Annotated in this window: 55 protein-coding genes and 1 pseudogene (1 of these 56 cut by a window edge); 35 read left to right on the forward strand and 21 right to left on the reverse strand. The window is 68.2% G+C overall.

What is annotated here, in order from left to right:
• A partial coding sequence (locus ACTHNC_RS02045; protein WP_440292927.1) for a DUF222 domain-containing protein occupies positions 1–835 on the forward strand: 835 nt, incomplete at its 5' end.
• Positions 836–893: 58 nt separating this feature from the next.
• Here ACTHNC_RS02045 and ACTHNC_RS02050 read toward each other — a convergent pair.
• Positions 894–2,114 (reverse strand): ROK family protein, encoded by a 1,221-nt coding sequence (locus tag ACTHNC_RS02050; protein WP_440292928.1) that lies wholly within the window; start codon positions 2,112–2,114, stop codon positions 894–896.
• Between the two features lie 117 nt (positions 2,115–2,231).
• On the opposite strand from ACTHNC_RS02050, the gene ACTHNC_RS02055 reads away from it, so the two are divergent.
• The 5 genes from ACTHNC_RS02055 (at position 2,232) to ACTHNC_RS02075 (ending at position 8,486) form a co-directional block, all read left to right on the forward strand.
• The gene (locus tag ACTHNC_RS02055) at positions 2,232–3,572 is read left to right on the forward strand and encodes an ABC transporter substrate-binding protein (RefSeq protein ID WP_440292929.1); all 1,341 of its coding nucleotides are present in this window, start codon (positions 2,232–2,234) and stop codon (positions 3,570–3,572) included.
• Between the two features lie 29 nt (positions 3,573–3,601).
• Complete coding sequence (locus ACTHNC_RS02060; protein ID WP_440292930.1) at positions 3,602–4,504, forward strand: carbohydrate ABC transporter permease; 903 nt, start codon at positions 3,602–3,604, stop codon at positions 4,502–4,504.
• On the forward strand, positions 4,504–5,406 hold the full coding sequence (locus tag ACTHNC_RS02065; protein WP_440292931.1) for a carbohydrate ABC transporter permease: 903 nt from the start codon (positions 4,504–4,506) through the stop codon (positions 5,404–5,406). Before ACTHNC_RS02060 ends, ACTHNC_RS02065 begins: the two co-directional genes overlap by 1 nt.
• Positions 5,407–5,444: 38 nt before the next feature.
• The gene (locus ACTHNC_RS02070) at positions 5,445–7,127 is read left to right on the forward strand and encodes a glycoside hydrolase family 13 protein (protein WP_440292932.1); all 1,683 of its coding nucleotides are present in this window, start codon (positions 5,445–5,447) and stop codon (positions 7,125–7,127) included.
• A gap of 81 nt (positions 7,128–7,208) precedes the next feature.
• Entirely contained in the window at positions 7,209–8,486 is a 1,278-nt protein-coding gene (locus ACTHNC_RS02075) for an aminotransferase class I/II-fold pyridoxal phosphate-dependent enzyme (RefSeq protein ID WP_440292933.1), read from the forward strand.
• A 2-nt stretch (positions 8,487–8,488) separates the two neighbouring features.
• Here the strand turns inward: ACTHNC_RS02075 and ACTHNC_RS02080 are convergent, their stop codons facing one another.
• A complete protein-coding gene (locus ACTHNC_RS02080) occupies positions 8,489–10,012 on the reverse strand; it encodes an MDR family MFS transporter (RefSeq protein WP_440292934.1) in 1,524 nt (507 codons plus the stop codon).
• 69 nt (positions 10,013–10,081) lie between these two features.
• Here ACTHNC_RS02080 and ACTHNC_RS02085 point away from each other — a divergent pair, with 69 nt between their 5' ends.
• The 3 genes from ACTHNC_RS02085 to ACTHNC_RS02095 are packed head-to-tail and all read left to right on the forward strand — an operon-like array spanning position 10,082 to position 12,965.
• Positions 10,082–10,696, forward strand: coding sequence for a TetR/AcrR family transcriptional regulator (locus ACTHNC_RS02085; RefSeq protein WP_440292935.1), 615 nt, complete (start codon positions 10,082–10,084; stop codon positions 10,694–10,696).
• A 41-nt stretch (positions 10,697–10,737) separates the two neighbouring features.
• Complete coding sequence (locus ACTHNC_RS02090) at positions 10,738–12,135, forward strand: MFS transporter (RefSeq protein ID WP_440292936.1); 1,398 nt, start codon at positions 10,738–10,740, stop codon at positions 12,133–12,135.
• Between the two features lie 29 nt (positions 12,136–12,164).
• Positions 12,165–12,965 (forward strand): ABC transporter ATP-binding protein, encoded by an 801-nt coding sequence (locus ACTHNC_RS02095; protein WP_440292937.1) that lies wholly within the window; start codon positions 12,165–12,167, stop codon positions 12,963–12,965.
• A gap of 3 nt (positions 12,966–12,968) precedes the next feature.
• On the opposite strand, the gene crcB is transcribed toward ACTHNC_RS02095, so the two are convergent.
• From crcB to ACTHNC_RS02115, 4 genes are read right to left on the reverse strand one after another with little or no spacing between them, the layout of a single operon-like run.
• Positions 12,969–13,364: a fluoride efflux transporter CrcB gene (crcB, locus tag ACTHNC_RS02100; protein WP_440292938.1), complete on the reverse strand. Its 396-nt coding sequence runs from the start codon at positions 13,362–13,364 to the stop codon at positions 12,969–12,971.
• The gene (locus ACTHNC_RS02105; protein ID WP_440292939.1) at positions 13,361–13,873 is read right to left on the reverse strand and encodes a fluoride efflux transporter FluC; all 513 of its coding nucleotides are present in this window, start codon (positions 13,871–13,873) and stop codon (positions 13,361–13,363) included. Before ACTHNC_RS02105 ends, crcB begins: the two co-directional genes overlap by 4 nt.
• On the reverse strand, positions 13,870–14,415 hold the full coding sequence (locus ACTHNC_RS02110; RefSeq protein ID WP_440292940.1) for a universal stress protein: 546 nt from the start codon (positions 14,413–14,415) through the stop codon (positions 13,870–13,872). The genes ACTHNC_RS02105 and ACTHNC_RS02110 overlap by 4 nt, the downstream gene beginning before the upstream one ends.
• Before the next feature lie 7 nt (positions 14,416–14,422).
• Positions 14,423–15,409 (reverse strand): helix-turn-helix transcriptional regulator, encoded by a 987-nt coding sequence (locus ACTHNC_RS02115; RefSeq protein WP_440292941.1) that lies wholly within the window; start codon positions 15,407–15,409, stop codon positions 14,423–14,425.
• A 100-nt stretch (positions 15,410–15,509) separates the two neighbouring features.
• Here ACTHNC_RS02115 and ACTHNC_RS02120 point away from each other — a divergent pair, with 100 nt between their 5' ends.
• Positions 15,510–15,881, forward strand: coding sequence for a VOC family protein (locus tag ACTHNC_RS02120; protein WP_440292942.1), 372 nt, complete (start codon positions 15,510–15,512; stop codon positions 15,879–15,881).
• Positions 15,882–15,899: 18 nt separating this feature from the next.
• Here ACTHNC_RS02120 and ACTHNC_RS02125 read toward each other — a convergent pair whose 3' ends face one another.
• Entirely contained in the window at positions 15,900–16,397 is a 498-nt protein-coding gene (locus ACTHNC_RS02125) for a hypothetical protein (RefSeq protein ID WP_440292943.1), read from the reverse strand.
• Between the two features lie 98 nt (positions 16,398–16,495).
• Between ACTHNC_RS02125 and ACTHNC_RS02130 the strand changes: the two genes are divergently transcribed.
• From ACTHNC_RS02130 to ACTHNC_RS02140, 3 genes are read left to right on the forward strand one after another with little or no spacing between them, the layout of a single operon-like run.
• Entirely contained in the window at positions 16,496–17,599 is a 1,104-nt protein-coding gene (locus tag ACTHNC_RS02130) for a type III polyketide synthase (protein WP_440292944.1), read from the forward strand.
• Positions 17,596–18,129, forward strand: a complete 534-nt coding sequence (locus ACTHNC_RS02135) for an isoprenylcysteine carboxyl methyltransferase family protein (RefSeq protein WP_440292945.1) — start codon at positions 17,596–17,598, stop codon at positions 18,127–18,129. The genes ACTHNC_RS02130 and ACTHNC_RS02135 overlap by 4 nt, the downstream gene beginning before the upstream one ends.
• A gap of 42 nt (positions 18,130–18,171) precedes the next feature.
• Positions 18,172–19,236 carry an NAD(P)/FAD-dependent oxidoreductase gene (locus ACTHNC_RS02140; protein ID WP_440292946.1) on the forward strand — a complete coding sequence of 355 codons (1,065 nt, stop codon included), beginning with the start codon at positions 18,172–18,174 and terminating at the stop codon, positions 19,234–19,236.
• A gap of 1 nt (position 19,237) precedes the next feature.
• Here the strand turns inward: ACTHNC_RS02140 and ACTHNC_RS02145 are convergent, their stop codons facing one another.
• On the reverse strand, positions 19,238–19,933 hold the full coding sequence (locus ACTHNC_RS02145; protein WP_440292947.1) for an HAD hydrolase-like protein: 696 nt from the start codon (positions 19,931–19,933) through the stop codon (positions 19,238–19,240).
• Positions 19,934–20,161: 228 nt separating this feature from the next.
• Between ACTHNC_RS02145 and ACTHNC_RS02150 the strand changes: the two genes are divergently transcribed.
• The gene (locus tag ACTHNC_RS02150; RefSeq protein WP_440292948.1) at positions 20,162–20,506 is read left to right on the forward strand and encodes a histone-like nucleoid-structuring protein Lsr2; all 345 of its coding nucleotides are present in this window, start codon (positions 20,162–20,164) and stop codon (positions 20,504–20,506) included.
• A gap of 42 nt (positions 20,507–20,548) precedes the next feature.
• On the opposite strand, the gene nucS is transcribed toward ACTHNC_RS02150, so the two are convergent.
• Both nucS and ACTHNC_RS02160 read right to left on the reverse strand, forming a co-directional pair.
• Positions 20,549–21,244 (reverse strand): endonuclease NucS, encoded by a 696-nt coding sequence (nucS, locus tag ACTHNC_RS02155; protein ID WP_440292949.1) that lies wholly within the window; start codon positions 21,242–21,244, stop codon positions 20,549–20,551.
• A 9-nt stretch (positions 21,245–21,253) separates the two neighbouring features.
• The gene (locus tag ACTHNC_RS02160; protein WP_440292950.1) at positions 21,254–22,540 is read right to left on the reverse strand and encodes an MFS transporter; all 1,287 of its coding nucleotides are present in this window, start codon (positions 22,538–22,540) and stop codon (positions 21,254–21,256) included.
• A gap of 225 nt (positions 22,541–22,765) precedes the next feature.
• On the opposite strand from ACTHNC_RS02160, the gene ACTHNC_RS02165 reads away from it, so the two are divergent.
• From ACTHNC_RS02165 to ACTHNC_RS02215, 11 genes are all read left to right on the forward strand, one after another.
• Positions 22,766–23,908 carry a LacI family DNA-binding transcriptional regulator gene (locus ACTHNC_RS02165; RefSeq protein ID WP_440292951.1) on the forward strand — a complete coding sequence of 381 codons (1,143 nt, stop codon included), beginning with the start codon at positions 22,766–22,768 and terminating at the stop codon, positions 23,906–23,908.
• Between the two features lie 553 nt (positions 23,909–24,461).
• Positions 24,462–25,403 (forward strand): ATP-binding cassette domain-containing protein, encoded by a 942-nt coding sequence (locus ACTHNC_RS02170; RefSeq protein ID WP_440292952.1) that lies wholly within the window; start codon positions 24,462–24,464, stop codon positions 25,401–25,403.
• Positions 25,400–27,016: an ABC transporter permease gene (locus tag ACTHNC_RS02175; protein ID WP_440292953.1), complete on the forward strand. Its 1,617-nt coding sequence runs from the start codon at positions 25,400–25,402 to the stop codon at positions 27,014–27,016. The genes ACTHNC_RS02170 and ACTHNC_RS02175 overlap by 4 nt, the downstream gene beginning before the upstream one ends.
• 26 nt (positions 27,017–27,042) lie before the next feature.
• Positions 27,043–27,510, forward strand: a complete 468-nt coding sequence (locus tag ACTHNC_RS02180; protein WP_440292954.1) for a GbsR/MarR family transcriptional regulator — start codon at positions 27,043–27,045, stop codon at positions 27,508–27,510.
• A 50-nt stretch (positions 27,511–27,560) separates the two neighbouring features.
• Complete coding sequence (locus ACTHNC_RS02185) at positions 27,561–29,564, forward strand: M13 family metallopeptidase (RefSeq protein ID WP_440292955.1); 2,004 nt, start codon at positions 27,561–27,563, stop codon at positions 29,562–29,564.
• Positions 29,565–29,675: 111 nt separating this feature from the next.
• Complete coding sequence (locus tag ACTHNC_RS02190; protein ID WP_440292956.1) at positions 29,676–30,584, forward strand: serine hydrolase; 909 nt, start codon at positions 29,676–29,678, stop codon at positions 30,582–30,584.
• A 240-nt stretch (positions 30,585–30,824) separates the two neighbouring features.
• Positions 30,825–32,045 (forward strand): branched-chain amino acid ABC transporter substrate-binding protein, encoded by a 1,221-nt coding sequence (locus tag ACTHNC_RS02195; RefSeq protein ID WP_440292957.1) that lies wholly within the window; start codon positions 30,825–30,827, stop codon positions 32,043–32,045.
• A 129-nt stretch (positions 32,046–32,174) separates the two neighbouring features.
• Positions 32,175–33,203: a branched-chain amino acid ABC transporter permease gene (locus ACTHNC_RS02200; RefSeq protein WP_440292958.1), complete on the forward strand. Its 1,029-nt coding sequence runs from the start codon at positions 32,175–32,177 to the stop codon at positions 33,201–33,203.
• The gene (locus tag ACTHNC_RS02205) at positions 33,200–34,474 is read left to right on the forward strand and encodes a branched-chain amino acid ABC transporter permease (protein WP_440292959.1); all 1,275 of its coding nucleotides are present in this window, start codon (positions 33,200–33,202) and stop codon (positions 34,472–34,474) included. Before ACTHNC_RS02200 ends, ACTHNC_RS02205 begins: the two co-directional genes overlap by 4 nt.
• A 116-nt stretch (positions 34,475–34,590) precedes the next feature.
• Positions 34,591–35,514 carry an ABC transporter ATP-binding protein gene (locus ACTHNC_RS02210; protein ID WP_440292995.1) on the forward strand — a complete coding sequence of 308 codons (924 nt, stop codon included), beginning with the start codon at positions 34,591–34,593 and terminating at the stop codon, positions 35,512–35,514.
• Complete coding sequence (locus tag ACTHNC_RS02215) at positions 35,498–36,214, forward strand: ABC transporter ATP-binding protein (RefSeq protein ID WP_440292960.1); 717 nt, start codon at positions 35,498–35,500, stop codon at positions 36,212–36,214. The genes ACTHNC_RS02210 and ACTHNC_RS02215 overlap by 17 nt, the downstream gene beginning before the upstream one ends.
• Here ACTHNC_RS02215 and ACTHNC_RS02220 read toward each other — a convergent pair.
• From ACTHNC_RS02220 to ACTHNC_RS02235, 4 genes are all read right to left on the reverse strand, one after another.
• Positions 36,196–37,287, reverse strand: coding sequence for an NAD-dependent epimerase/dehydratase family protein (locus ACTHNC_RS02220; protein ID WP_440292961.1), 1,092 nt, complete (start codon positions 37,285–37,287; stop codon positions 36,196–36,198). The two genes, ACTHNC_RS02215 and ACTHNC_RS02220, sit on opposite strands and share 19 nt — an antisense overlap.
• Positions 37,288–37,390: 103 nt before the next feature.
• Positions 37,391–38,089, reverse strand: coding sequence for a DUF4232 domain-containing protein (locus ACTHNC_RS02225; protein WP_440292962.1), 699 nt, complete (start codon positions 38,087–38,089; stop codon positions 37,391–37,393).
• A 66-nt stretch (positions 38,090–38,155) separates the two neighbouring features.
• Entirely contained in the window at positions 38,156–38,785 is a 630-nt protein-coding gene (locus ACTHNC_RS02230) for a GNAT family N-acetyltransferase (RefSeq protein ID WP_440292963.1), read from the reverse strand.
• A 49-nt stretch (positions 38,786–38,834) separates the two neighbouring features.
• On the reverse strand, positions 38,835–40,130 hold the full coding sequence (locus tag ACTHNC_RS02235; protein WP_440292964.1) for a glutamyl-tRNA reductase: 1,296 nt from the start codon (positions 40,128–40,130) through the stop codon (positions 38,835–38,837).
• A 140-nt stretch (positions 40,131–40,270) separates the two neighbouring features.
• Here ACTHNC_RS02235 and hemE point away from each other — a divergent pair, with 140 nt between their 5' ends.
• The 5 genes from hemE (at position 40,271) to ACTHNC_RS02260 (ending at position 44,227) form a co-directional block, all read left to right on the forward strand.
• Positions 40,271–41,410, forward strand: coding sequence for a uroporphyrinogen decarboxylase (gene hemE, locus ACTHNC_RS02240; RefSeq protein WP_440292996.1), 1,140 nt, complete (start codon positions 40,271–40,273; stop codon positions 41,408–41,410).
• A complete protein-coding gene (locus tag ACTHNC_RS02245; protein WP_440292965.1) occupies positions 41,407–43,038 on the forward strand; it encodes a protoporphyrinogen/coproporphyrinogen oxidase in 1,632 nt (543 codons plus the stop codon). The genes hemE and ACTHNC_RS02245 overlap by 4 nt, the downstream gene beginning before the upstream one ends.
• 64 nt (positions 43,039–43,102) lie before the next feature.
• Positions 43,103–43,483 carry a YtxH domain-containing protein gene (locus tag ACTHNC_RS02250; RefSeq protein WP_440292966.1) on the forward strand — a complete coding sequence of 127 codons (381 nt, stop codon included), beginning with the start codon at positions 43,103–43,105 and terminating at the stop codon, positions 43,481–43,483.
• 56 nt (positions 43,484–43,539) lie between these two features.
• On the forward strand, positions 43,540–43,965 hold the full coding sequence (locus ACTHNC_RS02255; RefSeq protein WP_440292967.1) for a phage holin family protein: 426 nt from the start codon (positions 43,540–43,542) through the stop codon (positions 43,963–43,965).
• Complete coding sequence (locus ACTHNC_RS02260) at positions 43,955–44,227, forward strand: DUF3618 domain-containing protein (RefSeq protein WP_440292968.1); 273 nt, start codon at positions 43,955–43,957, stop codon at positions 44,225–44,227. Before ACTHNC_RS02255 ends, ACTHNC_RS02260 begins: the two co-directional genes overlap by 11 nt.
• A 20-nt stretch (positions 44,228–44,247) precedes the next feature.
• On the opposite strand, the gene hpaD is transcribed toward ACTHNC_RS02260, so the two are convergent.
• From hpaD to ACTHNC_RS02280, 4 genes and pseudogenes are all read right to left on the reverse strand, one after another.
• Positions 44,248–45,408 carry a 3,4-dihydroxyphenylacetate 2,3-dioxygenase gene (hpaD, locus tag ACTHNC_RS02265; RefSeq protein WP_440292969.1) on the reverse strand — a complete coding sequence of 387 codons (1,161 nt, stop codon included), beginning with the start codon at positions 45,406–45,408 and terminating at the stop codon, positions 44,248–44,250.
• A 112-nt stretch (positions 45,409–45,520) separates the two neighbouring features.
• Positions 45,521–47,038, reverse strand: coding sequence for a 5-carboxymethyl-2-hydroxymuconate semialdehyde dehydrogenase (gene hpaE / locus ACTHNC_RS02270; RefSeq protein WP_440292970.1), 1,518 nt, complete (start codon positions 47,036–47,038; stop codon positions 45,521–45,523).
• Positions 47,035–47,766: a GntR family transcriptional regulator gene (locus ACTHNC_RS02275; protein WP_440292971.1), complete on the reverse strand. Its 732-nt coding sequence runs from the start codon at positions 47,764–47,766 to the stop codon at positions 47,035–47,037. The genes hpaE and ACTHNC_RS02275 overlap by 4 nt, the downstream gene beginning before the upstream one ends.
• A 32-nt stretch (positions 47,767–47,798) precedes the next feature.
• Positions 47,799–48,617: pseudogene (locus tag ACTHNC_RS02280) on the reverse strand (fumarylacetoacetate hydrolase family protein); the annotation flags it as partial.
• Positions 48,618–48,767: 150 nt separating this feature from the next.
• Between ACTHNC_RS02280 and ACTHNC_RS02285 the strand changes: the two are divergent.
• The gene (locus ACTHNC_RS02285; RefSeq protein ID WP_440292972.1) at positions 48,768–50,150 is read left to right on the forward strand and encodes an MFS transporter; all 1,383 of its coding nucleotides are present in this window, start codon (positions 48,768–48,770) and stop codon (positions 50,148–50,150) included.
• Positions 50,151–50,162: 12 nt separating this feature from the next.
• On the opposite strand, the gene ACTHNC_RS02290 is transcribed toward ACTHNC_RS02285, so the two are convergent.
• Positions 50,163–50,873 carry an IclR family transcriptional regulator gene (locus ACTHNC_RS02290; protein ID WP_440292973.1) on the reverse strand — a complete coding sequence of 237 codons (711 nt, stop codon included), beginning with the start codon at positions 50,871–50,873 and terminating at the stop codon, positions 50,163–50,165.
• A gap of 190 nt (positions 50,874–51,063) precedes the next feature.
• Between ACTHNC_RS02290 and ACTHNC_RS02295 the strand changes: the two genes are divergently transcribed.
• Entirely contained in the window at positions 51,064–52,974 is a 1,911-nt protein-coding gene (locus tag ACTHNC_RS02295) for an FAD-binding monooxygenase (RefSeq protein WP_440292974.1), read from the forward strand.
• A 94-nt stretch (positions 52,975–53,068) separates the two neighbouring features.
• Here ACTHNC_RS02295 and ACTHNC_RS02300 read toward each other — a convergent pair whose 3' ends face one another.
• Complete coding sequence (locus ACTHNC_RS02300; RefSeq protein WP_440292975.1) at positions 53,069–54,700, reverse strand: HNH endonuclease signature motif containing protein; 1,632 nt, start codon at positions 54,698–54,700, stop codon at positions 53,069–53,071.
• Positions 54,701–54,829: 129 nt separating this feature from the next.
• Here ACTHNC_RS02300 and ACTHNC_RS02305 point away from each other — a divergent pair, with 129 nt between their 5' ends.
• A complete protein-coding gene (locus ACTHNC_RS02305; protein ID WP_440292976.1) occupies positions 54,830–55,264 on the forward strand; it encodes a hypothetical protein in 435 nt (144 codons plus the stop codon).
• A 58-nt stretch (positions 55,265–55,322) separates the two neighbouring features.
• The gene (locus ACTHNC_RS02310) at positions 55,323–55,649 is read left to right on the forward strand and encodes a hypothetical protein (RefSeq protein WP_440292977.1); all 327 of its coding nucleotides are present in this window, start codon (positions 55,323–55,325) and stop codon (positions 55,647–55,649) included.
• Between the two features lie 9 nt (positions 55,650–55,658).
• On the opposite strand, the gene ACTHNC_RS02315 is transcribed toward ACTHNC_RS02310, so the two are convergent.
• Positions 55,659–55,931, reverse strand: coding sequence for a hypothetical protein (locus ACTHNC_RS02315; RefSeq protein ID WP_440292978.1), 273 nt, complete (start codon positions 55,929–55,931; stop codon positions 55,659–55,661).
• A gap of 270 nt (positions 55,932–56,201) precedes the next feature.
• Between ACTHNC_RS02315 and hemQ the strand changes: the two genes are divergently transcribed.
• Positions 56,202–56,233: the 5' portion of a hydrogen peroxide-dependent heme synthase gene (hemQ, locus tag ACTHNC_RS02320; RefSeq protein WP_440292979.1), read on the forward strand. Its footprint extends 766 nt past the window's final position; the window shows 32 of its 798 coding nt (coding positions 1–32); it begins with the start codon at positions 56,202–56,204; its stop codon lies beyond the right edge, outside the window.

Below are 56,233 nucleotides of genomic sequence, written 5' to 3' on the forward strand. Positions count from 1 at the left end.
CGAAGCCCGGCTGGATCAGGACGGTGTCGCCCCTCGTGAGGAAGAGCTCCGCGCGGACCGGTCGTTGACCATCCGGCAGGACAGCACCGGCATGGTGCGGTTGACCGCGAGGTTGGATCCGGAGACCGCAGCCCCGGTGAAGGCCGCGATCGAAGCCATCGTGACGCACGGGATCCGCGCCGAACGACCGGGAGCCGCGCGTGAAGCCGGGGCCGACGGTTCAGCTCCCGATGGGCCAGTGATCGCGGATATGCGCAGCATCCCGCAGCGGCAGGCGGACGCGTTGGCGATGATCGCCCGGCACGTGATCGGCTGCCACCGGGTACCGGCGGCACCAGCCACCACGATGGTCGTGCGGGTCAACCTGGACACCCTCACCGACGGGCTCGGGCACGGCCGCATCGACGGTCTCGACCACCCGGTCTCGGCCGGCACGATCCGCCGGATGGCCGCCACCGCCGGGATCATCCCAGCCGTGCTCGGCACCGACAGTGTTCCGTTGGATCTGGGTCGCACCGCTCGCGGGTTCACGGCCGCGCAACGGATCGCACTCCACGAACGAGACGGCGGATGCGCCTGCTGCGGAATCGACGTCGGCTACACCGAAGCGCACCACATCCTGTGGTGGATGCGCGACACCGGACCCACGAACCTGAACAACGGGGTACTACTGTGCCCACCCTGCCACGCACGAATACACCAAGACGGGTGGCAGATCCACGTCAAGAACGGACACGTATGGTTCACCCCACCACCCCACATCGACCCCACCCGAACACCACGACTCGGCGGCCGAGCCAGATTCGAGTTGCCTGACGCACGACCCGCCGCATGACACCGTGTCCCCACACACCGTGGCACGCCACGGCACACGGGTTGCGCGTGTCGCCCGACTACAACGTCGCCGCTTCGTTCTGCGAACGACTCGCGAGGAACAGGTCGAGCGCGCGCTCCCTCGCCAGATCGACCGCGGCGTGCAGCGCACCCTCGACCACCACGTCGGCACCGAGTGAGGAGACCACCAGCTCGGGAACCGGCAGATCGAGATCGGTGGGAAGCGCATCGCGCGCCTTGTCGACCGCGACCGCGATGCCGTCGGCCACCGCTCCGGTCACGACGACACGCTGCGGATCGAACATGCTGCCCAGAACGCTCACGACCCGGGCGAGCATCTGACCCGCCCGGTCGGCGAGCTTGCGCGCATCCGTGTCACCTGCGGCGGCGAGTTCGAGCACGCGCCGGGCATCGAGCTCGTCCGCTGGTATCGAGCCGAGGGCGCTCGAAGGGGCGATGCTGCCGTCCTCCACCGCGGAACGAGCCCAGCCAGAGATCTGGTGGCCCAGTCCTTCCGCCGTCTCCACACCCATCACGTGGTCGAACGCGATCATCTCGCCGACGCCGCCGTGTCGCCCGCGCAGAAGACTGCCATCGACGACGACACCCGCGCCGAACCGCTGCCCGGCGAGCAGAGCGACGTAGTCCGAGCATCCGACAGCTGCACCGATCGAACCCTCTGCCACCGCAGCGAGCGACGCGTCGTTCTCGATGCGCACGAGCGGCGCCCACGGGCCGAACGCGTCGGCCAGGTCGGGATTCATGCGCGCCCAGAACCCATCGGGATGCTGCGGAGAGCGCCCGTGCTTGTCGACCGGGGCTGGAACACCCACGCAGATGGCGACGAGATCATCCCTGCCCCTGCCGGCACCCTGCAGCGCGGCGTCGACCGCATCGCCGATCTCAGTACGACGTTCCGTGGGGGAGTCGTTCTGCGGGTCGAGTTCGCGGCGCAACCTATGCATCACCTCGCCCGCGAGGTCGGCAACGGTGACGGCGAGATGCGTGTGGCCGGCGTCCACGCCGACGACGACGCCGGCGTCGGACTGGAAAGCGAACCGGCGAGCCGGACGGCCCATCCGGTACTGGCCCGCGTCGCGTGCGTTGGGCAGCTCGCGTAGCAGGCCCAGCTCGACGAGGGCATCCACGGCACTGATCGCCGTGGATCGTGTGACCTCGATGTTTTCGATCACATCGGTCGCGGTGAACTCGCGAGCACCCCAGGCGTAGTCGAGCACCGCGTCCATGCTGGCCGGGCGCGCGACGTTATCCGGCGTCATCGAGTTCACTTCCGTTGTTGACGTTTCTCGTCCCTCCATGTGAGTATGGCCCATCGGTACTTTCTAGTGTGGCTAAATCTAGTCGGTGCCGAATCTCGCTCGACAGGAAGGACAACGGTGTCTCCACATCGACAACCCCGCGGCCGGCTCTCGCCCCAGCAGCCCTCGCCAGCCCACTCATCGCCGGCTCGACCATCCGCAACGCTGACCCGTAGAGGGTTCCTCGCCGGAGTCAGCGCCCTCGGAGCCGGACTTGCGCTGACCGGCTGCACCGCGGCATCCGCAGCGCAGCCCACGACGATCTCCTTCTACCTCTCCAAGCCGGAGGTGATCCCGTACTTCCACAAGCTGATCGCGAAGTACAACGCGGAGCAGAGCAAGGTGCGAGTCGTGATGGACTCGTCGTCGAACGTTCCCGCGGACTTCGTACGCAATCAGCCGCCGGACCTCGGATGCTGGAACTACAACTTCTTGGTCGCCGAGTTCGTGAATCACGGAGCGCTGTCCGACCTCAGCGACACCCCGCAGGCGAAGTCCATCAACCCCGCGCTGTGGCCGCTGATGAAGCAGACCGCGGACTACCCGGGTCGAGTGAGCGCCATCCCGTACTCGGTGATGGCCGAGGGCGTCATCTACAACAAAGACCTGTTCGCTCAGCACGGCGTCGCTGTCCCGACCACCTGGTCGCAGCTCGTCGAGGTCTGCAAGAAACTCATGGCCGCAGGCGTCACCCCGTTCTTCAACACCTACCGCGACACCTGGACGATCGCGCAGGGCATGTTCGACTACACAATCGGCGGCATGGTCGACGTGCCGGCATTCTTCGGGGGTCTCAAGAAGGAAGGCACGAAGGTGGGGCCGGCCTCGTCGGTGTCGTTCTCGAAGGACCTCTCGGCGCCGATGGCCCGCATGATCGAGCTCACGAAGTACGGCAACAAGGATGCCGCGAGCCGCGGCTACGGAGACGGCAACACCGCTTTCGCCCAGGGCAAGGCGGCGATGTACCTCCAGGGTCCTTGGGCGCTCAGCCAGATCGCCCTGACGAACGCCAAGGCGAACCTCGGGATGTTCCCGCTTCCGGTCACCGAGAGTCCGGATGACCTCAAGGTGCGAGTCAATGTCGACCTCGCGCTTTGGATCCCCGAGGCATCCCCCAACAAGGCGGCGGCCCGCGACTTCATGGCCTGGCTCATGCAGCCGAGGATCAACGACACGTACAACGACGACAACGACGGATTCGGATCCCGCCTGAACGCGCCGGCGCCGTCGAACCCCGCACTGGCCGGACTGCGCAAGTACTACGCCGGCAACCGGTTCTACCTGGGCGCCTCGCAGTTGATCCCCGGCGCCATCCCGGTCGCCAACTACGCGCAGGCCATGGCTCTCGGTTCGAGCCCTGCCTCGCAGCTCTCCCTCCTCGACTCCGACTGGTCGCGCTACGCGATCCGGGTCGCCTGACCGTACTTCTCCAGCGAAACGAGCTCACCATGGCCATCGCAACACTCCCGCGCACGACGGGCAGGCGAACGAGCGCCCGCCGCATCGAGCCGATGTTCTACTTCCTCCTCGTCCCGACGCTGATCATCTTCACGCTTGCCATCACCGTTCCTGCGGTGATGGGCATCGTGCTCAGCTTCACCAACTCCGTCGGATTCGGCACCTTCAGGTTCGTCGGATTCACCAACTACATCGCCGCGTTCTCCGACCCGGCGATCCTGCAGGCATACGGGTTCACGTTCCTGTTCGCTGCGATCACGGTGATCGTCGTCAACGTGCTCGCGTTCCTGCTCGCGATTGCACTGACGGCGAAGATCCGCGCGCGGAGCGCGCTGCGCACCGCGTTCGTCGTGCCGATGGTCATCTCCGGCATCGTCATCGCCTACGTCTTCAGCTATCTGTTCGGAACGAGCCTTCCCGCACTCGCGACCTCCATCGGCTTCGCACCGCTCGAGCAGTCGATGCTGGCCGACCCCAACCTCGCGCTGGTGGCGCTCGTGATCGTCGCCGCCTGGCAGGCGATCCCCGGCGCACTCCTCATCTACATCGCCGGGCTGCTCTCGATTCCCAGCGAGGTGTACGAGGCGGCCTCGCTCGACGGCGCGACCGGATGGCGTCAGCTGCGCTCGATCACGGTGCCCCTCACAGCCGGATACATCGTGATCAACGTCATCCTCGGCTTCAAGGGCTTCCTGAACGTGTACGACATCATCGTCGGCCTCACGAACGGGGGACCGGGCACCGCGACCGTGAGCGTCGCGATGTCGATCTTCAACGGGTTCGGCAACGGTGACTACGCGTACCAGATGGCCAACGCCACCATCTTCTTCGTCATCGCCGTGATCATCGCGCTCCTGCAGCTGCGGTTCACGCGAGGAAAGGCGCAATTCTGATGAGCACCGCAACCATCCCCGAAACCGCGCTCGACACCCGCGCGATCACGACCGGAGGCGGACGACGTCGTCGCGCTCGGCACATCGGACCGGCGAACTGGCCGCTCACGATCATCCTGACGCTCTGCACGCTGACCGTGCTCGTGCCGCTCTACGTGACCGTGTCGATGGCCTTCAAGACCACGAAACAGGCGGTCAACGGCAACGCGTTCGAGTTGCCCGCACCGTTCAGCGTCTCCGGCTTCGTGCAGGCGTGGACGCTCACGGACTTTCCGCGCAGCTTCGCCATCTCGGTGTTCGTCGCCGGGGTCACGGTCGGCGGCACGATCATCCTGAGTGCCTGGGCCGCCTACGCGATCTCGCACAACTGGCAGCACCGGCTGTTCCGTTGGTCGTTCTTCTACCTGCTGGCGGCGATGTTCCTCCCGTTCCCGGTGGTCGCGCTGTCGCAGGTGAAGCTGACCGGCATGGTGCACCTCGACAACCCGATCGGCGTGGCCATTCTGCACGTCATGTTCCAGCTGTCGTTCAGCGTCATGCTCTTCACCGCGTTCCTGCGCTCGATCCCCTCCGAACTCGAGGAGAGCGCCCGGATGGACGGCGCGGGAACCTGGCAGGTGTTCTGGAAGCTGATCTTCCCGCTGCTGGCGCCGATGAGCGCGACGATCGGCATCTTCGCGTTCCTCGCATCGTGGAACGACTACATGATGCCCGCGCTGATCACCTCGAACCCGCAGCTGCAGACGCTCCCTGTGTTGCAGAACATCTTCCAGACGCAGTTCTCGAACAACTACAACGTGTCGTTCGCGTCGTATCTGATGGCGATGGCGCCGTCGATCATCGTCTACCTGTTCACGCAGCGCTGGGTGATGTCCGGCCTGACGCAGGGAGCCATCAAGTAGGGCATCCGCCACGCACAACAACGAAAGGAAACATCCTCTTGGCACAGCACCTCGCCGAACCGAACGCGACCACCATCCTCAGCGACGACGCCAGCTGGTGGCGTCAGGCCGTGGTCTACCAGATCTACCCGCGCAGCTTCGCCGACGGGAACGGCGACGGGATCGGTGACCTGAAGGGCATCCTCTCCCGTGTCGACTACCTGGCCGACCTCGGCGTCGACGCCGTATGGCTGAGCCCGTTCTACCCGTCGGCGCTCGCCGACGGCGGGTACGACGTCGCCGACTACCGCGACGTGGATCCCCGCATCGGCACGCTCGCGGAGTTCGACGAGCTGGTCGAGGCGTTGCACGCGCGAGGCATCCGCGTGATCGTCGACATCGTGCCGAACCACACGTCGAACCTGCACGAGTGGTTCCGTCGGGCCGTGGCCGCCGGACGCGGCTCGGCAGAGCGGGAGCGGTACATCTTCCGCGACGGAAGCGGTGCGAACGGCGAGTTGCCGCCCACCGACTGGCTGTCGGTGTTCGGCGGCTCGGCGTGGGAACGCGTGGACGACGGGCAGTGGTACCTGCACAACTTCGCCGTCGAACAGCCCGACCTGAACTGGTCGAATCCCGAAGTGCGGGCGGACTTCGTGAAGACGCTCCGATTCTGGGCCGATCGCGGCGTCGACGGGTTCCGTATCGACGTCGCCCACATGCTGACCAAGGACCTGACGGAGCCGCTGCCGTCGCGAGCCGAGCTGGAGTTGATCCCAAGGGATGGCAAGCATCCGCTCATCGACCGCGACGACGTGCATGAGGTGTACGCGGAGTGGCGGGCCGTGTTCAACTCGTACGATCCGCCGCGCACTGCCGTCGCCGAGGCGTGGGTGGACTCGGCGCGTGTTCCGCTTTACGCGCGCCCGGAGAGCCTCGGCCAGTCGTTCAACTTCGACCTGCTTCTTGCGGACTTCGACGCTGCCCAGTTCCGCGACATCGTCACCTCGAACCTGGACCTCGCCGCGCTGTCCGGTTCCTCGAGCACCTGGGTGCTCTCGAACCACGACGTAGTGCGCCACGCTACTCGCTACGGGCTGCCGAAGACTCGACGCGACGAGAGCGGCAAGACGTTGGAGAAGGCCGGAAACGACTGGCTGCTCGGCGGCGGAGCGGAGTCGCAGCTGGATCGGGAGCGGGGTGAGCGGCGGGCGAGCGCTGCCACGCTGTTCCTGCTCGGCCTTCCGGGATCCGCCTACCTCTACCAGGGTGAGGAGCTCGGGCTGCACGAGGTGGCCGACATCGCGGACGAACAGCGGCAGGACCCGACGTTCCTCCGCAGCGAGGGTTCCGAGATCGGCCGGGACGGATGCCGGGTGCCGCTGCCCTGGTCCGCGCATGGAGCATCCTTCGGATTCGGTGCGGACGGAGCACACCTGCCGCAGCCGGGCTGGTTCGCGGAGTACGCGGTAGAGCGCGAGGAGCTGGACCCTGCCTCGACGTTGTCGCTGTATCGCCGGGCGCTCGCGTTGCGGCACGCGTTGCAGGGCGGCGAGCAGTTGGGATGGATCGAAACCGGGCGTGATGACGTGTTGCGCTTCACCCGCCCCGGCGGCTGGCAGGTCGTCACGAACTTCGGTAGCGAGGACTACCCGATCGAGGACGGCGCGAACGTCGTTCTGAGTTCGAGCGGTGCAACGGATGTCGTGCGGGGCGAGTCGACCGTCTGGATCGCTCCCTGACCGCGCCACCGGTTGAGCTTCGCCCAAGCTCGACCGGTGGCAACCAGCAGGCGTGCATATGGCACTGGCTACGATTCAAGGGTGACCGCGCTCGCCGAACTGTCCTCCGCTGAACTGCGCGAACTGCACTCGCAGCTCGCCGCCGAGTACGACGCGCTCGTGAATCGTGGGCTCTCGCTCGACATCACGCGCGGCAAGCCATCGCCGGAGCAGCTGGACCTCTCCAATGAGCTGCTCTCGCTGCCTGGCGACGACGATTTCCGCGACGAGTCCGGCGCCGACCTGCGCAACTATGCCAATCCCAAGGGGCTGCCGGAGCTGCGGTCGATCTTCTCCGAGGTGCTCAAGGTGCCCGTCCCGCAGCTTCTGGCGCTCGGCAACTCCAGCCTGACCGTGATGCACGACGTCGTCGTGCACGCCCTGCTGCACGGACTGCCGGAGAGTGAGCGGCCGTGGTCGCGCGAAGACACCATCAGCTTCCTGTGCCCGGTGCCCGGATACGACCGCCACTTCACGATCACCGAGCATCTGGGCATCCGGATGATCCCGGTCGCGATGACGGATGAAGGACCCGACATCGCGGAGGTCGAGCGGCTGCTCGCGGAGGACCCGACCATCCGCGGCATGTGGTGCGTGCCCGTGCACTCGAACCCGTCTGGCGCGATCTACAGCGAAGCGGTCGCGCGCGCACTCGTGTCGCTGCCGGCGGCGCCGGACTTCCGCATCTTCTGGGACAACGCGTACGCCGTGCACCACCTCACCGACGACGTGCCGGAGCCCATCGACATCCTGTCGCTTGCCGCGGAGGCCGGGAATCCGGACCGGGTGTTCGTGTTCGCCTCGACGTCGAAGGTCACGTTCGCGGGCGCGGGCGTCGCGTTCTTCGGCTCATCGCCCGAGAACGTGTCGTGGTACCTGAGCCACGCGGCGGCCCAATCGATCGGACCGGACAAGATCAACCAGCTGCGCCACGTGCGCTTCCTGAAGGATGCTGCCGGTCTGGAAGAGCACATGCGTCGGCACCGCGAGCTGGTCGCCCCGAAGTTCGAGGCGGTCTCCGAGGTGTTCGAGCGGCGACTGAAGCCGTACGACGCCGGTACCTGGACGACGCCGAGCGGCGGCTATTTCGTGAGCCTCGATGTGCACGGTGGATGCGCCGAGCGAGCGATCGCGCTCGCCGCGCAGGCGGGCATCGCGGTTACGCCGGCCGGATCGACGTATCCGTATAAGAAGGACCCGCGGGATGCGAACATCCGCATCGCCCCCACGATGCCGCCGCTGTCGGAGCTCGTCGAAGCGCTCGAGGGGCTGTGCACCGCGATCCTGCTCGCCGAGACGGAGCGCCTGCTCGCGGCCTGAGACTACTCGCCGGTGGTGTCACCCACTTCGTCCAGTTCAGGTCGCAGTTTTGGTCGGTCGGCATCGGTCTTCGCGACAGAAACTGCGACCTGAACCGAAGCGTCCTGAACGGCGGGGGAGGGCGCCTGGCGCCCGGGCAGGGCGAGTGCGAGCACCACGGCGAGGGCCGTGAAGCCTATAGACCACCAGAACGCCTGGTCGTACGCGGTCGCGATGCCGGATGTGCCCTGCGCAGCGTGGGCGGTGAGCCCCGACTGCAGGATCACGGCGAGCACCGCGGTCCCGAAGGAGCCGCCGAGCTGCTGCGCGGTGCGAGTGATGATGCTCGAGTGCGGGATGTCAGCAGACTCGAGACCCTGGAACGACGCCACCATGAGCGGCATCACGATGGCGCCGAGCCCGAATCCGCGCACGAACAGCACGGCCATCAGCAGCCACTCGTTCGTGGTCGCGGTGCTGAACGCGAACGGCACGGTAGCAGCGCCGACGATCGCGAAGCCCACGACCGCGACCCAGCGGGCGCCGAGCCGGTCGGTGAGGCGACCGGCCAGGGAACGGCTGGCGAGCGTCCCGAGACCCTGCGGCACGAGGAAGAGTCCGGCGGCGAGCACGTCGTATCCGCGCAGCTGCTGCAGATAAAGAGGTAGCAGCAGCATGATCCCGTACGCCGCGAGCCCGGAGAGGAACAGCAGGGCCGAGCCCGACCAGACGGAGCGGTGACGTAGCAAGCGGATGTCTACCAGCGCACCGTCGCCACGCTTCACCGCGTACACCACGAACGCGGCCAGCAGCACCGTCCCGAGTGCGAGCGGCAGCCAGGCATCCGCCGCTCCGAATCCGTCGCTACCCGCCGAGTTGGAGAGGCCGAGCAGCAGCGCCACCAGGGCGGGGAGCAGCAGCACCATGCCGATGACGTCGAGCTTCTGGCGCGACGCGGCGCGCTCGTCGCGTGGCAGCATTCGCCAGGCGAGGAACAGGCCGACGGCGCAGAACGGCACGTTGACCCAGAAGATCCAGCGCCAGTCGAGCCAGTTCAGGATGATGCCGCCAACGGCCGGCCCCAGGATGGGCCCGAGCATGGCGGGGAGCCCGACCGCCGCGGCGACGCGTCCCAGATTCCTGCCGGCCGCCGCCTGCATCACGATCGTCTGCAGCAGCGGGAGCATGAGGCCGCCGCCGATGCCCTGTACGACCCGGAACGCGATGAGACTCTCCGCGTTCCACGACGCACTGCAGAGCACGGAGCCGAGCAGAAAGAGGGTGAGTGCGAACATCCAGGCCCGCTTGCCTCCGAACAGCCTCTGCACCCAGGCGCTCAGCGGAACCGTGGCGGCGAGGGCGAGCACGTAACCGGTAGTGACCCACTGGATGGTCCCGACGGGAACGTGCAGGTCTTTCGAGAGCGAGTGCAGCGCAACGCTCATGATCGTCGTATCGAAGACGACGGCCAGGACGCCGACGACCAGCGCGGTCGTCGTGCGCTTGACGGATGCATCCACCGCCGGCGAGGTACGGGTCTTTCTCACGATCACTCCTCATTTAGATACATGTTTGTATCTAATACGCGAGGTACGCGTTCGCGATAAGATACACAAGTGGATCTTGAGGCAGATGTCCCCAGCACGCGTCGCCGCGGCGCCGAGCTGGAGGACGCGTTGCTCGACGCCGCATGGGACGAGCTGACCGAGAAGGGTTACAACGGGCTGACATTCGACGCCGTCGCCGAGCGTGCGCACACCAGTCGTCCGGTGATCTACCGGAGGTGGCCGGACCGGGAATCGCTCGTACTCGCGGCCATCCGGCACCACTACGATGCGGAACCGATCGATGTCCCGGACACCGGGACGCTGGCAGGCGACCTGCGTGAGCTGCTGCGCATCGCGAGCGAGCGTCGGGTGGAGATGGCGGTCATGCTGAGCGCACAGCTCGCCGGTCTCTTCAGCGAGTCGGGGATGTCGCTCTCGGAGGTGCGAGAGAGGCTGATCGGACAGCGGACCGTGTGGAACAGCGTGATCCTCGCTCGGGCTCAGGAGCGGGGCGAGATCGATCTGGATGTCGTTCCCGAGCGGGTGCAGAGCCTCCCGTTCGACCTCATGCGACACGAACTGCTCATGACGCACACACCTGTGACCGACGAGTTCATCGACAACACCGTCGACGGGATGTTCGTCCCGCTGGTCGAGCACTACATGCGCACACGGAAGAGGTAGCGCCGGCCACGCGCCGTGCACGGTTGCGGCAGACTTGCACGGTGCCCCGATCAGCGACCTTGAATCGGCCGCTGGCGTTGCTCGCCGCGGTCGGACTCTCGATGGAGAACCTCGACGGCACGATCATCCAGACGGCCGCCCCGGCCATGGCGCACGACTTCGGTGTGCGCGCGGTCGACCTCAATATCGCGATGACGGCGTATCTGCTCACGGTCGCCGTGTGCGTTCCGATGAGTGGATGGCTCGCCGACCGGTTCGGGGAGCGCAAGATCTTCACGACCGCGCTCGCGATCTTCACGGTGGCCTCCGCGCTCTGCGCGTTCTCCGGAAACCTTCCAGAACTCACCGCGGGCCGGGTGTTGCAGGGCGTCGGCGGCGCGATGATGGTGCCGGTCGGAAGGCTCGCGGTGCTGCGCGGACTGGACCGCCGCGACCTGCTGGATGCCATGGCCTACCTCACCTGGCCGGGGCTCGTCGCGCCCGTGGTCGCGCCGGCGTTGGGCGGCGTGCTGACCGACACGGTCGGATGGCCGTGGATCTTCCTCATCAACCTCCCGTTCGGGGTCGCCGCGTTCGTCGTCGCGCTGAAGATCGTGCCGAACGCGCCGGCACCCGAGGCGCGTCGGCTGGACTGGGCCGGGTTCGGGTTCGCGGGAGTCGCGCTGGCGGCGCTCGTGCTCGGCATGGAGGAGGTCGGCTCGAGCTCGACGGACTGGGCGTGGGCGGCGGCCTACCTGGTGATCGCCGCCGGGGCGGGCATTGCCGGAGTGACGTGGATGCGTCGTGGCAGGCATCCGCTTCTCGACTTCTCTGCGCTGCGCATCGGTACATTCCGAGTGGGGAATGTAGGCGGCGGCGTGTACCGGCTGATCATCAGCGCTGCGCCGTTCCTGTTCACCCTGTTGTTCCAGGTGGGCTTCGGCTGGAGCGCCGCACAGGCCGGGCTGCTGGTCGGTGCCGTCTTCGTGGGGAACATCGCGATCAAGCCGGCGACGACACCGCTCATCCGTCGGTTCGGGTTCAAGCGGGTCATCGTCGGCAGCAATCTGCTCGGCGCCATCGTGTACGTCGCGTGCGTGTTCATCGATCCGACGACGCCGTTGTGGGGGATCGCGTTCCTGCTGTTCCTGAGCGGTGTGTTCCGCTCGATCGGATTCAGCGGCTACAACTCGCTGCAGTTCGCCGACGTGCCCAGCGACCAGATGAGCTCGGCGAACACCCTGGCCTCGACCATGCAGCAGGTAGCGGTCGGCATCGGCATCGCGGTGGCCGCCCTCATCGTGCGGCTCACGACCGCCGCCGCCTCGGCGCTCGGACCCGCGGATGCCTGGCTCGGCTACCGCTGGGCGCTCGCCGTCGTCGCGCTGCTGCTGGTCTTCCCGATGGTGGAAGCGGCGCTGCTTCCTCGTCGCGCGGGCGAGCACGCCGCTCGTCGCTGACGCGGCTGAGGAGGCGCCAGAATAGTCGGGTGCCCGAACGTATCCTCACGGTGTCCGACGTCGCGTTCGTGCGGCAGGGGCGCGACATCCTCTCCGGGATCTCGCTCGAGGTCGACCGGGGACAGCACTGGGCGTTGATCGGCGCGAACGGCGCGGGCAAGTCGACGCTGCTCAGCCTGCTGGGCGCAGTGCAGCATCCGACGTCGGGAAGCGTCGACGTGCTGGGCCGCCGCCTCGGCCGTGTCGACCTGCGCGAGCTGCGGTCGCTCATCGGGCACGTCAATCCGCGGCACGAGGTGCGCTCGCCGCTGACCGTGCGCGAGGTCGTCGCCACCGGCGCGACCGGCACCCAGGAGCTCATGATGCGGTGGCAGCCGACGGCCGCCGAGCGCATCCGCATCGACCAGCTCATCGAGCTGATGGGCATGACGGCGAGGCGGGATGCCCGCTGGCCCAACCTGTCCCAGGGCGAACGCGGACGCACGCTGATCGCCCGCGCGTTGATGCCCGACCCGCATCTGCTGCTGCTCGACGAGCCGACGACCGGGCTCGACATCGCAGCACGCGAGCACCTGCTCGACCGCGTGGACGAGCTGCGGGCCAGGCATCCGGACCTCGCGAGCGTGCTCGTCACCCACCACCTCGAGGAGCTGCCGGCGTCGACCACGCACGCGATGCTGCTGCGCGATGGGCACGTTCTCGCGCAGGGCGAGGCGGATGCCGTGCTCACCGGATCGCTCGTGAGCGAGGCGCTCGACTACCCGCTCACGATCACGCGCGTCGAGGGGCGCTGGAGTGTGCGCACCGACAAGACGAAGCCTGCCGCATAACCCCTACAGCGACGCGAGCGCGAGCCCGGCCGCTGCCGCGAGCACGGTGAGCACGAGCATCCCGAGGCTGTTGACGACGGATGCCACGCCCTTGCGCTCGATGAGCAGGCGTGCGGTCTCGAAGCTTGCAGTGGAGAACGTGGTGTAGCCGCCGAGGAACCCGGTGCCCAGCACGAGGCGCCAGTAGTCCGGTGTCGCGTGGAAGGCGGCGAGCCCGGTGATGAGCCCGAGCAGCAGCGATCCGCTCACGTTGATGATCAGCGTGCCGGCCGGAACGACCCAGCGCAGCCGAGTGCGCAGCACGCCGTCGAGTACGAAGCGGGCGACGGCGCCCACACCTCCGCTCACCGCGAGGAGCGCGGCCAGTTCCGGTGAATGCACGAGCCACGACGGAGTCACGAGGCGTCCCGCTTGGCGTCGGAGGAGCCGGATGCCCGTGGTCGGCTCGTGTACGTTCCGAGCGCGATCCCGGCGAGCGAAGCGGCCAGCCCGACCACGAGCGTCACGAGCGAGTAGGCGACGGAGAACCACGGGTTCGCCGCGCTCCCGAGCCCGACCGCCTCGACGGCGAGCGAGCTGTAGGTCGTGAAACCGCCCATGAACCCGGTGCCGATGAGGAGCCGCAGCATGCGCCCGCGCCGCGACTCGGCTCCGCGGCGGGCGAGACCGCTGAGCAGCAGGCCGAGCAGGAACGCACCGACCACGTTCACCAGCAGGGTCGAGAGCGGGATCCCGCCGTAGAGCAGCCCGCGGAGGCCGGGAACGGGGATGGCCTGAATCACCAGCGAGAGAAGGTACCGGCTGAGGGTGCCAAGCCCGCCGCCGACGAAGACGACGAGCATCGCCAGCGGATTCAGGTGCAGCGGCCGGGGCTTCCGCGCGTTCGTACCCTCCGGCCCAGTGGTCACGAAGCGTCGGACGACGGAGCGCGTCGAGCCGGGTCGTGGCCCTCGACGGTGTGCGCGACGGGGATGACGATCACCGGCCTTGCCTGGTTGTGGGCGAGGCTGACGGCGATCGATCCGGCGAGGAACTCCTCGAGGCTCGCCCGGAATCCGGGCTTGCGGGTGCCGACCGCGATCGCGCGCGCGTCCCGCTCCTCGGCCAGCCTGGCGAGTTCGATCGCCGGATCGCCCGCGCGGGCGACGAACTCGGGGCTGGCATCCGGAACGAGGGACCGGATGCGGGCGACGAGATCGGGATCGAACGTCTCCTCCTGCGTGTCGGCCACGTCGGGATCCAGTGGCATCGACAGCACGGAGCCGTCCGGCAGCGTGCTGATCGAGTAGCGCAGCGGCTCCACCGTGGCGAACACGATCGTGCTGCCGAGCTGAGCGGCCAGTGCCGCCGCCTCGGTGATGACGACGTCGGGCACATCGGCCACGACGCCGGCGACCAGCGGACGGGAGGATGCCGCGCCGGCGGCCTGCGAACCTGCTGCGTCGGTCATGTTGGCACTATACCGATGGCCTGACCCCGCCCTGAGCGCGCGCCGCCGATGCCGGCCGCTTCGCCGCCTTCGCCACGCGGGCCAGCAGGGCGCGATCGCCGCGCAGTTCGAACCCGAGGTCGGCCGGCACCCAGGCCAGCGCGGAGACCAGGTGAGCGACGGACTCGCCCGACAGCGGCCACACGCAACGGTCCGCGCCCTCGTCGACGAGACCGGCACCCCACCCGCCGAGCCGGGCGCGGACATCCTCGATTCCGGCGTGCAGCACGACGTCGAGGTGCAGCGGAGCGAGTGCAATACGGATGCCTGTGCGCACGTACCCGGCGGCATCCCCACCAGGGATCGGACGCGGTTCGAACCGCACCCGAGTGCTGAAGACGTTCTCGATACGGTCGAGGCGGAACGTGCGCCAGTCGTCGCGGTCGCGGTCCCATGCGAGCAGGAACCAGCTGCGGCCGTGCGAGACGACGGCGTGCGGCTCGACGCTGCGGTTGGACTCAGAGCCGTCGCCCGCACGGTAGGCGAATCGGATGCGCTCGGTGTCGCGGCAGGCCAGCGCGAGAGTGCCGATCAGGTCGGCGGAGACAGGAACGCCTCCCGACGGCGACGTGCGCAGGGCAGCGGCGAGGGCATCCGTTCTGGTGCGCAGAGCGGGCGGCAGCAGCTGCTCGAACTTGGCCAGCGCACTCAGCGTGGTGTGCTCGCCGTCCACCAGTCCCTGCGCCACGGCCGAGCGCAGGCCGACCGCGATGGTCACCGCCTCGTCCTCGGTGAGCAGCAGCGGCGGGAGGTGCGAGCCCGCCTCCAGGCGGTATCCGCCGGCCGCTCCGCGCACCGCGTCGACGCGATAGCCCAGGTCGCGCAGTCGCTCGACGTCGCGGCGCAGCGTTCGCTCGGTCACACCGAGCCGGTCTGCGAGCTCGGGCCCCGGCCACTGCCGGTGGGTCTGGAGCAGGGAGAGCAGTTCGAGCACCCGGGATGCGGTGGCGGCCATGCCCTCATTCTTCTCGCATTCAGGACAGGAACTGACCGGATTGGTGGATAGTGTTGCAGCCATCCAAAGGTTGCAGTCATCCAAAAGAAGGGAACCGACCATGGACTGGAAGATCGAGCTCGTCTTCGTGCCCGTCTCCGACGTCGACCGCGCCAAGCACTTCTACGGCGACCAGCTCGGCTGGAACGTCGACTACGACCACACGGTCAGCGACGAGATCCGCTTCGTGCAGATCACGCCGCAGGGCTCGGCGTGCTCCATCGCGTTCGGCAAGGGGCTCATCGACATGCCGGTGGGCAGCCAGCGCAGCGTGCAGATCGTGATCGCGGATGCGGATGCCGCACGCGAGCACCTGGTGAAGAACGGTGTCGACGCGAGCGAGGTCGACGAGCAGGCCTGGGGCCGCTTCGTCACATTCAGCGACCCGGATGGCAACCGCTGGACGCTGCAGCAGCTGCCGAAGCGCGACTGATCAGCCGACGGGTGCTGCTCAGCGACGCACCTCGATGAGCAGCACCCAGGCATCCACGAGCGATGCCACGACGACCATCACGACGCCGGCGACCAACCACCACAGTCCGGCATCGACGCCGACGAGCAGCAGGATGCCTCCGACGAGGAAGGGCAGGTGCTGCCCGGCAGCGAGCGCGAGGATCGCGATGCGCGGCCCGGCCGTCAGTCCCGCCTCCCCCGCCACCCACTGCGCCCGGATCGCGGAGATCTGGATCGCCGAGGCGATCAGACCGAGCACGATGGTCGCGATGCCCAGCCCGAGCAGCGTCTGGGGCGCGGGGAGCATGAGGAGCGAGACGGCGATCGCGAGCACCAGCGAGGCGATCGTCGCCCGCGCTCCGTGCACGGCCGACTTCGACGCGATGATCTCGGAAACGTTGACCGAGATGGCCACGATGAGCAGGCCGGCCAGGGCGGCGGTGGCCCCCGCGGCGGCGACGCCGAAGTCGGTCCATCCTTCAGGCAGCGCAGTCATCCGAACAGGGTATCGGCGGGCGGATGCTCCGGCGCAGGTCTCTGGGGGTCTGCCGCAAGCCCCTGACCGGCGGGGAGCCCGGTGGTAGCTTGCCCTACGTGTCCCGTATCGTGGCGGCAGCGCCTGCCGCTCCCGCCCACCGCTACTCTCAGGCGGAGATCACACGGGCGCTCGAGCCTCTCCTGACGCACGATCCGCTGCGCGCAGCTCTGCTCCGTCGCATCCACGCCTCCGCGGGAGTGCAGACGCGCAACCTCGTCATGGAGCTGGACCGATACGCGACCCTCGACTCGTTCCACGAGGCGAACGACCTCTTCATCGCGGCGGGCACAGACCTGGCGGAGCGGGCGACGACGGATGCGCTCGCCGCAGCGGGCATCCGCGCGGACGAGGTCGACTTCGTGTTGTTCACGTCGGTGACGGGAGTCGCGGCGCCGTCCATCGACGCGCAGCTCGCCGTCCGGGTGGGCATGCGCCCCGACGTGAAGCGGCTGCCCTCGTTCGGGCTCGGCTGCGTCGCCGGTGCCGCTGGACTCGCGCGAGTGCACGACTACCTGGTGGGGCATCCGCACGACGTCGCCGTGCTCGTCTCGGTCGAGCTGTGCTCGCTCACAGTGCAACGCGGTGACGACTCGATGGCGAACATCGTGGCCAGCGGACTGTTCGGCGACGGGGCCGCGGCCGTGGTCGTGGTGGGGGATGCGTTGGCGCGCGACCGCGGGCTCAACGGTCCCGACGTGGTCGGCACGCGCAGCAGCCTGTATCCGCAGACCGAAGACGTGATCGGGTGGGACATCGGAGGCACGGGCTTCCGCATCGTGCTCAGCGCCGGCGTGCCCGAGGTGATCGGCCGGCACTTCGCGGGTGACGTGCACGCGCTGCTCGGCGAGCACGGACTGACGGTGGCGGACGTGACGACGTGGCTCGCGCATCCGGGCGGCCCCAAGGTGCTCGAGGCGTTCGCGCAGGCGCTCGGGCTCACGGATGCCGCGCTCGAGCCGAGCTGGCGTGCGCTCGCCGCCGCGGGCAACCAGTCGTCCGCCGCCGTGCTGGGCATCCTCGCCGAATCGCTGCGGAGCCCCGTTCCGGATGAGACCGGGTTGTTGTTCGCGCTCGGTCCAGGCGTGACGGCGGAGCTCGTACTGCTGCACTGGGCGGCCGACGGCGCCCCTGAGGCCGCATCCACCGGGATCGCCGCGTGACCTGGTATGCAGCGCTCGTGCTCCTGGTGGGATTGGAGCGGCTCGCTGAGCTCGTGGTGTCCGCCGGCAACGCGCGCTGGTCGCTCGCGCATGGCGGGCGCGAGTACGCACGCGGGCAGCTGCCGCCGATGATCGCCCTGCATGTCGCGCTGCTGATCGGATGCCTGCTCGAGGCGTGGCTAGCCGGTGCGTTCCTGCCCTGGCTGGGCTACCCGATGCTGGCGTTGCTCATCGTCGCGAACGCGCTGCGCTGGTGGTGCATCGGCACGCTCGGTCGGCAGTGGAGCGTGCGCGTCATCGTGATCCCGGGCGCCGGAGCCGTTCGAGGCGGTCCCTATCGGTGGCTGCGGCATCCGAACTATTTGGCCGTCGCGCTCGACGGCATCGCGCTGCCGCTCGTCTACGCCGGCTGGATCACCGCGGTCGCGTTCACGATCCTCAACGCGGTGCTGCTCTGGGGCTTTCGCATTCCGGCCGAGGAGCGCGCGCTCGCGCAGCTGCACGCGCACGCCGTGCCGGACGGCGCCTGACGTGCGTCACGACGCGTCGTTCGCGCGCAGGAGTGCGCTCCGATGACGCCCGAGGTGCAGATCGCGATCGTCGGCGGTGGCCCGGTTGGGCTCGTCGCCACTCTGTTCGCCGCCGATGCTGGGCTCGAGCCGGTCGTGATCGAGCCGCGTGAGACGCCGATCGACAAGGCGTGCGGTGAGGGGCTGATGCCGGGCGCGTGGCGCCTGCTTCGTGACCTCGAGCTGGAACCGCCTGGCGCGGAGTTGCGCGGCGTCGCGTACCTCCAGGGGAGCGCTCGCGCTGAACATCGCTTCCGGAACGGGACCGGCCGGGGCGTCGCACGCCCCACGCTGCACGCGGCCATCGCTGCGCGCGCCGCCGAGCGGGGCATCCGGGTGATCCGGGCACGAGTGGATGCCGTCACCCCGCACGACACGCACGTCACCATCTCCGGCCCCGACGTCGGCCCCCTCACGGCCGGTCACGTGATCGCTGCGGACGGGCTGCACTCCCGCGTGCGCGAACTGGTCGGGTTGGGGGCGCGGCCGCAGCGGTCATCCGCTCGACGATTCGGGCTGCGCAGGCACTACGCGATCGCGCCGTGGAGTGACCTCATCGAGGTGCGCTGGACACCGCACGGCGAGTTCTACGTGACACCGCTCGGTCCTGAGCTGGTCGGCGTCGCGCTCCTCGGACGGCGTGGCGCCGACTTCGGTGCGGCGCTCGCCGACGAGCCGGAACTCGCGGCGCGACTGCAGGCGGATGCCCGCGGTGAGTCGCCCGCCCAGCTCGGCCAGGTGCGCGGCGCGGGGCCGCTGCTGCAGCGCACGCGTGCTCGCACGGCGGGCCGCGTCCTGCTGGTCGGGGATGCCTCCGGCTACGTCGATGCGCTCACCGGAGAGGGTTTGCGTCTCGGCATGGCCGAGGCGAAGGCGGCGGTGGCGGCGATCGCCGCGGACGATCCGGCGCGTTACGAGCGGGACTGGCGCGCGATCACCAGAGACTTCCGGGTGCTCACCAGCGGCCTGGTCGTCGCGGCACGGTCACCGCTGCGGCCCGCCATCGTGCCGGCGGCCGTGCACCTGCCGCGCCTGTACGGCGGCATCGTCGAGCGCTTGGCGCGCTGAGCTATCGAAGCAGCAGCTCGCGCAGCTGATCGGCGGAGTGCACGACGGCCATCGCCCCGATGGCCTCGACCGGGGAGCCGTAGCCCCACTCGACGATGACCGAGGGGATGTCGTTGGCCTCCGCCCCGAGCACGTCGTGCCCGCGGTCGCCTACCATCACGAGGTTGCTCGTGTCGTGGCCATGGGCCTCGAGCTGCTCGCGGACCCAGCGGATGACATCCGCCTTCGTGCTGTTATGCGAGGTATCGGGGGAGCCGCCCACCACGTCGAAGTACTCCAGCAGTCCGAAGTGCTCGAGGATGCGCGTGGCGCGGCCGACCGGCTTGCTCGTCGCGAGGGCGATCGGGATGCCGGCGTCACGGAGCCCTCGTAGCAGACCGAGCATGCCGGGGAAGACGGCGTTGCCGTGCAGGTCGGTGAAGTCGGCGCGGGCGCGATAGGCGGCGGTGGCGGCGACGGCCTCGCTCTCGTCGAGACCGAGGGCGCGCATCGTCTCGTGCAGCGGCGGACCGACGTGCACGGTGAGGGAGTCGGGGTCGGCGACCGGATGGCCGATCTCCTCGAGGGCGCCAGCTAGGGACTGGGTGATGCCGGGGGCGGAGTCGGTCAGGGTGCCGTCGAGGTCGAACAGCACGGCAGACCACGTTCTCGTGATCTCGGGGGTGTGTTCGCTCATGATCGAAGTCGGGGTACTCATGGCCCGGCCATGCTACGACCTTTTGTCGAGTGCTGCTTGTACACCCCGGGCGCCTGCCTCGGTCCGTCGACAGGACACCCGCCCGAAAACAGGCCAAATAGTCATGTACTCGGCGTGAGAGCGCGATCTGTCATGTCGACGGCCGTGACAGCAGGTGAATCACGTGACCGGATTAATAGATCACGGTTTTGGTATCGCCGAGGCAATGCAATTGCGTATGGTTATCGCATGGCGAAGAAAACCACCGTGGTCCTTGTCGACGATATCGATGGAGTGGAAATCGAAGACGGAAAAGGCGAGACCGTCTTTTTCGCTCTCGACGGCGTCTCCTATGAGATCGACCTCAGCGATGCCAATGCGCGCAAGCTTCGCGACGCATTCCGGCCTTTCCAAGATGCGGGCCGCCGGTCCTTCCGCGGCACTCGCTCGGCATCCACTTCCGGTCGTTCTTCCCGCAACACCAAGGAAGACCTCGGCGCCGCGCGCGAATGGCTGCGGGCGCACGGGCACAAGGTCTCCGACCGCGGCCGCATTCCCGCCACGCTGCTCGAGGAATACCGCGCGAATTCCTGAATCGCGCAATTCCCCAAGAAACGTCCGACTCACTCAGCCGACTCAGAACAGTCGGCTGAGTGAGTCGTCGATACCGCGCATCTCGTCGTAGTCGAGAACGACGCAACGGATGCCGCGGTCTTCGGCGAGCGTGCGCGCCTGCGGTTTGATCTCCTGCGCGGCGAATACACCGGAAACTGGTGCGAGAAGCGGATCCCGGTTCATCAACTCGAGATAGCGCGTGAGCTGTTCGACACCGTCGATGTCTCCGCGGCGCTTCAATTCGACGGCGACCGATCGTCCGTCGGCGTCGCGGGCGAGGATGTCGACCGGTCCGATCGCCGTCATGTACTCGCGGCGAACGAGCGTGTGCCCGTCACCGAGCCGGTGGATCTGCTCGGCCAGCAGCTTCTGCAGGTGCGCCTCGACGCCATCCTTCTGCAGTCCGGGATCGATCCCGAGCTCGTGAGCGGAATCGTGCAGCACCTCGTGCACGCTCACGATGAGACGGTCGGAGGTCTTGGAGTGCGTGACGGTCCAGATCTCGGTGGCACCGGCATCCGCTTGGCTCTCGTCGGGCTCGGAGACGCTGAGCGTGCAGGGCGGGCTCATCCAGTTGAGCGGCTTGTACGAGCCGCCGTCGGAGTGCACGAGCACGCTGCCGTCGGCCTTGAGCACGAGCAACCGCGTCGCCAGCGGAAGGTGTGCGCTGAGGCGCCCCGCGTAGTCCACCGAGCACCGAGCAACAACCAAACGCACCAGTCGAGGCTAAGGCATCGAAGGCTCTCGATGCCTTAGCGCGGGCGCGCACACGAACGCGGCGACGAGCAGCACGAGCACGACGTAGAGGGCGTTCAGGATGCCGAACTGCTGGCCGAGGAACCCGATCACCGGCGGGCCGGCGAGGAATGCGAGGTAGCCGATCATCGCGACCGCGGAGACCCGAGCCGTGGCGTTCTGCTCGTCGTCCGCGGCGGCGGACATCCCCAGCGGGAAGCCGAGCGACGCTCCCAGTCCCCACAACACGACGCCGATGACGTACGCCCACGGCACGGGCACGAGGATGAAGAGCAGCAGGCCGGCCACGCCGAGCCCTGCCGTGAGTCGGATCGCCCACACGCGTCCGATCCGGTCGACGACCGGGCCGCCGGCGACGCGTCCGACGGTCATCGCCGCGACGAACACGTCGAGCACGAGCGCTCCACCCGCGTTGCTCAGGCCGTGGCCGTCCACGGAGGCCAGCGCGATCCAGTCGTTCGCCGAACCCTCAGTGAACGCCATGCCCAGCATGACGACGCCGATCAGCACGAGCCGCCAGTCCGCCCACACCGTGAGCTGCGACGTGACGGTCTCGCGGAAGGTGCGCCGGCGCGGTGCCATGGCGATCGCCGGATCGTCGAAGGAATCGAGGGATGCCTGCGCCGCGGCATCCCGATCGACGACATCCTGCGTGTTCGGGATGTAGCGAACGGCGATCGCACCGGCCGCGATGCAGACGACGGCCATCACGGCGAAGTGCCAGAACACCGAGATGCCGAGCGCCGCGCATCCTGCGCCGATTCCCGCTCCCGCAACGGTGCCGATGCTGAAGCAAGCGTGCATGAACGGCATGATCGTTCGGCCGATGCGCTTCTCGACGGCGGCGGCGGAGACGTTCATCATCACGTCGACCGCGCCGTTCCCGAGGCCGAGCAGCGCGAGTCCGAGCACCACGACCGGGAACGAGTTGAACACCGCTGCGCCCAGACCGACGATCGCGAGTCCGATCGAGGCAGCGACGACGACGATCGCGATGCCTCGTTTCGTGCCGACCCGCGCCTGCAGCGGCGGGGCGACGACGAGACCGACGATCGCTCCGATCGAGACGCCGAGCAGGATCAGGCCGACGACATCCGTCGGCAGGTGCAGCGAGTCGCGCACCCCTGGCACGCGCGACACCCAGCTGGAGAGGAACAGCCCGCTGACGATGAAGATGACGAAGAGGGCGTTGCGCCAGGCGCGGAGCTCAGGGGCGACGCGGGTGCGGGAGCTGGTGATGTCGGTGCGTGTTGCCATGGGATTCGATCTGAGTGGCGCCGACGAGGGCTGCGCGGCGAAGACGGTGGTGAAGACGACGGAGAAAGTCGAGGCGAAGGTGAGTCGAATCGATTCGAGTCGGTCTTTCGCCTAAGCTAGCGAATCGGATGCCGACCCGTCAAGGAGGCGACATCCACACGGTCCGCGAGTGGCCCGGCGTGGGCCAGGCGTATCGTGCCGCCATCCTCCGGAGAAGGGAGCCGGATGCCCGACCACGGTTCCGCAGAGCCCACGCGCGGCACACCGGGGCCCCGGCACGACGCTCCGCGGCCCACCCTCGCCGACGTCGCGGCGAAGGCCGGCGTCTCCGCCTCCACCGCCTCGCTGGCGTTCAGCGGATCGGGGCCGGTCGCGGATGCCACGAGGGAACGCGTGCTCGCCGCCGCGCGAGAGCTGCACTACGCGGGCCCCGACCCGCGGGCGAGGTCGCTGCGCCGCGGACGATCCGGCATCATCGGCGTGGTCATCGAGGAGCGGGTACGCGAGGCGTTCCGGGATCCGATCCAGATCGCGCAGTTCGACGGCATCGCCGAGGAGATCGGGCACATCGACGCCGCCCTGCTCATCCTGGCCGCCGCCGGCCCCGCTCAGCAGCTCGCCGGCGTGAAATCCATGCCGGCGCAGCCCGCGCATCCGGTCACCGTCGAAGACGCGCCGATCGACGCCGCCGTACTGATGGGGTGCACGCCCCGCCTCGCCGACAGCATCTCCGCACTGCGCAACCGGGGGCTCCCGGTCGTGGCGATCGAGGGGTTCCCGGCGGAGGGCATCCTCGTCATCGAGCAGGACAACCGCGACGCCACCGAGCGCGGTGCCCGCCACCTGCAGCAGCTCGGTCACGAACGCGTCGCCATCATCACGCTGCCGCTGGATGTCACGCACCACCGCGGTCGGGTGACCGACGAGCTGCTCGCGATCAGCTCATCCGCCACCGCGTTGCAGAGGCTCGAGGGTGCGCGGCTCGTCTTCCCAGATGCCGTCGCGTACGCCGCGGCAGGCAGCTACGTCGACGAGGGGCGGCGGGCAGCTCGCGAGCTGCTGTCGGTTCCGGAGGATGAGCGGCCAACGGCCGTCATCGCGCAGAGCGACCTGCTCGCGGTCGGGGTCATCCGTGCGGCGGAGGAGCTCGGCATCTCCGTGCCAGACCAGCTGAGCGTGATCGGATTCGACGGCGTACGCGTCGACGGGCTGTGGCCGTACGAGCTGACCACGCTGGAGCAGCCCGCGTACGAGAAGGGCCGTGCCGCCGGCCGAGCCATCGTGCGGATGCTCGAGGGCGAGCAGGCGGAGCCGGTCGCGTTCACCTCCGTGCTCCGCGTCGGCAACACGACGTCGCGCGTGCCCTAGCCCCCCACCACCATCCAGCGGTCGCGGTGCGCGCAGACCGAGCGTCACCGCGCGTGCGCCCAGGTAGCCCAGCGCGAACGCGAGGGTGAGCCACGACAACGAGGCCGTGTCGCTGCCGCCGAGGGCGACGGCCGCCCAGGCGAGCGGAACGAAGACCGCGAGGTTGACCAGGCGGGTGACCGCGAGGTAGCGGGCATCCCCGCACCGATCAGTACGCCGTCGAGCACGAAGACGTAGCCGCCGAGCGGCGTGGTCGCACCGAGGATCGCCAGCGGAACCGGCAGCATCCGCAGCACAGCCGGGTCGCTGGTACTTCAGGAGCAGAGGATGCTGGTGTGCGATATGCGCCCGAAGTGCCGCTGCTCCTGAAGTGCGTACGGAGGGCTGACGTGCGTACGTGGGGCCGAAGTGCGTGCGTGGTGGGGTTGAAGTGCGTACGTGGTGGGGTCGCGGCGACGGTCGACGGACGGTCGCTCCTAGCCGCAACGCCGTGGGTGTATGGATTCCGTTAGGAAGTTTCACAAATTTGTGAAACGAGCGTAGCGTCACGCTCATGACCTCAGTGATAGAGACTCGCGGGCTGCAGAAGCGGTTCGGCCGAGTCCAGGCTCTCGACGGGCTCGACCTCACGGTGGACGAAGGGGAGGTGCACGGATTCCTCGGGCCGAACGGCGCGGGCAAGACCACCACGATCCGCGTGCTCCTCGGGTTGATCCACGCGTCGGGCGGTTCTGTCCAGGTTTTCGGCGAAGACCCGTGGGGGAAGGCGGCCCGGCTGCACGAGCGCATCGCGTACGTGCCCGGCGACGTGGCCCTGTGGCCCAACCTGAGCGGTGGCGAGATCATCGACCTCATCGCCCGGCTGCGCGGCACCAACACGAAGTCCGCCGACTACATCGCGCGGCGGGACCGGCTGGTCGAGGCGTTCCAGCTCGACCCGCGCAAGAAGTCCCGCACGTACTCGAAGGGCAACCGGCAGAAGGTGGCACTTGTCGCCGCGTTCGCGACCCCTGCGCAGCTCTACATCCTCGACGAACCCACCAGCGGCCTCGACCCTGTGATGGAGGCGGTGTTCTCCGAGCAGGTCTCGCGCATCGCGAAGGATGACGGTGCGAGCATCCTGCTCTCCAGCCACATCCTCTCCGAGGTGGAGGCGCTCTGCGACGGAGTGACCATCATCCGCGCGGGCAAGGCGGTCGAGTCCGGCACCCTCGCCGACATGCGCCACCTCACGCGCACCGAGATCTCGTTCGCCGCAGACGGCATCGACCCCGCGGCGGTCGAATCGATCCCCGGCGCGCACGATGTCACCGTCTCGTCAGGGCGCATCCACTTCACGGCGGACAGCGCGACGGTCGCCTCGGCGCTTCCGCGTCTCGGTCAGCTCGACGTGCAGTCGCTGACCGTCACGCCGCCGTCGCTGGAGGAGCTGTTCCTGCGGCACTACGGCGACGAGATCACCGCCGCCGACACGTCGTTGGAGGCCGTGCGATGAACGCGCTCGGAACCCTCGTGCGTTTCCGCCTCAGACGGGACCGCGTGGTCGGCACGGTGTGGGTCGTGGTCGTCGCGCTCAGCATCCTGTTCGTCGTGGCGGCGCTCGCATCCACGTATGGCACGCGGGAGCTGCGCATCGGCGTCATCGAGGTGCTCACCACGAACCCCACGCTGCTCGCGGTACGTGGAGCACCGGACGGATCGTCCGCCGGCTCGTTCTTCATGACCGAGATCGGCGCGTTCATGATGCTGCTCGTGGCCTTCATGAACACGTTCACGGCCGTCCGCCACACCCGCGCCGACGAGGAGCAGGGCCGCAGCGACCTGATCGTCGCGACCCGCGCCGGACGCGTCTCGAGCACCTGGGCGACCATCGTGCACGCGATCGTGCTCAACGTCGTGATGGGCCTGCTCTCCGCTCTGGTCGCCACCCTCTCGGGCTTCGACGGCTACGGATCGCTCATCCTCGGCTGGGCGCTTGCCAGCACCGGCATCGCGTTCTTCGGCATCGGGCTTCTCTCCGCGCAGATCTTCTCCACCTCGCGCGCGGCCAACGGCTGGGCGATCGCAGCGATCGCGGTGTTCTGGGTGATGAACGCGGCGGCGGATGCGAACGGCACGGCATCCGCAGACCACCTGCACGTCACTCCTTCCTCGGCCGTCTGGTTCACCCCGGTCGGCTGGGGACTGCGCATCCGTCCGTACACGCAGAACTACTGGTGGATCGGACTGCTCAGCGTCGGGCTGGCCGCGGTGCTCGTCGCGGTCTCGTTCTGGCTGCAGTCCATCCGCGACACCTCGTCGGGACTGGTCGCGCCGCGGAAGGGCCGCGCGTGGGCGTCGGCCGCGCTCCGCGGTCCGCTCGGGCTGGCCTGGCGGCTGCAGCGCGGCTCCATCATCGGTTGGGGGATCGCGGCCGTGGTCGGCGGTCTGCTCATCGCGGGACTCGGCAAGACACTGAACGACGCGGTCGCGTCCAACCCCGAGATCGAGACGTCTCTGAAGAAGGTCGGCAGCGGATCCGGGTCGGTGCTCGAGGTGTTCCTCGGCGTGATGGCCGCGTTGATCGGACTGCTGGTCGCGGGCGCCGCCGTGCAGACCGTCATCCGGCTGCGCCAGGAGGAGGCCGCGACCAACGCGGAGACCGTTCTCGCCACACCCGTGAGCCGGTTGCGCTGGTACCTGTCGTTCGTGATCGTCGCGGTGGTGGCATCCGCGGTCATCCTCGTGCTGGCCGGTGCCGTGATGGGTGGCGCGCTCTCGGGACTGGACAAGCGGCTGGCCGGCGAGGCGATCGTCCTCGCACTCGCGCAGCTTCCCGCGGTCGGCGTGTACCTGGCTGTGACGGCGTTCGTCTTCGGCGTCTTCCCGCGGGCCACGACCGCCGTCGGCTGGGCCGCGTTCGGCATCGGCGTCGTGCTCGGCGAGTTCGGGGCGCTGCTCGGGATGCCCGACTGGGTGCGCCAGATCGCGCCGACCGACCACACGCCGACCGTTCCGCTCGACAGCGCGGACTGGGGCGGCACCTGGATCATGGCGGCCATCACGATCGTGCTCGTCGCGGCAGGCGCCTGGGTGTTCACCCGACGCGGCATCGTGTCGACGAACTGAGCAGAACGGGCACAATCGAGGGGGAGGTGCTTGTGGCACGTGACGAGGCGAGGCTGAGCGACTACGCGGAACGCGCGGCCGCTCTGCTCACCGCGGCCGGCTTTCCGCGGATGGCCAGCAGGGTGCTCTTCGCGCTGACCGTCTCGGAGACGGGCCTCACGGCGGCGGAGCTCGCCGAGCGCCTCTCCGCGAGCGCTGCAGCGATCTCCGGTGCCGTGCGCTACCTGCAGGGCTTCGGGATGGTGCGTCGCGTCTCTCAGCCGGGCAGCCGACGCGACGTTTACGAGCTGCCCGACAATCCCTGGTACTCGGCCGGCCTGTCCGAGGACAGGTTCTACGGCGCGATGTACAGCCTCGCCGAGGGCATCCCCGAGGCGGCGGGTGGACGGGACACCGTGGCGGGAGCGCGCATCGCGGAGATGTCCGACTTTCTGAAGTACTTCAGGAAGCGCCTGCCCGAACTGCTCGACGAGTGGGTCCAGTCCCGGCGGTAGCAGTCGTCGCCGTTCGGCCACGCCCTACCGCCTCGCCTAGTCTTGATGACATGACTGACGCGGCGCAGAAGCCGGCAGAGACGCCGGACGAGGGGGCATCCGTGCTCGCCTCCGGCATCCTGACCGACGAGCTGGATGCTGGCATCCGGCCCCAGGACGACCTGTTCCGGCACGTGAACGGCAAGTGGACGACACGCACCGACATTCCGTCCGACAAGGCCAGGTGGGGCTCGTTCATGATCCTCGCCGAGGAGTCGGAGAAGGCCGTTCGCGAGATCATCGACGAGGCGCAGCACGCCGAAGAGGGCACGGAGGCGCGCAAGTTCGGCGACCTGTTCGCCAGCTTCATGGACACCGAGCGCATCGAGAAGCTCGGCGTCGCGCCCGTGGAGTCGCGTCTGGCACTGGCCGGAAACATCCGTTCCATCCCCGGTCTCCTTCAGGCGGTGGGGCGGCTGGAGAAGAGCGGGCTGAGCGGCTTCTACCAGCTGTTCGTCGACAACGACCCGGGCGATCCGGAGCGCTACCTCGTGTTCGTCGAGCAGGGCGGCATCTCGCTGCCCGACGAGAGCTACTACCGCGAGCCGAAGTTCGCGTCGGTGCGCGCCGCATTCCTCGCGCACGTGCAGCGCATGTTCGAGCTGGCAGGCGTGCCGGAGGCGCCGCGCCGGGCGCAGAACGTGTTCGACCTCGAGACCGACATCGCCAAGGCGCACTGGGACAACGTCGCCAGCCGCGACAGCGAGAAGACCTACAACCTCTACAACTGGAAGGATGCCGCCTCACTGGCCAGCGGCGTCGACCTGAGCGTCTGGCTGAAGGCGCTCGGTGCCCCGGACGGCGCCTTCGACGAGGTGGTGCTGCGGCAGCCGAGCTTCACCGCCGGGCTCGGATCGTTGCTGCGCGAGCAGCGGCTGTCCCAGTGGCGGGACTGGCTGCGCTGGCGGGTGCTGCACGACGCGGCGCCCTACCTGAGCGGCGACTTCGTGGCCGCGAACTTCGACTTCTACGGCCGCACCCTCACCGGGACGCCGAAGATCCGCGAGCGGTGGAAGCGCGGCGTCTCCCTCGTGGAGGGCGCGATGGGCGAGGCGGTCGGCCGCGTCTACGTCGAGAGACACTTCCCGCCGGAGTCGAAGCGGCGCATGGACATCCTCGTCGGCAATCTCGTCGAGGCCTACCGGCGGTCGATCCGCACCCTGGACTGGATGGGCGAGAAGACCCGGAATCGGGCGCTCGACAAGCTGTCCAAGTTCACGCCCAAGATCGGGTACCCGGCCAAGTGGCGGGACTACTCCAGCCTGCTGATCGACCCCACCGACCTGATGGGCAACGTGCGCCGGGCTGCCGAGTTCGAGTTCCGGCGCGAGCTCGACAAGATCGGCAAGCCGATCGACCGCGACGAGTGGTTCATGACGCCGCAGACGATCAACGCGTACTACAACCCCGGCTTCAACGAGATCGTGTTCCCGGCCGCGATGCTGCAGTACCCGTTCTTCGATCCGAACAGGGATGATGCGGCCAACTACGGTGCGATCGGAGCCGTGATCGGCCACGAGATCGGTCACGGCTTCGACGACCAGGGCTCCAAGTTCGACGGCAACGGCAAGCTCGCCGACTGGTGGACGACCGACGACCGGCGCGCGTTCGAGAAGCGCACGCGCGCGTTGATCGCGCAGTACAACGCGCTCGCCCCTGCGCAGGTGCCTCAGTACCACGTGAACGGTGCGCTCACGATCGGCGAGAACATCGGCGACCTGGGCGGGCTCGGCATCGCCTGGAAGGCATACCTGCTGTCGCTGAACGGTGCGGAGCCGCCGGTGATCGACGGGCTGACCGGTGCGGAGCGGTTCTTCCTCTCCTGGGCGCAGGCGTGGCAGCAGAAGGGCCGCGACGAGGAGATCATCCGCCTGCTGGCGATCGATCCGCACTCGCCGAACGAGTTCCGCTGCAACCAGATCGTTCGCAACATCGACGCGTTCTACGACGCGTTCGACGTGCAGCCGACGGATGCCCTGTGGCTCGCCCCTGAGGACCGGGTGCGTATCTGGTGACCGACGGCCCAGGTGCCCGCGGCGTGGTTGGATGTAAGCACGCCCTGATGCCGCGACGGGGGACGCGGCATCCATCCCAGTAGCACGAAGCTTCGAGGACCGAACAAGACCGTGAGCGCCCCCGTCCAAGGCTCAGAACGCCGATCCAGGCATGCGGGCGGGCGACGCGGAAAACACCGCGGGCGCGAGCCCGGCGACAGCTTCGCCAAGGGCTTCGCGGCGCTCGGGGAGCTCGCGCTCGCCGGCGTGCAGGTGTCCGCAAGGGCGATCGACCTCACGACCGGCGCCGTGCTGTTCTCGGTGGACGACCACGTCGTCATGCCGACCGCGTCGATCGGCAAGGTGCTGCTTCTCATCGAGGTGGCGGCGCGGCTGGAGGCTCGCGACACGAGCGCGCTCAGCCTCGTCGACCGGCTGCAGACGGATGCCGTCGGCGATGCGGGCATCTGGCAGCACCTGGTCGCCCCTTCGCTTCCGCTCGCCGACCTCGCCGCGCTCGTCGGTGCGGCCAGCGACAACCTCGCCACGAATGTTCTGCTGCGCCGGGTGGGACTCGAGTCGGTGAGCGCGCGCACCGAGCAGCTCGGCCTGCGTCAGACCGCCATGCTCGACCTCGTGCGCGATCATCGGGGTCCGGATGACGCCCCTCAGCTCTCGGTGGGAAGCGCCAAGGAGCTCACGTGGCTGTTCGCGTCCCTCGCAAGGGGCGAGGTGGTGGATGCCGGCACCAGCAAACGCGTCGTCGGCTGGCTCTCGCTCAATCACGACCTCTCGATGGTGGCGAGCGCGTTCGGGCTCGATCCGCTGGCGCACCGCGGCCCGGACCACGGGCTGCTGCTGATGAACAAGACGGGCAGCGACACCGGTGTGCGCAGCGAGGTCGGCGTGCTGCGCGGTCCGCGAGCGGGCGTGGCGTACGTGGTGTCGACATCCTTCGACGACACAGAGCTCTCTGCGCGGCTGGGTGTGCTGGACGGGATGCGCGCGGTCGGTCGCGACCTGCTCGAATACGTTCACTGACGACTGAGCCGAGAGCCGAGCGAGCTTGCTCGCTTGGCCGAGGTGATGGAGTCAGTCGGAGCGCGAAGCGCGAACATTAGGTATCCGCGCTACCCCGTCATGTGTTCACTTTGTAAAGATTTGGCACAACACTGGCCCAATGCGTTGCGGCGGATCTGAAGACTCGTCTACGGTTCAGGACATTGCAACCGTGCAAAGGGGCCGCACATGCCCCGGCACAGGACCTGAAAGGCAACCTCCATGGCAACCAAGAGGATCATTGGAGCGCTGGCCGCGGCAGCGGCGGTCGCACTCCTGACCGCCGGCTGTGTGAACCAGTCGTCGACCGGGGGATCCACCTCGAGCACCAGCAAAGTCAACCTGCCGATCCAGACGTCGATCGACGTCTCGAAGAACGCCGTCCTTCCCGCGGGCGATGGCAAGGCGAAGTGCGACAGCAACCTGACGCTCGGCTACATCGGCGCGGAGACCGGCCCGAACGCGCAGCTGGGCATCAACATCTTCAACGGTGTTCAGCTGGCGATCGACCAGCACAACAAGGCGAACCCGGGCTGCCAGGTGCAGTTCAAGAAGTTCGACACCGAGGGTGACCCCGGCAAGGCTCCCGGTGTCGTGACCCAGGCCGTGAACGAGTCGGACATCATCGGTGTCGTCGGCCTCCCGTTCTCCGGCGAGTCGAAGGCGACCGGCGGAATCTTCGAGCAGGCCGGTCTCGTGCACATCACCCCGTCCGCCACGAACCCGACGCTGACGCAGAACGGCTGGAAGACGTTCTTCCGCGCGCTGGGCAACGACAACGTGCAGGGACCCGCAGCGGCGACGTTCGCGACCGACAAGCTGAAGGCCAAGAAGGTCTACGTCGTGCAGGATGACTCCGACTACGGTATCGGGCTCTCCACGGCCATTCAGAAGGCGCTCGGCTCCGCCGTCGCGGGAACCGACAAGGTGACCACGGGCCAGAAGGACTTCTCGGCCACGGTCAGCAAGATCATCAACGCGAAGCCCGACGCGGTGTTCTACTCCGGCTACTACGCCGAGGGCGCGCCGTTCGACCAGCAGCTGGTGAACAAGGGCTACAAGGGCGTCTTCATCGGCCCCGACGGTGTGAAGGACGACCAGTTCATCAAGCTCGCCGGCAACGCGTCCGAGAACGCCTACTTCACCTGCCCCTGCATCCCCGGTGAGCTCATCAAGACCTTCTCGGATGCCTACCAGTCGGCGTTCAACATGGCACCGGGAACGTACTCCGTCGAGGGCTACGACTCGGCGACGGTGCTGCTCTCCGGAATCGACAAGGGCAACACCGACCGGTCGAAGCTGCTCAACTGGGTGACGAACTACGACGCCGACGGCCTGAGCAAGCACCTCAAGTGGGACTCCACTGGTGAGCTCGCGAAGTCCGCGGTGTTCGGGTACAAGGTCGACAACGGCAAGATCGTGTCGGTCGGAAACATCGGCTAGTCGAGCCGTTCACGTGAAGGCCGCGTCGTGGGGCGTTTCCCATCCGCCCCGCGACGCGGCCATGCTTGACCCGAAAGAGCCGGACCCCGACGACGTGGTCGGGGTTCGACACGGCACCGGAAGAACCACATGCTCGCCACCCTCCTCGCCCTGCCGGCGGCTTTGCCGGCATCCGTCCACGCCGATAGCAGCTGGATCAACTTCGACGTCAACTCACTCGTTCAGAACTTCTGGCCCGCGACCTTCGACGGCCTCACCTTCGGCGCCATCTACGCGCTGGTGGCCCTCGGCTACACGCTCGTCTACGGCGTTCTGAACCTCATCAACTTCGCGCACTCCGAGGTCTTCATCATGGGGTGCTACGGCGTCGTCGCGACGCTGACCACTCTCGGGTTCGGGCCGAACCCGCCGAACCTCTCGATCTGGGCGATCATCGCGAACCTCCTGCTGGCGATGATCGTCGGCATGGTGTTCTCGGTCGTGACCGCGTTCGTCATCGAGCGGGTCGCCTACCGACCGCTGCGGCGGCGCGGCGCGTCGAGGCTCGCGTTCCTGATCACCGCGATCGGCGCATCCTTCTCGATCCAATACATCATCTTCCTGGTGCGCGGATCGAACGCGGAGCCGGCCGTGACGATGTTCATCCCGACGCCGGTGTTCCAGGTGTTCGGCGCGATCATCGACAGCCAACAGCTCACGATCATCATCGCCGCCATCGTCATGATGGTGGCCACCGACCAGTACATCCGGCGGTCGCGGGTGGGTCGTGGCATCCGTGCCGTCGCGCAGGATCCTGACACGGCGACGCTGATGGGCGTCAACAAGGACCGCATCATCGTCACCACGTTCGTGATCGGCGGCATCCTCGCCGGTGCGGCCGCGCTGTTCTACGTGATGAAGGTGCCGAGCGGCGTCATCTACAACGGTGGCTTCGTGCTCGGCATCAAGGCGTTCGCCGCCGCGGTGCTGGGCGGCATCGGCAACGTGCGAGGCGCACTGCTCGGTGGTCTCCTGATCGGCGTGATCGGCAACTACGGCCAGCTGCTGCTCGGCGACTCGCAGTGGACCGACGTCGTCGCGTTCATCGTGCTGGTGCTTGTGCTGCTGGTGCGTCCGTCCGGCCTGCTCGGTCAGTCACTCGGAAGGAGCCGCGCATGAGCGCCATCGGAGGCGGTACGCCCATGCCGACCGCCCGCACGACGCAGAAGATCGACGCGGACGAGTCGTTCGGCACGCGCAGGCAGTTCCTCGGCGGCTGGCGCCGCAGGTGGAACCGGATGGCGCGCTGGCAGCAGTGGCTGTTCCTCGCGATCGTGCTGGCCGCGGTCTACTATCTGCCGGTCGCCAACCCGTGGCTGATCACCACTGAGCCGGGCAACGACTTCCCGATCTCGTGCTTCCAGATGGCGGTGTACGCGCTGGTCGCGGTGGGCCTGAACGTCGTGATCGGATTCGCCGGCCTGCTCGACCTCGGGTACATCGCGTTCTTCGCGATCGGGTCGTACACGGCGGCGTTCTTCACCTCGCCCGACTCGACCGCAATCCACATCCCGTACCTGTGGACGCTGCCGCTCGCCATCGGCATCGCCATGGTGTTCGGCGTGGCGCTCGGCCTGCCGACGCTGCGGCTGCGCGGCGACTACCTGGCCATCGTGACGCTCGGATTCGGTGAGATCATCCGCATCCTGGCCACGATCATCCCCGCCGCCCGCGGGCAGGTCGGGTTCCAGGAGGTCGGGCATCCGCCGGGGACGGATGCCCAGGGTCACCCGATCTTCTCCGCCTCGAACGGCACGCCGTGGTACTGGCTCGCCGTGACGATCATCGTGATCATCCTGATGTTCGTCGGCAACCTCGAGCGCAGCCGCGTCGGTCGCGCGTGGATCGCCATCCGCGAAGACGAGGACGCCGCCGAGATCATGGGCGTTCCGACGTTCAAGTTCAAGCTGTGGGCATTCGCGATCGGTGCGGGCATCGGCGGTCTCTCCGGCGCGCTCTTCGCGGGCCAGGTCAGCTTCGTGAACAACCAGAAGTTCGACGTGGCCACCTCGATCCTGTTCGTCGCGGCGGTCGTCCTCGGCGGCTCAGGCAACAAGGTCGGCGCCATCCTGGGCGGCGCGATCGTGGCGTACATCCCGCTGCGATTCACCGCCATCGCCGACTGGAAGTACCTCATCTTCGGCGTTCTGCTGATCGTCATGATGATCTTCCGTCCGCAGGGGCTGATCGCCGCGAAGTCCCACCTGCTCACGTATTCGCGTGAGGTGGCCGACAGGGTGCGAGAGCTGAGGGCGGGACGCAGGAAGCCCGGTGATGGCGACGGCTCCGGTGACGACTCGGAAACGGTCGCCGTGTGGCGTGCCCGCCCACCGGCGGCTCCGGTCACCGGCGTGGTGCCGACCGACACCACGGACGGGGGTGCCGAATGAGCGAGAAGAACGACGAGTCGCGCGACGAGCGACCGGAACGCGTGCCGGTCGAGCACGACCCCAACCTGGGCGCGCTGCCCGAGCCGGTGCCGAATGCGGGCCCGGAGGACGCCGATCTGACCGACGTCGGACCCGACCCATCGCCGGCGGCCGACGCCGACGTTCCCGACGAGGAGGAGAACGCGGCGACGCTCGCCGAAGCCGGCGTGGATGCGGAGCTCGCTGAGGCGGCGGCATCCGAGCGCGACATCGCCGTCGAGGTGGGCGAGAAGATCGTCGAGGTCAAGGCCGTGACCGTGAAGTTCGGCGGTCTGACGGCGCTCGACGACGTGACGTTCCACATCAACCGCGGCGAGATCCTCGGGCTCATCGGACCGAACGGCGCAGGCAAGACGACGGCGTTCAACGCGATGACCGGCGTCTACCGGCCCACGAGCGGCGACGTGCTCATGGAGGGCGCTTCGATCAAGGGCAAGAAGCAGCACAAGATCACCAGGGCCGGGCTCGCGCGCACCTTCCAGAACATCCGGCTGTTCGGCGAGATGACGGCGCTGGAGAACGTGGTCGTCGGCCTCGATGCCCGGCACCGCACGAGCGTGCCTGGCGCGCTGGTGCGCAGTCCGCGGCACTACCGCGAGGAGAAGTCATCCGTCGAGCGCGGTCTGGCGCTGCTCGAGTTCGTGGGCATCGCCGACTCCGCCGACACCCTGTCGCGCCACCTGCCGTACGGCAGCCAGCGACGACTGGAGATCGCGCGGGCGCTCGCGACGGACCCGAAGGTGCTCTGCCTGGACGAGCCGGCCGCCGGCTTCAACCCGGCGGAGAAGGAGCAGCTGATGGAGCTCATCCGCACCATCCGCGCCGACGGCTACACGGTTCTGCTCATCGAGCACGACATGAAACTGGTGATGGGAGTCTGCGACCGCATCGTGGTGCTGGAGTTCGGAAAGAAGATCGCGGACGGATCGCCCGCCGAGGTGCGCAACGACCCTCGCGTGATCTCCGCCTACCTGGGAGAGCCCGATGACGACGCTGCTTGAACTGAACGACGTCGTGGTCGGCTACGGCCGCATCGAGGCGCTGCACGGCCTGTCGTTCACCGTCGAGGAGGGCGAGATCGTCTCGCTCATCGGCGCGAACGGCGCAGGCAAGACCACGACCATGAAGGCCATCTCCGGTCTGCTGAACCTGACGAAGGGCTCGATCCGGTTCGACGGTCAGGACATCACGAAGACGAAGGCGCACATCCGGGTGGCGAACGGCATCTCGCAGTCACCGGAGGGCCGCGGGATCTTCCCGGGGATGACCGTGCTCGAGAACCTCGACATGGGCACGTATGCGCGCAAGGACCGCACGGGCGTCAAGGCCGACCTGGAACGCGTCTTCGCGCTCTTCCCCAGACTGGAGGAACGCAAGACGCAGGTGGGCGGCACCATGTCGGGCGGCGAGCAGCAGATGCTGGCGATCGGACGGGCGCTGATGGGCCGGCCACGCCTCCTGCTGCTGGACGAGCCGTCGATGGGACTTGCACCGCAGTTCATCAAGCAGATCTTCCGGATCATCACGGAGATCAACGAGCAGGGCACGACGATCCTGCTCGTCGAGCAGAACGCGAATCAGGCGCTCGCCCGCGCTCACCGCGCTTTCGTGCTGGAGACCGGAACGATCACGCACAGCGGAACGGGCAGGGAACTGCTGACGAACTCGGCGATCAAGGAGGCCTACCTGGGCGTCGCGTAGGTGCGGCCCGGGGCAGCGGGCAGCGCACTCAGGAACGCGTCCTCCGCGGCGTAGTCGAACCAGGCATCCGCTCGGTATCGGTTCACGAGGTGCGGGAAGAGGGTGCGCCACGAGACGCCGCGTCGCTTCCCGCCGTTCACGACATCCACGATCCACTCGATGTCGGTGCGCACCGACTCGCGATACGGCGCGGGCGGCTCGAAGCCCAACTCGTCCTTGGCGCGCTGCGTGCTCAGCACGATCGGCTTCGGGGTCGACCACGGAGTGCTTCCGACGCCGTGCGCGGGCGCACCGGGAACGGGGACCAGTTCGACGCGGTGCCCCATCGCGTCGAACACGGCCTCCGCGATGTCGGTGACGGTCACGTCGTCGTCCGCGACGTTGAGCACGCGTCTGCCGGGGGACTCCGCGCACAGCCGCGTGAGTTCGGCGATGGCAGAAGTGGAAGTCGGGCTGAACCGACTCGCCCCGTGGTGAGCGAGCACGGTGCGCTCGCGGTGGTCCCGCACGCGTTTCACGAAATACCACTCACGCAGCGCCTCGCTGAACGGGCCGTGCACGGCTCCTGGGCGAAGGATGCTCACCGGCAGCTCGGCGGCATCCAGCAGCGTTCGCTCCAGCTGCGCCTTCAGCAGGCCGTATGTCGGTGCACCGTCGGCCATGGTCGGCTGTGACTCATCGATCGGGCCGCCGTAGTCGGGAAACGCGCCCTCGGTGTTCGCCGTGTCGAGGCTGCGACCCTCGGAGTCGACGTACACACCGCCGGTGGAGATCACCACGACGGATCCGACCAGGCCGGCGAGCCCGGCGAGCTGCTCGGCGTGCTTCGGCTCGAACGCGACAGTGTCGAGCACGAGGTCGTGGCCGTCGGCGAGCGTCAGCAACGCCGCGGTGTCGTCACGATCGACGCGCACCGTCGTCACGTCGAGCTCGTTCAGCGAGGAGTCGCCCTCGTGCGCCCCGCGATGGCCGACCATGACCGACCAACCGTGCTCGGCGAGATGCCGTGCGGCCGCCGTTCCGATCTGCCCGGTTCCGCCGATGATGAACGCAGCCTTGCCACCGCCCGCCATACGTCCACGTTATGCCGCGGCGGCGCGCCGCTACGAGGGGTTTGCGTACGGCAGAACCGACGGATATGGGCTCGCCCCGGGACCGCGCAGCCGGTTCACGGCGTCACTGCGGGGCGACGGGCGAGACCACCGTGAGCAGGTGCACCTTGTCGTTCTGGCACGCGGTGAGGCTGGCATCCTTCACGAACACCGACTTCGTCGAGTGCGGCGGGTAGACGCGAAGCCCATCGGCGGCCAGCGGCTGGCACTCGCTCGAGTCGTAGTTGCCAGCCTGCACGATGCGCAGACTGGCGGCGACCGCCGATCCGGGCTGCAACGTGTTCTGCACGATCGGCTTGGACTGGTCCCAGTCGGCCGCGGCACCGAGCTGCGTGCCGTTGCCCTTGCCGACGAACGAGACACCGGGGAATCCGTGCAGCTCGCACGGCTTCGACGACTTGTTCGTGAAGACGATGGGAACGTAGTCGCTGCCGGCGGCACCGCTGAACGAGCCGAGCGTGACGGAGAGGTCGTTCACCGTGCACGTCGCGGCGGCTCCGGATGTCTGCGTCGGCGTCGGCGTGCTGCTCTGCGTCGGTGTCGGGCTCGAGGTCGTGACGGTGGGACTCGAGGTCGGCGTCACCTTGCCGCTCTGCGCGAAGACGAGCGAGGCGACGACCACGATCAGCACCACGACGACGACCGCCAGCACGATGATCGCGACGGTGCGCCCGCGGATGCCCCGGTTCGGCCCATCGGGACCACCGGAACCGCCGCCATCCGCGTCGCCGAACGGCTCGGGAAACCCCTGCTGATCGCTCATCCACCCATCGTGCACCGGATGCCGGTCACGACCCGGGCAGGCGCGCGCGAGTGTCCAGGTGCCGGATCAGGCGCTGACGGCCTGCGTTGCCGCGAACTCGCGGTCGAGAAGGCCGAAGATGGCGACGTCGCGCCACTCGCCGTCCACGTGGTCGCGGTCGCGCAGAAGCGCCTCGCGGGACATCCCGAGGATCTCGCACAGTCGCGCGGATGCCTCGTTCGCGGCGTCCAGCTCCGCGTACACGCGGTGAGCGCCCAGCTCGTCGAACGCCACCTTCAACAGCGCGGTGGCAGCCTCCGTCGCGAAACCGCGGCCGTGCACGGCCGGATGGAACACCCAGCCGATCTCTACCTGGGCATCCTTCGCGCTCTTCACGAAGAGGCTGACGTCGCCGATCACGCGGTGATCGTCCGAGTCGTCGGTCGCGCACAGCTCGACGGCGAAGATGAGTCCGTCGCCGTCGTGTGCGAGCCGATCGAGCGCGATGCGCTTCTCGAGGTTCTTCGCCGGCTCGTCGTGGTCGTGCACCTCCCAGCGCAGGTACCGCACGACGTCGGTGCGCTTCTGGTAGTTCGCGCTGCGGCTTTCCAGATCGCTCTTCGTCAGCGGGCGCAGCCGCAGGCGTTCCGTGGAGATCTCACGCGTCTCGAACGGCAGAGCCAGCAGGCCGGCGTCGGTCGTCGTCTCGGAAGTCATCTGGAGTTCGGTCCCCTCGTCGTCTATGACGGCATCCGTGTCGCTCGGATCAGGATGCCTGGCCCTCGTCAGCAACGATACGCAGGGTCGGTCGCGCTTCCGAATCGAGGCCGAAGACGGCGTTCACCCCGGCGATGAAGGCATCGGCGTCGCCCTCGCGCGACAGTTCCCGTGCTCGTGTGGACGGCGTGTGCAGCAGCACGCCGACGAGGTGACGCAGCGCCGCCTCGGTCTGCTCGGCCTGCTCAGGGGAGTCGCTGCGCCGCCTGGCGCGTTCGATCTCCTGCTCCAGGAGGCCGAAGACGTGCGTGCGCAGGGCGACCACGGCAGGCTCTGCCTCGCGCTCGTCGCCCTTGGCGGCGAACTCGGCTGCCGCGTCGCCGACGATGGTCCTGGCACGGTCGGTCGCGGTGAAGTCCTCGAGCGGAGCGTGCAGTCCGATCGTCTCCAGGTCGAGCAGCTCGGTGCCGGTCACCCAGGCGACGTCGCGGTCGACGTTGCGCGGCAGCCCGAGGTCGATCACGAGTCGGTGCACGACCGCATCCGGTCGGTGGCTCGCCTGTTCGACGAGTTCGCGGTCGAGCAGCACCGTCGGAGCGACGCTGCAGGTGACGACGAGGTCCGAGACCGCGACCGCCTCGACGAGTCCATCGCGCTCGACCGCCTCGATGTCGTGCTTCACCGCGAACGCATGAGCGCGTCCCGTGCGCGACCACACCCGGACATTCTCGACACCGCGGTCGCGGAGCGCCTTGAGCGTCGTGGCCGCATAGTTGCCGGTACCGACGAGCAGGATGTTCGCACTCGCCCAGTCCGCGATCCGGCTGGCCGCGAGTTCAAGCGCGAGCCGCACGATCGATCGGCCGGCGGAGCCGACCTTCGTGCCGTTCTTCACCTCACGGGAGACGCGAGAAGCGTTCTGGAACAGCCGCTCCAGTTCACTGGTGGCGCTGCCGTGTCTACGCGCCTTCTCGAGCGCGCGGCGCACCTGACCGGCGATCTCGCCCTCGCCGACGACGAGCGATTCGAGACCGCTCGCCACGGAGAAGAGGTGGTCGGCCACGGCGTGATCGCGGACGACGGCCGTGGATGCCCGCAGCTCGTCGGGCGCGACGCCCGTGGCGTCGCCGACGGTGACGAGAGCGAGGCGGGCGGCATCGGCGGCTGCGGCATCCGTCACGTCGAGGTAGGCCTCGAAACGGTTGCAGGTGGCCAGTACGACGGACCCCGCGAAGGCATCCGTGCGCGCTCGCAGTGCCGCGTCGACGTCACCCGCGTGCCGTTCGAGCCGCTCGAGCAATTCGAAGTCGGCCGTGCGATGGCTCGCGGTGAAGCAGAGAAGCACGCGTTCGATGGTACGCCGATGACGCTGTGTGTTTTGTGCAGCGAACGCAGGCGACGTCTGGCAAGGCGGCACGCTCAGCAGGCGGTGGGAGAATCGAGCGTGTGACGTCACCCGAACCGGCCACGCAGTCCGATCCGAGCATGGAGTCTTCGCAGGCGCTTGCGGCGGAGCATCCACTCGTCGCAGGGCTCACATCGAGGTCGCCGCTCATCACCGCCTACTCCGGCCGCCGCCCCGCCGTGCTGCCCGTGTGGTTCATGCGGCAGGCCGGCCGGTCGCTGCCGGAGTACCGCGAGCTGCGCATCGGGACGAGCATGCTGAACGCCTGCCTCGACCCCGCACTGGCCAGCGAGATCACGCTGCAGCCGGTGCGCAGGCACCGCGTGGACGCGGGGATCTTCTTCAGCGACATCGTCGTTCCGCTGAGGCTCGCCGGCGTGGACATCGACATCGTGCCGGGCAAGGGGCCGGTGCTCGGCGCTCCGGTGCGCACCGCTGCGGACATCGCGGCGCTGCCCGCGCTCGATCCGGCCGCGCTCGCTCCCGTCGCCGAGGGCGTGCGGCAGACGGTGAGCGGTCTTGCCGAGCTCGGCCACGTTCCGCTGATCGGCTTCGCCGGTGCACCGTTCACGCTCGCCGCGTACCTCGTCGAGGGCGGTCCGTCGAAGGACCACATCCGTGCTCGCACGCTCATGCACGCGGATCCGGATGCTTGGCACGCCCTGATGGCCTGGGCGGCCGACGTGACGGGCACCTTCCTGCGCGCCCAGGTGCTCGCCGGCGCCAGTGCAGCGCAGCTGTTCGACTCCTGGGCCGGCGCGCTCTCTCTGGAGGACTACACACGCCACGTCGCACCGGCATCCGCCAGGGCGCTGTCGCACGTGCGCGACCTCTCGTATCCAGACCCGGACGAGTCATCCGACCCGGTGACCGGCATGCCGCTCAGGCGCAACGTGCCGATCGTGCACTTCGGCGTCGGCACGAGCGAGCTGCTACGAGCGATGCACGACATCGGGACCGACGTCGTCGGCATCGACTACCGCGTGCCGCTCGACGAGGCGAGCAGGCGGCTGGGCAACATCGTTCCGCTGCAGGGCAACATCGATCCGGCCTACCTGGATGCCCCGTGGCCGGTCATCGAGGCGCACGTGCGTGACGTGGTCGACCGCGGCCGCAGCGCGCCGTCGCACGTGGTCAACCTCGGCCACGGCGTGCCCCCCAAGACCGACCCGGCCGTGCTGACCCGCATCGTCGAGCTGGTGCACGGGATGCCGGCATGAGCCCACGGAAGTCCGGCGCGCCGCAGGGCCGAGCGGATGATGCCCTCTCGGAGGAGCAGGCCCGCCGGGTGCGCGAGGCACTCGAGCACGCCATCACCGACGACCCGACCCGTGTGGTCGTGATCGGCGGAGGGGCAGCCGGTCTCGTCGCTGCGCGCGACATCGCGCGACCCGGCTTCGACGTCACCGTGCTGGAGGAGCGGCGAGAGCTCGGCGGGAGCGTCGTGCGGCACGCGGTCGCGGGCATCCAGCTGGATGCCGGTGCCGAGAGCTTCGCCACTCGCGGCGGTCACGTCGCCGAGCTGCTCGAGGAGCTGGGGCTCGCCGACCACGTGGTGACGCCGCTCGCCGCCGGCGCCTGGCTTCAGCTCCCGGGACGCGCCGTGCCGATGCCCAAAGCCGGACTGCTCGGCATCCCGAGTTCACCCCTGGCTACCGACGTGATCGCCGCGATCGGCTGGGGCGGAGCGTTCCGCGCGTACCTCGACCGTCTGATGCCCGTGCTCAAGATCGGCGAGGAGCGCAACCTCGGCACGCTCGTGCGGCGTCGCATGGGCGAGGCCGTGCTGCAGAACCTGGTCGCTCCGGTCACGACCGGCGTGTATGCGGCCTCGCCCGATGAGCTCGACGTGGCCGTCGCCGCGCCCGGGCTGAACAAGGCGATCACGCGCACCGGCTCGCTCTCCGGCGGCGTCTCCGTGCTGCGCGAGAACGCGAAGGCCGGCTCGGCCGTCGGCGGACTCGTCGGCGGCATGGCGAGACTCGTCGACGTGCTGGCAGCGGATGTCCGTGCTCGCGGCGCCGTGCTGCGCACCGGAGCCAAGGTGGTCGGGCTACGGCCAGGCGGTGCGTCGGCGGACGGCGACGACGTGGCGGCATCCGTCGACGCAGCGTTCGACGAGACGCCGGGTGGTGCGGAGCACGAAGGCGAACGGCCCCGGCGGCCGGGCCGGTGGCGCGTGCGGCTCGCCGGCGGCGAGACGCTCGACGCCGACGTCGTGCTGCTGGCGGTGCCTGCGGATGCTGCGCTCGGGCTTCTCGGTCAGGCATCCGACTCGCTGTCGTCGCTGGCCGGCCTCGACTGGCCCAAGGCGTCGACGGTCGACATCGTGACGCTCGTGGTCGACGACGCACGCCTCGACGCTGCTCCTCGCGGCACCGGGATGCTCGTGGCCGAGACCGTGCCGCAGAGTCAGGTGACGGCGAAGGCCTTGACACACGTCACAGCGAAGTGGCCGTGGGTCGCGCAACAGCTCCCCGCCGGTCGCCACGTGCTCAGGCTCTCGTACGGACGAGCGGGATCGCCCAGCCCGCTGGCCGGAATGGACGAGTCCGGCATCCGCTTGCGCGCTATCGCTGACGCGTCAACCCTCTTGAATATTCCGATAGCGGAATCTAATGTCGTCGGGTCGGATGCAGTGCGCTGGACGAACGCGCTTCCCGTTGCCGCGCAAGGGCAGCGAGAGCGTATCGACCGGGTGCGCAGCACGGTCGAAGGAGTGGACGGACTCGAGGTGACGGGCTCTTGGCTGACGGGAACCGGACTCGCCTCGGTCGTGCCGGATGCTCGCAAGGCCGCCGAACGCATCCGCGCACTACGCTGGAATACGCTGACCGGCAACGGCTGATCGGACGATCGGTCGATGTGAACATCGAGCGTCGCAAGACGAACACTGCAGGGGCGGGGGCACCATGAAAGGCAAGGTTCTCTTCGTCGTCGGGCTGGGAGTCGGGTACGTGCTCGGCACTCGCGCAGGACGGCAGAGGTACGAGCAGATCAAGTCCGCCTGGCTCAAGGTGTGGGACTCGCCGGCCGTGCAGAAACAGGTGCATTCCGTGCAGGACTACACCGCGGACCGCATCGGTGACCTCGGCACGGTCGTGACGGAGAACATCAAGAAGGCCGTCACGAAGTCGAACGGTTCTGCGTCCAAGTCGGATGAGTCGACCGCGTCCACGACGACGTCGGGTACGACCACCGGGTCCGCGACGAAGTCGGGCGCGACGACCGGCAGGTCGAGGCAGGGACGCACGAGGACCGGAGGCTCAGGATCGGGCGGGCGGGCATCCTGATGTCCGAGAGTGCTCGTTCGTCGGGTTCGGGATCGCCGAACGCCCAGTCGCCGAGCATGCGGCCTTCCACCATCGGGGACCGCGGACTGCGGGACAAGCGTTCGCTGATCCAATTGCTGCGCGATCTTCCCGGCCTCGTCGTCGCGCTGCTGAAGGCCGAGCTCGCACAGCTCAAGGCCGAGATGGTGCGCAAGGCCATCAGCCTCGGTATCGGCATCGGCATGTTCGTCGTCGCCGGCGCACTGCTGTTCTTCATGCTCGGTGTGCTCGTGGCAGCGGCGGTGCTCGGCATCGCGGTCGCTCTGCCCGCCTGGCTCGCGGCGCTCATCGTGGCGGCGGGCCTGCTGATCCTGGCCGGCATCTTCGGTTTGGTCGGCCTGCTCTCGCTACGACGTGGGATGCCGCCTGCGCCGACCGAGACGATCGAAAGCGTCAAGCGAGACGTCAATGCGGTGAGGGGGCTGGGCGACTATGACCACTGAGCCTGTGGAGTCGGGCACCGTCTCGCAAGGTGCCAGGCGTGACGCCGAGAAGGGCAAGGGCTCCAGCCCGGCGGCCGACGTTGCAGCTGCTCGCGCGGAACTCGCCGCGACTCTGGATGCCCTCCAAGACAAGCTGAACGTGCCCAAGCGCATCCGCATCGCGGCCGAGGAGAACCCGCTCGGCCTCGCGGCGGTGGGTGCGGCGCTCGCGGCCGCGGTCGCCGGCGGCGTCTGGCTCGCCGTGCGTTTCTTCCGCCGCTGATCCGTTCTCTCTCGAAGCCGCTACACCTGGTGGCCGAGCTTGTACTCGCCCTGCTTCCACTCCGGCATCGACTCCTCGCCCTCCCGGGTGTACGAGAAGCCGTCGGCGCCGATCGTGACGCTCATCTCGCTCGCCTCGGTGCGGGCGACCACCGGTTGCGGGTTGCCGTCGAGGTCGAGCACGAGTGAGGCATCCGTGTACCAGCTCGGCACGACGGGGTTGCCCCACCAGTCGCGACGCTGGTTGTCGTGCACGTCCCAGGTGACGACCGGGTTGTCCGGGTCTCCCGTGTAGTAGTCCTGCGTGTAGATCTCGACGCGGTGGCCGTCGGGGTCGCGCAGGTAGAGGTAGAATGCGTTCGAGACGCCGTGGCGTCCTGGGCCGCGCTCGATGGCATCCGACCGGCGCAGTGCGCCGAGCTTGTCGCAGATGGCGAGGATGTTGTGCTTCTCGTGAGTGGCGAACGCGACGTGGTGCATCCGCGGTCCGTCGCCGCCGGTCATGGCCGTGTCGTGCACGGTGGGCTTGCGGCGCATCCACGCCGCGTACACGGTGCCCTCCTCGTCCTGGATGTCTTCGGTCACCCGGAAGCCCAGGTCCTGCATGAACTTCACGGCGCGTGGCACGTCCGGCGTGACCTGGTTGAAGTGGTCCAGCCGAACGAGCGAGCCGGGCGTGTACAGGTCGTACCGCCAGGCGAGACGCTCCACGTGCTCGACGTCGTGGAAGAACTCGTACGGGAACCCGAGCGGGTCGGTGACCCGCACCGAGTCGCCGATGCCCTTCACGAAGCCGTCCTCGCGACGTTCGACGCGGCATCCGAGCTCCGTGTAGAACGCGACGGCCTTATCGAGGTCTTCCGGGGTGCGCACGCGGTACGAGAACGCGGCGACCGCGGGCACCTCGCCCTGCCGCAGCACGAGGTTGTGGTGGATGAACTCCTCGAGCGAGCGCAGGTAGACCGCGTCCTCGTCCTCCTCGGTGACAGTGAGGCCGAGAACGTCGACATAGAAGTCGCGTGAACGCTTCAGATCGCTCACCACGAGCTCCATATAGGCGCAACGCAGGATGTCCGGCGGGGACGCCAGAGGGGTCGGAGTGGGGTCCGCGCACTCGATCGGCGCCTCTTGGGAGACGTAGAAGCCCGACGAGGTGAGGGTCATGTCGTCGCGGTGGGTCATGGTCAGCGTCCTTGCGTGAATTCCCATCGTTCAAGTCGCAGTTTCTGTCGGTATTCGCCGACGGAAGCGACAAAAAGTGCGACCTGAAGAGTGGGGAGGTGGTGATGTGGTTTCAGTTCTTGCCGAAGGTGGGGTTCGGCGTCGGGCCGAGTGTGATGTGCACGGCCTGCTGGTCGGTGTAGAAGTCGATCGAGCGGTATCCGCCCTCGTGGCCGAGACCGGATGCCTTCACTCCGCCGAACGGCGTGCGCAGATCGCGCACGTTGTTGGAGTTGAGCCATACCATGCCGGCGTCGATCGCTTGCGAGAAGTTGTGGGCGCGCTTCAGGTCGTTCGTCCACACGTACGCCGCGAGACCGTACTTGACGCCGTTGGCGAGCTCGAGCGCTTCCTCGTCGGTGTCGAAGGGCGTGATCGCCACGACGGGACCGAAGATCTCCTCCTGGAAGATGCGGGCCGTCCGCGGAACATCCGCGAAGACCGTCGGCGCGACGAAGTTGCCGGTGGGAAAGCCATCCGGTCGCCCGCCGCCGGCAACGAGCCGGCCCTCCTCCTTGCCGAGCTCGACGTAGCTCATGACCTTCTCGTAGTGCTCCGGATGAACCAGTGCACCGACCTCCGTGGTCTTCTCGTGCGGGTAGCCGACGACCACGCGCTTCGCCTGCGCCGCGTAGCGCTCGAGGAACTCGTCGTAGATGTCGCGCTGCACGAGGATGCGCGAACCTGCGGTGCAGCGCTCGCCGTTCAGCGAGAAGACGCCGAAGATCGTGGCGTCGATGGCGGCATCGAGGTCGGCGTCGGCGAAAACGACGGCCGGGCTCTTGCCGCCCAGCTCCATCGAGAGTCCCTTGAGGAACGGGGCCGCGTTGCCGAAGATCAGTTGTCCGGTGCTGCTCTCGCCGGTGAACGAGATGAGCGGCACGTCAGGATGCTTGACCAACGCGTCGCCGGCATCCTCACCGAGTCCGTTCACCAGGTTGAACACGCCCTTGGGAAGGCCGGCTTCCTCGAAGATGCCCGCCCAGAGGGATGCCGACAGCGGCGTGAACTCCGCCGGCTTCAGCACCACGGTGTTGCCGGTGGCGAGAGCGGGGCCGAGCTTCCACGACTCGAGCATGAACGGCGTGTTCCACGGCGTGATGAGTCCCGCGACACCGATCGGCTTGCGGTTGACGTAGTTCATCTGGCGGCCGGGCACCTTGAACGCGTCGTCCGCCTGCGCCACGATCAGGTCGGCGAAGAAGCGGAAGTTCTCGGCCGCGCGGCGCGCCTGGCCGAGTGCCTGGGTGATCGGCAGACCGGTGTCGAACGTCTCGAGCTCGGCGAGGCGGGCATCCCGCGACTCGACGATGTCCGCGATGCGGTGCAGTACCCGCGAGCGCTCGCGGGGGAGCATCCTCGGCCACGGCCCCTCGGTGAACCCGCGACGAGCAGCGGCCACGGCTCGGTCGATGTCGGCCTTCTTGCCGGCGGCGGCGCGCACGTACGTCTCGTTCGTCACGGGGTCGAGCACGTCGAATGTGTCGCCGTCGGCCGAGTCGACGAACTGCCCGTCGATGTAGTGCTGGATGTGCTCGGGCAGGTCGGCGGGAACGCGCCGCTTCTCGAGCTCGGTGGTGGTGTCGGTCATGGTTCCTCCGGGGTGTGGAGTGGACTTGTTGGGGTCTCGGGGTGGCGAGCGGCCAGGAACGCGTCGAGGGTGCGCCAGCGGTGGCGGCGGGCGGCGAGCTCGATGTCGAGGGCGTCGGCCCCGTCGCGGATGAGCTGCACGATCTCCTCGTGCTCGGCGACCGAGTGGCGGGCGCGCTGCGGCACGAACGAGAACGTGGAGTCGCGAACGCCCCGCAGCCGTCCCCAGCCGCGGTGCACGAGGTCGAGGATGTGCGGATTCGGGCACGGCTCGAACAGAACGGAGTGGAACTGCTCGTTCAGGCGGGTGAACTCGTGCGGGTCGAGCTCGTCGAGCATCCGTCGCATCCGCTCGTTGATCTCCAGCGCGCGGTCGAGGTCGGCATCGGTGAGCAGCGGTGCGGAGAGAGCCGTGGCCGCGCCTTCGACGAGACCGAGCGTCTGCATCGCGTACGTGTATTCGGTCTCGTCGGCCAGCGCGACGCGCGCACCGACGTTGTGCTCGAAGGTGACGAAACCCTCGGCCTCCAGCCGCCGGATCGCCTCGCGCACGGGAACGACGCTCATTCCGAGGTCGTCGGCGATGGTGCCGAGCACGAGCCGGTAGCCGGGACTGTACCGGTGGTCGACGATCCGTTCGCGGATGTATGCGTACGCCCGTTCCGACTTGCTTCCGGCCGGCGACTTGGCGGCGTCCGTCGAACCGGTCGTCGCGAGCGCCTCGCTCATCGGTCGGCCTCCGTCGCCCCGTCAGCCGCGGCTGGTGCGATCGCGGGCTCGGCGTCCGCGAGGCCCGCAGCTTCCAGCGACCCCCACGCCTCGGCGCGCTGCGTGTCGTCGACCGCGGGGAGCGACCCCACCTCGGGATCGAAGCCGTCCGTACCCTGCACGACCGTCGTGACGAGGCGGCCGGACGACGGATGCTCCGCCGCGGCCGGGGCATCCACCTCTACCTCGACGACGTCGCCGGGCTGTACAACGGACGACCCGGCGGGCGTTCCGGTGAGGATGACGTCGCCCGCCTCGAGCGTGAAGTGCTGGGAGAGATCGGCGACGAACTGCGCCAGCGGGAAGATCAGACCCTCTGTCGTGTCGTCCTGGACGAGTTCCCCGTTCACCCACGTGCGCAGCCGCAGCGCCTCCGGGTCGATCGTGCGCGCGTCGATGAGCCGGGCGCCGATCGGCGTGAACCCGTCGCCGCCCTTGGAGCGCACGTTAGAGCCCTTGTCGTTCGCGCGCAGGTCGTACAGCCCGAAGTCGTTCGCCGCCGTGACCCAGCCGACGTACTGCCAGGCATCCGCGAGCGAGACGTTCCGAGCATCCTTGCCGATGACGAGGGCGATCTCGCCCTCGAACGCGAGCAGCTCGGTGCCGGCTGGACGCGTGATCTCGCCCCCGGATGCCTGCACGGAGCTGGACGGCTTGAAGAAGTAGGAGGGTGCGGCGGGCTTGCGGCCGCGTTGCTGGGCGCGCGATGCGTAGCTGAGGTGGACGGCGACGATCTTGCCAGGGCGTGAAGGGAGCGCGGCGAATCGCGGATCCGATGCAGTCGTGTTCGCGGCGGTGGTTTCGCTGGTCATGCCCTGCATTCTCCTTCTCCGTGCAGTCGAGTCGGGTGCGGCTCCGGCTGGCGCGAGCCTCATCGGTGCGTCATTGCATTGTATCTCAAATCGTATATGATCGGCGGAGCCCGGTAAACCCGCACCATTCATGACAAGGGAGTCAGTCGCATGAGCGCATCAGCCGCATCGGGGTTCACCCCGACGGGGACCATCGCCACCGCCGTCGACCGGCGGCGAGTGGTCGTCGCCACGGTCGTCGGCACCACCGTCGAGTGGTACGACTTCTTCATCTACGCGTTCGCGGCCGGGGTCGTGTTCGCGAACCTCTTCTTCGAGCCGATGGGGCCGGACTTCGCCCAGATCGTCTCGTTCTTCAGCGTCGGCGTGAGCTTCCTGTTCCGTCCGCTCGGGGCGTTCCTCGCCGGACACTTCGGCGACAAGATCGGCCGGCGCCCGATGCTGGTCATCACGCTCCTGCTGATGGGCGTCGCGACCACGCTCGTCGGACTGCTGCCCACCCACGCCGTGATCGGCGTGTGGGCACCCGCTCTGCTCATCCTGCTCCGCGTCATCCAGGGCATCTCGGCCGGCGGTGAGTGGGGCGGCGCCGTGCTGATGGCGGTCGAGCACGCGCCGAAGAAGAAGCGCGGCGTGTTCGGCGCATCCCCGCAGATCGGGGTGCCGATCGGGCTGCTTCTGGCATCCATCGTGCTGGCGCTCATGGCGCTGATCGCACCGGGCGAGGCGTTCCTGGTGTGGGGATGGCGCGTGCCGTTCCTGCTCTCGGTCGTGCTGATCGGCGTCGGGTACTGGGTGCGCCGTCGCGTCGACGAGAGCCCGGTGTTCCAGGAGATCGCCGAGCGCAAGGAGGAGACGCGGATGCCCATCGTGCAGCTCTTCCGCCGGCACCTGTTGGTCGTGATCATCGCTGCGCTCGTTTTCGCCGGCAACAACGCCGTCGGCTACATGACCACCGGCGGATACGTGCAGCACTACGCCACGGATCCGAAGGGCGCCATCCGCCTCGATCCCGGCCCGGTGTTCTGGGTCGTCGCAGTCTCCGGCGTCACCTGGCTGATCGCCACCTGGGTCGCTGGATGGCTGTCGGACAAGATCGGGCGCCGCAACACGTACATCGTGGGCTGGGTGCTGCAGCTGATCGGCGTGTTCCTGTTGTTCCCGCTCACCAATCTGGGCACCGCATGGTCGCTCTTCGTCGCCCTGGCGAGCCTCACCGTCGGACTCGGCCTCACGTATGGGCCGCAGGCCGCGATGTACGCGGAACTCTTCCCGGCCTCGATCCGGTTCTCCGGCGTCTCGATCTCCTACGCGATCGGCGCGATCGTGGGCGGAGCGTTCTCGCCGATGATCGCGCAGGCGATCTTCCAGTCCACGCACTCGACGACGGGGATCACGTGGTACCTGGCGGGAATGACCCTCGTCGGTCTCGCCGCGACGCTTCTGCTGCGCGATCGCACCGGCATCCCGCTGGGCCCGGAGCACGAGGCGGAGCAGAACGCGAGCCCGGTGTACGGCCTGTCGAAGGCGTAGGGGACTGCGCTTCTATTCGCCGAGGGCGTCGCGGATGGCGTCTGCCGCGTCGCGGAGTCGGCGAGCGATCCGCTCCGGCGCGGTCGACTCGCCGACGTAGACCACGGCGATGGCGGCCCGTCGGCGGCCGCGAAGCCGCAACGGGACCGAGACGGACTTCAGGGTCGGAATCACCTCGTCGTGGCTCGTGGCCCAGCCGCGCTCTCGCGCCTCCGCGACATCCTTGGCGACGCGGGCGGGGACTGCGGCCGGCCACTCGCTGTCGGGCATGATCGAGAGCAGTGCCTTGCCGGGCGCGCCGGCCCAGACCGGATGCCTCGCCCCGGGACGCTGCGCCACCGACGCCACGGCGTGCCTCGGCTCGACGCTGGCGAGAGTGACGCACTCCTCGTGGTCGAGCACGGCGAGAAAGCAGGTCATGCCGAGTTCGTCGGCCGCGGCGTTGAGCTCGGGAACGCTCGCCGCCTGCAGATCGGGAACCGTTGCCATCGCGAGCGCCGCGAGTCGCGCCCCCAATGCGTAGCGTCCGTCGGTCTCGCGCATGACGAGTCCGTGGTCGTCCAGCGTGCGCAGCAGCCGGTAGGCGATCGAGCGGTGCACGCCGAGCCGACGCGCGAGGTCGTCGACGGTGAGCGGCACTCGGGCGTCTGCGAGCTCCTCGAGGATGCGGATGCCGCGACTCAGTGTCTGCGACGCCGGCGCTGCGGTCGGGGTGTCGGCCATGTGGTCACTCCGTCCGCTCGGTGCCAGGGCTTCCGCCTCGCGACCCGCGACGGCCTTGCGTCGTCGCCTGGTTGCACCGCAGGGGCCCGAAATCTATGATGTGTTCAATAGTAGAACGCGCTGTTCGAATATAGAACATAACCGTTCTCGCCACAACCTCGACACCGATGTCCGAGGAAGGATCCACCTCATGCAGTTCCACCATCACGGATACGTCTCGGGCGACCCGACCGTTCTGCCGGCCGCGGGGACCGGGGTCGATCGACCAGCGGACATCCCGGACGAGGTCGACGTGCTCATCGTCGGCTCGGGCCCGGCGGGCATGCTGCTGGCGGCGCAGCTGGCGCAGTTCCCCGACGTGACGACGCGACTCATCGAGCAGCGTGCCGGGCGCCTCGTGCTGGGGCAGGCGGACGGAATCCAGCCACGCAGCGTCGAAACATTCCAGGCGTTCGGCTTCGCGGAACGGATCATCGCCGAGGCGTACAACATCGCCTACATGAACTTCTGGGGACCCGACCCCGAGAACCCGGCCAACATCATCCGCACGTCGCGGACAGAGGATTACGCCAAGCACATAGGCGAGTTCCCGCACCTGATCGTGAACCAGGCGCGAGTGCTCGACTACTTCGCCGAGGCCGCCGCGCACGGCCCAGGTCGGATCCTGCCGGACTACGGCGTCGAGTTCCTCGGGCTGACCGTGCACCCCAGCGGCGACTACCCGGTTGAGGTGCGCATCCGATACGTCGCGGGAGAGCGGGAGGGCGAGGAGCGCACGGTGCGCGCCAGGTACGTCGCGGGAGGCGACGGTGCGCGGAGCCGGGTGCGCGACGCGATCGGACGGAAGCATCTCGGTGAGTTCGCGCGGCACGCCTGGGGTGTGATGGATGTGACGGTCAACACCGACTTCCCGGACTGGCGCATCAAGTGCGCAATCAACGCCGAGGCGGGGAACATCCTGCACATCCCGCGCGAGGGCGGCTACCTCTGCCGCATGTACATCGACCTCGGTGAGGTCGCCGACGACGACAACCACAAGGTTCGGCAGACGCCGATCGAGGCGATCATCGCGAAGGCGAACGAGATTCTGCACCCGTACTCGATCGATGTGAAACAGGTCGCGTGGAGCAGCGTCTACGAGGTGGGGCATCGGGTCACCGACAAGTTCGACGACGTGCCGGAGGGATCGGATCGCACCCCGCGTGTCTTCCTTATGGGAGACGCCTGCCACACCCACAGCGCCAAGGCCGGCCAGGGCATGAACGTGTCGATGCAGGACGGCTTCAACTTGGGCTGGAAGCTCGGCAACGTCCTCTCGGGTCGTAGCCCGGAGTCGCTGCTTGCGACGTACTCCGCGGAGCGGCAGCCCGTCGCGCAGGAACTCATCGATTTCGACCGTGAGTGGTCGAGCCTCATGGCTCGCAGGCCGGAGGAGTTCGCCGACCCGCAAGAGCTCGCCGACTTCTATGTGCGCACCTCGGACTTCCCGTCCGGCTTTCTCACTCAGTACAAGCCGTCGATGATCACGGGGGAGGCGACGCACCAGGAGCTGGCGGTAGGGTTCCCGATCGGAAAGCGCTTCAAGTCCGCCGAGGTGGTGCGAGTGTGCGATGGCAACATCCAGCACCTCGGTCACCACGCGAAGGCCGACGGACGCTGGCGCATCTACGCGTTCGCGGATGGCGCTGCTGCTGGGGAGCCTTCGACTCTCGCGGACTGGGCGGAATGGCTGCAGTCCGGCTCAGGCTCGCCCCTTCGACGGTTCACCCCTTCGGACGGCGACATCGATGCCGTGTTCGATGTGAAGGTGATCTACCAGCAGAACTACGACGAGGTGGAGCTCGCGAAGGTGCCCGCGCTCTTCATGCCGCATACCGGTCCCTTCGGCCTCACCGACTGGGAGAAGGTGTACGCGGCAGGACCCGGAGAGGACATCTTCGAGTCACGGGAGCTCTCACGAGACGGTGTCGTTGTGGTGGTGCGTCCGGACCAGTACGTCGCGCACGTTCTTCCGCTGTCGGCGACCGACGAGTTGGCGGCCTTCTTCGAGGGTGTGATGTTGGAGGCGTCATCGGTGGTGCGGCAGGTGGTGGCGTCGTAGGTGGGCTGCCAGGCCGGGTCACGCCGCAGGGCTGGGTGTTGTCGCGCCGGGTCCCGCCGCACGTGCTTGCCCCCAGGGCGGTCGGCCGACTCGTTCACGCCTCGGCGAGGGCGCCTCTGCTGGGTGTTGTCGCGCGTTCACCTGGTGGTCGTTGTTTCGCGAGTCTTCGGTGGTACGCCCAGCCGGGTGACTTGGTGCGCAGCGGGATCGGAGTGCGTGACGGGTCGACGCTCTTCGGCGGCGTCAGGAAGTACTGGGCGCCGTCTCTGCTGATCTTCCAACCATTGTTGTGGAGCAGTAGGTGGTGGAAGCGGCAGAGGAGGACGCCGTCGGCGATGTCGGTTTTGCCGTGGTCGGCGTACCAGCCGTCATTGTGGTGGGCTTCGGTGGCCCAGGCGGGTCGGTCGCAGCCGGGCCAGACGCATCCGCCGTCGCGGCTGCGGAGCACGAGGCGCTGCCGGTTGGTGAACAGGCGGCTTTCGCGGCCGAGGTCGAGCACGTTCCCGGCCCGGTCGGTGTGGACGTCGATGGTGCCGCCGTCGCAGCGGTGCGTGTCGATGACGGAGAGCGGTACAGCGTCGACGCTTCCTTCGTAGTGTCCGATGCCGAACGCGACCCCACCGGGTGCGTCGTCGTCGCGGGTGACCATGACACGGACGGCGGGTCGGTGCGTGCGCAGCGTGGTCGAGGTGTCCACGGCGGCGCCGCTGCGCAGCACGTCCATCACCGTGTCGAGCGCCAACTGTTCGTTGCTGCGCGGATCGGCGGTGAGTTGATCCGACCAGCGGCGGTCGTCTTCGGAGACGAAGCGTGGACCGCCTCGCCGTGGACTCAATGCCAGGTCGAGCAGCTGTGTGACGAACACCCCGGACTCGTCGTCGAACACGGCGTGCGCGGTCAACTGGCCGTCCTGGTTACGGCGCATCGTCCAGGAACGGTTCTCGTACCGGCGTTGCCATCTTTCCTGCACGCCTGCCGGGTCGATCTCATCGCGCATGCGCCGCGCGAGACCGAACAGCTCGTCCACGTGAGCGCTCTTGGCCTCCTCGACGAGCTCGGCAGCGGCGGCCCGCATCGTCTCACTGTCGCAGGTCGCGCTGGGTTCTCCGAGTCCACGAGCGATCGCATCCCCGGCAGCAGGCGACAGCACCCCAGCACTCACTGCGGTGATGATCGGATGATTCCACGGCAACGGAGCCGGGTTCGAGGTGGAGCCGTCGCGACCGTCGCCGTCCGAGCCATCACGCTCCGCTGCGTCGGCCGCCGTCCCGGCATCCTCGACAGCAAGAGGGCCCTCCGGGCCCTCTCCCGTTCGCAGTGCTCGTTCGGCGGCATCCACTTCGCCCATGGCGCCGCCCAGCCGCACCTGCCTGGCCGCCTCTCCTCGGCTTGCGCCGGTCAGCGACTGCACGAAGCGCACCGCGTTCTGGTGCCCGTTGCGCTGTGCGAGCCCGGAGTGGCCCAGGGCTCTCTCGGACCTCTTCGCCGCCACACCGGCCGCCGCCGTCAGTACGGTGTCGAATTCCGCGCGAGCACGGGAGGCATCCGAGATCAGCCGAGCCAATACCTCATCAGCGAGCAGATCGATCGACTCGACCAGAGTGGGCTCTTCCGCACTCGCGCGTGATGAGCCGCGGTTCTCGCCCGCGGAATCGGCATTGTCGCACGTCAAGGCCGCACAGACACGAGAGGTCGTGTCCCTGAGCCGTTCGACGTTGGCGAGCATGCTCCCATTCTACGACAGATATTCGAACAAAACAACGAATGTGTCTTCGGGGTGTGAGCAAACAGCAGGCGGGAGGATTGGGGGGCGCACAGTGATCCTCTAAACCAAAAGCGAAGATAGGTTCGATAGATGGACGACGCTGGGCCGCTGACAAGCGCCGGGCTCTCCGTCCCCAATGAGTCGATCCGCGACGTCTGCACAAAACGCCGCCGCAGCGAGCATCGGCGGCATATCGGTCGTCAACATCGATGCATGCACGAAGCACTGCTCCAGAAGACATACGACGACGGCTTCGCCCGGCTTCCGTCGGTTGACCCGTCGCAACGCGAACGGGTGCTGCGCGAGCTTGAACGGTTGGCCCACGCCAGATCGGCGGACGGAGCCGAAAGCCCGATGCATCTCGAAGCCTTCGCCCGAATCGTGCCACTCCTCGAGGCGCTGCTGCCGACAGACCCGGACGGAATCCGCGCGCAGGACTTCGCGCAACTCGCGTACCTGGCCCAGTTCCCCCGGCGTGGCGCAACCGATAGCGCTGCAGCTCGCCTTCGGCCCGGCGGCCGGTGAGGCGAATCGACGAAAGATCATGCGTGTGTTCGACGCCGCACGGTCAAGGGGAGTAGCGATGGATGACTACGTCGCGAAGATGCGCGCTGACGGCGCGATCCCCCATGACGCGCTCGTGCGCCTGTTCCTCGGCGAGGAGCGGCGGCGGCCCTCGACGAACAGAGTTCGCCTCGGAATCGCCCTACTCCGAAGGACGGCCTCGATGGTTCCCGCCGAGTACCGTCCACCGCTCCTGTGTGCAGTCGGCTGGCTGCACTGGGCCCGCGGCCAACGCGCGGTGGCGCAGATCTACCTCGCCGAGGCGTCGCGCATCGAGCCGTCCGACATCCTCGCGTACAGCCTCATGGAGCACTTCGGTTCGAGGATGCCGTCATGGCTCGGCTAGCGAGCCCGATCAGGCGACGCGGCGCGCCCGGTTCTTCCAGGAGAGGATCAGTGCCTCGAGCTGCCCGTTCGGGAGGTCGCGGGGGTGGTGGGCGAGCTCATCCGCGAACTGCTGCTGCTCGACGTACGACAGGTTCTGCGCCCACGGGAACGCAGAGATCACCTTGGCGCGGGCATCCATGATCGGCTTCGCCTTGGCGCGGCTCGGGCGCTTACGACGAGGGGTCGTACTCGTGGAGGACTGCTCCGCGATACGGCTGGAGTTCTTCAACGATTCAGACATTTGTATCTATCAACACCACGAAGCGCAGTTTTATTCGGTTCATCCCAGTGATTTCGTCAGGTTTGTTCAGCATGCGTCCAAACGGGCGGTCGGCCAAGGGCTTGACGACGCGGCCACTGCTCCTCGTGCGCCCCCGCGTGTCCGCGCGTCCTCGTGCGCCCCCGCGTGTCCGCGCCTCCTCGCGTGTCCGCGCGTCCTCGCGCCCCCGGGCGCGGCACCAACAGGCCGTCGCTTTTGCTGCTCAGCGGGCAACGGGGGAGACTGGATGCCATGACACACCCGGCGGCCGCCGACTCGGCGTC

Source organism: Humibacter sp. (assembly GCF_051954055.1).
Lineage (GTDB): Bacteria > Actinomycetota > Actinomycetes > Actinomycetales > Microbacteriaceae > Humibacter.

Excerpts from the sequence above, each read along its gene's own strand:
- ACTHNC_RS02050 (WP_440292928.1), bottom strand. The coding sequence starts at position 2,114 with ATGACGCCGGATAACGTCGCGCGCCCGGCCAGCATGGACGCGGTGCTC.
- ACTHNC_RS02060 (WP_440292930.1), top strand. The coding sequence starts at position 3,602 with ATGGCCATCGCAACACTCCCGCGCACGACGGGCAGGCGAACGAGCGCC.
- ACTHNC_RS02065 (WP_440292931.1), top strand. The coding sequence starts at position 4,504 with ATGAGCACCGCAACCATCCCCGAAACCGCGCTCGACACCCGCGCGATC.
- ACTHNC_RS02110 (WP_440292940.1), bottom strand. The coding sequence starts at position 14,415 with ATGACCGACGCAGCAGGTTCGCAGGCCGCCGGCGCGGCATCCTCCCGT.
- ACTHNC_RS02115 (WP_440292941.1), bottom strand. The coding sequence starts at position 15,409 with ATGGCCGCCACCGCATCCCGGGTGCTCGAACTGCTCTCCCTGCTCCAG.
- ACTHNC_RS02120 (WP_440292942.1), top strand. The coding sequence starts at position 15,510 with ATGGACTGGAAGATCGAGCTCGTCTTCGTGCCCGTCTCCGACGTCGAC.
- ACTHNC_RS02125 (WP_440292943.1), bottom strand. The coding sequence starts at position 16,397 with ATGACTGCGCTGCCTGAAGGATGGACCGACTTCGGCGTCGCCGCCGCG.
- ACTHNC_RS02140 (WP_440292946.1), top strand. The coding sequence starts at position 18,172 with ATGACGCCCGAGGTGCAGATCGCGATCGTCGGCGGTGGCCCGGTTGGG.
- ACTHNC_RS02145 (WP_440292947.1), bottom strand. The coding sequence starts at position 19,933 with ATGAGTACCCCGACTTCGATCATGAGCGAACACACCCCCGAGATCACG.
- ACTHNC_RS02150 (WP_440292948.1), top strand. The coding sequence starts at position 20,162 with ATGGCGAAGAAAACCACCGTGGTCCTTGTCGACGATATCGATGGAGTG.
- ACTHNC_RS02160 (WP_440292950.1), bottom strand. The coding sequence starts at position 22,540 with ATGGCAACACGCACCGACATCACCAGCTCCCGCACCCGCGTCGCCCCT.
- ACTHNC_RS02165 (WP_440292951.1), top strand. The coding sequence starts at position 22,766 with ATGCCCGACCACGGTTCCGCAGAGCCCACGCGCGGCACACCGGGGCCC.
- ACTHNC_RS02170 (WP_440292952.1), top strand. The coding sequence starts at position 24,462 with ATGACCTCAGTGATAGAGACTCGCGGGCTGCAGAAGCGGTTCGGCCGA.
- ACTHNC_RS02175 (WP_440292953.1), top strand. The coding sequence starts at position 25,400 with ATGAACGCGCTCGGAACCCTCGTGCGTTTCCGCCTCAGACGGGACCGC.
- ACTHNC_RS02185 (WP_440292955.1), top strand. The coding sequence starts at position 27,561 with ATGACTGACGCGGCGCAGAAGCCGGCAGAGACGCCGGACGAGGGGGCA.
- ACTHNC_RS02195 (WP_440292957.1), top strand. The coding sequence starts at position 30,825 with ATGGCAACCAAGAGGATCATTGGAGCGCTGGCCGCGGCAGCGGCGGTC.
- ACTHNC_RS02200 (WP_440292958.1), top strand. The coding sequence starts at position 32,175 with ATGCTCGCCACCCTCCTCGCCCTGCCGGCGGCTTTGCCGGCATCCGTC.
- ACTHNC_RS02205 (WP_440292959.1), top strand. The coding sequence starts at position 33,200 with ATGAGCGCCATCGGAGGCGGTACGCCCATGCCGACCGCCCGCACGACG.
- ACTHNC_RS02215 (WP_440292960.1), top strand. The coding sequence starts at position 35,498 with ATGACGACGCTGCTTGAACTGAACGACGTCGTGGTCGGCTACGGCCGC.
- ACTHNC_RS02220 (WP_440292961.1), bottom strand. The coding sequence starts at position 37,287 with ATGGCGGGCGGTGGCAAGGCTGCGTTCATCATCGGCGGAACCGGGCAG.
- ACTHNC_RS02225 (WP_440292962.1), bottom strand. The coding sequence starts at position 38,089 with ATGAGCGATCAGCAGGGGTTTCCCGAGCCGTTCGGCGACGCGGATGGC.
- ACTHNC_RS02230 (WP_440292963.1), bottom strand. The coding sequence starts at position 38,785 with ATGACTTCCGAGACGACGACCGACGCCGGCCTGCTGGCTCTGCCGTTC.
- hemE (WP_440292996.1), top strand. The coding sequence starts at position 40,271 with ATGGAGTCTTCGCAGGCGCTTGCGGCGGAGCATCCACTCGTCGCAGGG.
- ACTHNC_RS02245 (WP_440292965.1), top strand. The coding sequence starts at position 41,407 with ATGAGCCCACGGAAGTCCGGCGCGCCGCAGGGCCGAGCGGATGATGCC.
- ACTHNC_RS02250 (WP_440292966.1), top strand. The coding sequence starts at position 43,103 with ATGAAAGGCAAGGTTCTCTTCGTCGTCGGGCTGGGAGTCGGGTACGTG.
- ACTHNC_RS02255 (WP_440292967.1), top strand. The coding sequence starts at position 43,540 with ATGCGGCCTTCCACCATCGGGGACCGCGGACTGCGGGACAAGCGTTCG.
- ACTHNC_RS02260 (WP_440292968.1), top strand. The coding sequence starts at position 43,955 with ATGACCACTGAGCCTGTGGAGTCGGGCACCGTCTCGCAAGGTGCCAGG.
- hpaD (WP_440292969.1), bottom strand. The coding sequence starts at position 45,408 with ATGACCCACCGCGACGACATGACCCTCACCTCGTCGGGCTTCTACGTC.
- hpaE (WP_440292970.1), bottom strand. The coding sequence starts at position 47,038 with ATGACCGACACCACCACCGAGCTCGAGAAGCGGCGCGTTCCCGCCGAC.
- ACTHNC_RS02275 (WP_440292971.1), bottom strand. The coding sequence starts at position 47,766 with ATGAGCGAGGCGCTCGCGACGACCGGTTCGACGGACGCCGCCAAGTCG.
- ACTHNC_RS02285 (WP_440292972.1), top strand. The coding sequence starts at position 48,768 with ATGAGCGCATCAGCCGCATCGGGGTTCACCCCGACGGGGACCATCGCC.
- ACTHNC_RS02290 (WP_440292973.1), bottom strand. The coding sequence starts at position 50,873 with ATGGCCGACACCCCGACCGCAGCGCCGGCGTCGCAGACACTGAGTCGC.
- ACTHNC_RS02295 (WP_440292974.1), top strand. The coding sequence starts at position 51,064 with ATGCAGTTCCACCATCACGGATACGTCTCGGGCGACCCGACCGTTCTG.
- ACTHNC_RS02300 (WP_440292975.1), bottom strand. The coding sequence starts at position 54,700 with ATGCTCGCCAACGTCGAACGGCTCAGGGACACGACCTCTCGTGTCTGT.
- ACTHNC_RS02305 (WP_440292976.1), top strand. The coding sequence starts at position 54,830 with ATGGACGACGCTGGGCCGCTGACAAGCGCCGGGCTCTCCGTCCCCAAT.
- ACTHNC_RS02310 (WP_440292977.1), top strand. The coding sequence starts at position 55,323 with ATGGATGACTACGTCGCGAAGATGCGCGCTGACGGCGCGATCCCCCAT.
- ACTHNC_RS02315 (WP_440292978.1), bottom strand. The coding sequence starts at position 55,931 with ATGTCTGAATCGTTGAAGAACTCCAGCCGTATCGCGGAGCAGTCCTCC.